The organism is Bacillus sp. A260, assembly GCF_009861435.1.
In the GTDB taxonomy this organism is placed as follows: domain Bacteria; phylum Bacillota; class Bacilli; order Bacillales; family Bacillaceae_G; genus Bacillus_A; species Bacillus_A cereus.
On record NZ_CP046398.1, the window covers coordinates 4,948,187 to 5,005,857 of the forward strand.

The following is a 57,671-nucleotide window of genomic DNA, read 5'->3' on the forward strand; positions in this document are numbered from 1 at the left end:
CTTACTCATGTTTGGTAAATTATGAAGCAATTTTTGTTCTTCCTTTGAAAATACTTCATTTTGAAATATTTCACGTATACGAGGAGACTGCTTCGAAAGCTGAATCAGTTCAAACATAACTTTCCAATCGAGTTCTCCCTCCACATCTACCGAATAAACAACTGCTTGTAAAACACTCTCCATTCGATTAAATTTCTTTTGTTCTTCCTGTACAAACCGAAGTTGTTTTTCAAGCGAATTTTTTAAATCCAGCTCACCTTTTACTAACATATTCGCAGTTTCTTTTAATGAAAATCCCATTTCTTTTAAAAATAAAATTTGTTGCAAACGAATAACGTCACTTTCACTATATAACCGATGTCCACCCTCTGTTTTTCCGCTCGGCTTTAATAAATCTATTTGATCATAATAACGTAGTGTACGTACTGTAACCCCTGTTTCTCTCGTCAGTTCTTGTATTGAAATCACTACCATCACCTCTTCCCTTTCATTATAAAAGATGACGTTACGTAACTTTCAAGCTTTTTGTAAAAAAAATACAAAAAGCTGTTTATACAAAATGTATAAACAGCTTTTATGGAAATAACCCCTTTTGTATGGCGCGCCCACAAAATAAAATAAGTGCTCCAACAACAACACTCGTTGCCGTTTTATGATAATGAGCTAATAATAATAAATAATACGATAAACCTACAGTACCAATCATAATACAAATACTCGGCACTGGATTACGAGAAAAGTTTTGCATTCCCCAAAGAAGCGAAAATATAGCTGTAGCGACACATAACACCGGTAATCCCATCCCAGTTCCCCTTTTTCTATCTATTATTCCTTGTTGCTGACACACTCGTTGATGCGATACTAATTAATAAATCAAAACCAATCCTTATATATTTAAACGTTTACTCTAATTGAAATCTCTCAAGCTTATCATTTATTTTCTTTCTCCTTACTCCAGCGTAAAGATTTCCTCCACCTTCACTCCAAAATATTTGGCAATTTTTAAAGATAACTCTAGACTCGGATTGTAATGATGATTTTCAATCGCCACTATCGTCTGCCGCGTCACCTGCATCGCCTTTGCCATTTCAACTTGTGTTATATGATTTTGCTTTCTTAACTCTTTTATTTTATTTTTCACACCCATAGGATCCACCTTCAAAAGTAAAGATATCTTTACTTAAATTATAAATATTTTCCAGTTATAAGTAAAGATATCTTTACAAATTTTAGAAAAATGTTTCATTGAACATCTACTCTAACAAAGTACAAGAGTAATTCAATTTATATCAGCGATTTTCTAAATATATCAGCGCAACTCCATTTATATCGGCGATTTTCCAAATATATCGACATCCGTAGCGCTACTATAATCATAAGAAAAAGCTGTCCCCAAACACCTTCGGGAACAGCTTTCTCCTCTACTACATAAATCCTAACGCATATACAAGAACGTATCCAAGAACCGATAAGCAAACCGAGCCAATCAGCCCCGCCACAAATGCTTTACTTCCTAATTTACGGAACGTTTTAAACTCTACATTTAAACCGAGCCCTGCCATCGCCATTGCGATAAGCATGTAAGCAAGAACAACAATGTATCCCGCAACAACTTCTGGAATAATCCCGAGCGAATGCACTGCACTCATCGCTAAGAACCCGAAAATGAACCATGGTATTGGAAGTTCGCGCCACGATTTCTTTTCTTTGCTACCTTCACTCTTACCAAACCATAGACCAATTAAAATCGCTACTGGCACAAGCATTGCTACGCGCGTTAACTTCACAATAACTGCGATGTCTACAGCAGTACTTCCTCCTGGCGCCGCAGCTGCGATGACATGAGCGATTTCATGAAGCGTCGCACCTGAGAATACACCATAACCGTACGGAGATAAACCAAGCACCGGATATAATAACGTATAAATAAGCGTAAATATGGTACCTAAAATCGCGATGATTGCTGCCCCAACTGCTGTTTCATCGTCCTTCGCTTTGACTTGCGGTGCAATTGCCACGACCGCGGCTGCGCCGCAAATTGCCGTACCGCATGCTGTTAAAATCCCAAGTTTCTTTTCTACTTTAAATACTTTCGTTAGTCCGTATACAACAAAAATAGTAAATGTAATAACAACCGCCGCGATGACCAATACTTTCGGTCCCGCCTTCGCAATATCAACAAGATTTAATCGCATTCCAAGTAAGATGATCCCAAAGCGCAGCAACTTCTTACTCGCAAAGTTCGTTCCTGCTATCGCATCGTGAGGAACTCCAATTGCAGCGCGCCAAACCATCCCAATTAGAATAGCAATTACTAATTGTCCCATAATATTTAAAAATGGAAGCTCTGCTAAATATTTCGCGGCAATTGCGATTAATAATGTAATCCCAATTCCTTGCGAAAATCCAAAACGCTTCTTCTTTTGTATAACAAGTGTTTGTTCCATTTTGAACCACTCCAATAATCGTATTGGAACATGCATGTTCTTTCTACTTACATTATAAGAAAGTTTCTATAATAAGTTTAATACCAATACCAAATCTCTATCATCAGAAATACTTATGATAAGATGATAGAAAAAGAAAGGAGCCCATTATATGAACGTAGACATTTTAAAAATTTTTGTTACTGTCGTTGAACAGAAACACTTCTCCCGTGCAGCAGAATTATTAAACCTTTCACAGCCTGGAGTAAGTATGCATATACGCAACTTAGAAAACGAATTTGACACTACACTTATTCAACGCTCCCCGAAGCACGTCCAAGTTACGGAAGCTGGAAACATATTATATATACATGCAAAGCAAATGCTCTCTCTTTACGAAGATGCTAAACAAGAAATTAATGAACTACATAACGTTGTAACAGGAACACTTCGCATTGGTGCTAGTTTTACAATTGGCGAATACTTACTTCCAAAAATACTGGCTAACTATGCGAATGAAAATCCACACGTCGAAGTTCATACTTTCATCTCAAATACAGAAGACGTTTTGCAAAGCCTTCGCTCTAATCAAATTGATATCGGCCTAGTGGAAGGACAAGTCGTATACGCCGACGTAGATGTTGAAACATTTATGCAAGATGAAATGAAGCTCGTCGTCCCGCCAAATCATCCATTACTCCGCACAAATGAAATAAATGAAAGTACACTCCAAGATCAAGTATGGGTATTAAGAGAAAGTGGTTCTGGTACACGCGCTTATAGTGACCGCTTTATTCATCAACACCATTTAAAAATGAAACGATTCTTTACATTCAGTAGTATCCAAAGCGTAAAGGAAGCTGTTAGTGCCGGGCTTGGCATCGCTATCCTTTCTGATTGGACTGTACGGAAAGAGCTATTAGCAAAAGAACTATTCCACGTCGAAGTTCCAAATGAACAACTAATCCGTCCGTTTTCCATCGTACGCGGTAAATATTTCATTCCATCTAAAGCCATTCAAGTGTTCTTAAATCATGTAGATTCTTTTGCGAAAAAACAGAGTTGACCCTCACATTAGTGTGAAGGTTTACAATACATGTAGAAGGAGTGAAACGCATTGCGAATTGGAGAATTATCAAAAAAAACTGGCGTTAGTGAAAGATCACTAAGACATTACGAAGAAAAGGGCTTACTCCCTTCTAAGCGCCTTGCAAATGGTTACCGTGATTTTGATGAAAGTGCCATCGAAAAAGTGGAGCTTATTCAAATGTACTTACAAATTGGCTTAAATTTAGAAGAGACGGCAAGGATGCTGCGCTGCCTTGAAATTGAACCGCACCTGTACGACAATCCGTGTAGCAGTATCCTTACGCTTTACGAAGATAAACTCAATGAAGTAACAAAGCAAATCACATTACTTTCCAACATCCAAGCGAATTTGCAAAAACACGTTTCACTCCTAAAACAAGCAAAAGAAAAGGAATGATTACATGTTTGTTATACATGGCAGTTCAAGACAAAACGGAAATACAGAAGCTTTAACACATATGATGATAGAGGACATTGAAACAGAACAAATTTATTTGCGTGATCATACCGTCTATCCTATTACAGACCAACGTCATGATGCAGAAGGATTCCAATCCGTAAATGATGACTATGAGCAGTTAACCAAACGCATGCTAGAGCACGACACGATTATCTTTGCTACACCATTATATTGGTACGGAATGAGTGGACATATGAAAAACTTTGTTGATCGCTGGTCACAAAGCTTGCGCGATACATCTCTTCATTTCAAAGAAAAAATGAAAGGCAAAAAAATGTATGTTGTCATCGTTGGCGGGGATAATCCAAAGCTAAAAGCATTACCGCTTATTGCTCAATTCCAATATATCTTTGATTTTGTTGGTTCTTCATTTGAAGGTTATGTTATTGGAGATGCGAATGGACTGGATGAAATTAAAAACGATGCTGAGGCGCTAGCTAAGGCACAAGTTTATAATAACGAATTCAAAAATCACAAGCTGAAATAAGTTTGACAAACTATTTAGACTTAGCGACGCAAGAAGAATTAGAAATCATGTTACAAGAATACCCTGGTACAATACTTTTCATTAGCCATGATCGTGCCTTTATTCGCTCTGTTGCAGACCATATTCTACAAGTAGACGAGAGTGAACCAAGGGTATTCCACGGTAATTACGAACAATACACAAAAAGAACAACGGGGGATTCTGTAAACGTTACTGAACAAGAACTATTACGATTACAAACAAAACTAACAGAAATCATTGGCCGAGTTTCCATACAAAATCATCACGATGACATCACATCTCTCAACCAAGAATACGAAACATTATTAGCTCAAATCCGGAAATGTAAGGAAGCGCTCTAATGTCTTCCCTATATATCGACAAGGCCTTCCGCATTTCCCAAGAAATATTGAAACTTCGACATAGAATATAAAAAGCCGTGCATTAGCACGGCTTTTTACTTTAAATACGAACAGCAGTCCCGCTCACTGCAACCATTAGCATCCCTTCGCGAACTACTTCATAATCCACGTCGATACCGACAATTGCATTTGCATTTTTTTGTCTTGCGAAAGTTTTCATCTCTTCCATTGCGATGTCACGCGCTTCTTTTAATTTACTTTCATAAGCGCCAGCACGACCGCCGACAACGTCACGGACAGAGGCAAAAAGGTCACGAACGATATTCGCGCCCATAATCGCTTCTCCATTGACGATATCGATATACTCAATAATTTCTTTTCCTTGAATTGTAGACGTTGTTGTTACAATCATACTTTATAGCCTCCCATATGAGATTTTTACCTACTTATGGTGCACTAATTCTGTACAAATTATATTTACGAACTAAACTGAGCTTCGTATAACCTACTGTATCCTCCACCTTGCTCAATTAATTCATTATGTGAACCTTGTTCTGCAATACCATCTTTATTTACAACGACGATGCGATCTGCATTTTTAATCGTTGCAAGTCTGTGAGCGATAACTAATGTTGTACGGCCAACAGATAGCTCCGCAAGCGATTTTTGAATCGCAAGTTCTGTCTCTGTATCTAATGCAGAAGTTGCTTCATCCAATATTAAAATTGGAGGGTTTTTCAAGAACATACGAGCAATAGCTAGACGCTGCTTTTGTCCACCTGAAAGTTTCACGCCGCGCTCACCGATAACAGTATCTAAACCGTCCGGCTGTGAGTAAATTAAATCTTCTAATTGCGCACGTTTTACTGCCTGCCAAATTTCAGCTTCTGATGCTTTTAAATTTCCGTAAGCGATATTTTCACGAATTGTTCCTGAGAATAAGAACACGTCTTGCTGCACAATTCCAATTTGCTTACGAAGTGAAGATAATGTCATATCTTTCGTATCAATTCCATCAATTTGAATCGATCCAGATGATTGCTCATAAAAACGTGGTAATAGGCTACATAACGTCGTTTTCCCAGCTCCTGATGGTCCAACGAACGCAACTGTTTCACCTGCATGTATTTTCAAACTAATGTCATTTAAAATCGGTTCTTTGTTTTCATATCCAAACGTAATGTTGTTATATTGAATATCACCGTGTACATGCTTCACTTCCATTGCATCTTTAGAATCTACAATGTCAGGCTCTGTTTCAAGAAGCTCTACATATCTTTTAAAACCGGCGATTCCTTTCGGATAGCTTTCGATTACCGCGTTAATTTTTTCAATTGGGCGGAAGAAAATATTCGTTAATAGAACGAATCCGATAAATCCACCGTACGTTAATTCTCCTTGCAGAACAAACCATGTACCGCATATTAAGACGAAGAGCGTTACGAGACGCATGAGCATATAACTAATCGATGAATTTAAAGCCATAATTTTATACGCCATTAATTTCGTTGTACGGAAACGAGCGTTGTTCACAGCGAATTGCTCTTTCTCAAACTTTTCATTTCCGAATGCTTGTACAACACGAATGCCCCCTACATTGTTCTCAATGCATGCATTAAAATCAGCAACATCTGAGAATAAACGTCTAAATGTACCTGTCATTTTTTTATTGAAGTACAGCGCTAACCATAATAGGAATGGAATGACGAAGAACGTTAATAACGCTAACTTCCAGTTGATCATCATCATAAATGAGAATGCCCCAACTAAAGTCATTACGGCGATAAATAAATCTTCTGGTCCATGGTGAGCAATTTCCCCAATTTCCATTAAATCGTTTGTAAGGCGTGAAATTAAATGACCTGTTTTATTATTATCAAAAAATCTGAATGATAGCTTTTGAATATGATCAAATAATTTCTGCCTCATATCTGTTTCAATGTTAACACCAAGCATATGTCCCCAATATGTAACGACATATTGTAAGCCTGCGTTTAACATATAAACTGCGAGTAAACCGAAACAAGCCCATAAAATAAGCGTCCAGTTTTGCCCTGGCAATAACTTATCAATAAATTGATTTACGATAAGCGGGAAGCCGAGTTCTAATAATCCTGCGACAACCGCACAAGAAAAGTCGAGTATAAATAAACCTTTATACGGTTTATAGTACGAGAAAAATTTACGCAGCATATTTTACCTCCATTTTCCAAAATTAAAAAGACTCCCTAAATGATAACCATTATCAAATAATTATTCAAGTTATCCGTCTATGAAACTACAAAAATGAACAAATCTGAAAAAGCCTAACTCCCCATTTATACCAATGAGAAATTAGGCTTTTTTCTATATGTTACGTATCTTATTAAAACAAAGGTGCTCTACTAGTAGAGATGCCCTTCTATTTCCCCACAAATACACTCTTTAAATAATTTGAAACTTGTAATCGTGCTTGGAGACCTTTATCCATAATGCCCGCCATCCAGAAGAAACCATGGACCATCCCTTCGTAGCACTTATATTCTACAGGAATCCCAGCTGCCTCTAAACGTTTTGCGTATGCAGCGCCATCATCTCGTAGTGGATCATATTCCGCTGTAATAATAAGCGCTGGTGGCAAATTCTCTAACTCATTATTCACTGAAGGGGATGCAAAGACATTGTACCTATCAATTTCGTCACGTAAATACATTTGTGTTGCCCAAAAAACTCCTTCAGTTGTAAGTAAATAACCTTCAGCATTGTCTCGATATGATTGTGCTTTGAAAGTTAAAGTAAGATCAACTACAGGATAAACTAATACTTGAGCCACCAATGAAAGATTGTTGAATTTTTGAGCCATAATAACAACTGCTGCTGCAATATTTCCACCAGCACTATCTCCACCAATTGCGATTTTTGTTTTATCTGCATTAAGCATAGAACTATTTTCAGCTACCCATTTAGTAGCTTCATAACAATCTTCTAACGGAACCGGGAATTTATGCGTAGGAGCTAAGCGATACTCTACCGCAACAACTATACACTCCGCGTCATGCGCTATATTTTGGCATAAAGTATCTACAGCCTGAATATCTCCTGCTACCCATCCACCACCATGTAAATATACAAAAACAGGTAATGATTCCTTTTCATTCGGTGTATAAACTCGAAGTTTAATTTCACCGTCCTTCACAGGGATATAGAAATCTTCCACCTTAAATACAGCTTTTGCTTCTCCGTGCTCTTCTCCTGTAAGTGTATTCAAATTTCCACCTTGCGCAAGAAACGATTGAACTTGTAAATCTAAAGTCATACATAAACCCTCCCTAAAATTTTCTCATTATATTTGGATTTGAAAATAACGACGAACCGTTTCTTCAATCTCATGTTTTTTTAGTTTTTCTTTTATTCTCTCTTTTCCGTTAACGATAATCAGCATATCTCCTAGCAAAGTAATACGCCCATTTTCTGTCACTCTTGAAAGGAAATACATTTTGTTGAACATCGAATCTGGAGCTGTTTCAGTTAAAACACAAATTGGATGAATGTTCTCTAGGTTCCATTTATGAGAAGGCTGCTCAAAACGATATAGAATTTCCCACTTATCATCAGTCTTTTTTTGCAAATAATAAAATGATGTTGTCTCGTCTTTATTTACTCGGTAAAGACCATCACTATCCACAACTTCCTCTCCATTCAGCGGGACAGGAATTCGTGGTGAATTACCGCCCATACCTACATCCACCAAATACTCTTTATTATCAATTGATACGATTATGAATAAATGAGCATTTTCAAGAGCCCACATTCCTTCTCTTACATATACAGTCCCTGCCATAAGATAGGGATCAAATCCTAATTCTTTTAGCAGAAAATAAAATATTCCGTTTAACTCGTAGCACACGCCACCCTGCTTCGCATGAACAATTTTTTGATATAAATCTTCTTTACGCAAAGATAGAGGTTTTCTTGCAAGAATATCAAGATTCTCAAAGTGAACGTTGAGTACATGTTGCTTTTGAAGATGAGATAAGTAAGAGAAACTCACCTCTCTTTTTTCAGATTGAATATGCTCTAAATATTTTTGAATATCCAAAATTATCCACCTCATTTTTTATCTATATATAAATTTTTACAGTATTTCTTTTCACACTCATATTATAAAATTGATTATTGATAAACAAAAATATAAAATAATTATCATATTAATAACTTCAAGTATATAAGAGAAGGTGAACATATTTTATGGAATTACTGCAGCTCAAGTATTTTAAAACAGTCGCTCGGACGGAACATATAACAAAAGCGGCACAAGAACTGCATATCTCTCAACCAGCTTTAAGCGTTACTATCGCTCGATTAGAAGAGGAAGTAGGAGTTCCCTTATTTGACCGAATTGGGCGTCAAATTCGCCTAAATGCTTTCGGAAAAACTTTTCTCAAACAAGTGGATACGGCCCTTGAGGCTCTGGAAACTGGTAAACGACAAGTTACAGATATGGCTGGATTAGAACGAGGAAGTGTTTTAGTAGCTACTACAACTTTAAATCGTGTCTCTGAATTGCTAGCGCCTTTTCTAGCCTTATATCCACACATTAATTTCCGTATAACACAAGCATCTACAGAGGAATTAAAAATTCAGCTTCTTGAAAAAGGCGAAATCGACTTTTGTCTCACACCTTCACCTATTGATCGACTAGGAGTCTATAGTCTTCCATTAATGACTGAAGAGATCGTACTAGCTGTACCAAGTACACATCGACTCAAAGATCGCGACCGTATCAAGCTAAGTGAAGTAGCAAACGATCCTTTTATCTCCCTAAAACCAGGGTATAGCTTCCGTGAGATTACAGACAATTTCTGCAGACAAGCCGGGTTTACGCCTAACATTGTATGTGAAGGAGATGAACCTGCAGCAATAAGCGGCTTAGTACGCACTGGACTTGGCGTTGCTTTTTTACCAATCGCAGCAAAAAAGGAATTACCACCGCTAACGCTTCTCCAGCTTGAAGAACCCGTTTGCCAATGGACACCTCATTTAGTATGGAATGAAAAACACTACTTATCACTTGCTGCACAAACGTTTCGTGAATTTGTTGTGCAACATTACGCTCAAGTAAAACCGTAAATCAAAAAAGAAGAGGCTATATAACTACAATGTTATACAACCTCTTCTTTTATTTGTTACATCGCTTCCGAATCCCACTCATGCTCCTGTTCAACGAATACAATACCTAATTCGTGATGTCCACCAGCATATAATGCAGTTTGTGCAAGACGAAGCTCACCATTTGTATCTAATACTTCTAATTTACAAAATGCTCCTGTCGTCTTCGTTTGAAGCGCATCATAAAATTCCTCGGCGCTTTTTGGAATGACTCCATTTACTTTCGTAATAATTTCTCCAGGCAGTAATTTCAGCTCTGCTCCAATTGTATTTGGAATTGTATCTAGTACAACGAGCCCATCATTGCGTGCAGCAAAATACGCTGGTCTTGTTTCATCGGCAATTTTTTCTTGCATCGAAATTGTGAAACGCCCAAGCATAGCGACTCCCATCGCGATAATTGCAAGTACGTGCCACCAGTAACTTGCGATTCCTAAAACGAGCACAAGTCCTGCTAACCCATAAACCCGTCTTCCTGTAAATAATAAAGCTTCCGTCGGCTCATAACTTTTAATATTTCTCATAAATCCAATTAAAAATGGAACGAGGAATAGAGAATATGTATTTGAACCTATTGAAACGACAGGCCACCATGAAATAAACTGCGTTACCGCATCACCCGGTACAAGAATAAAAATAGGAACGATCCATAAACGCTTTGATTCGTGTAAACCAATCTTTAATCCACGCTTCCCCTGCCTAATCCTCGGCGTCGAATATCCTACTGCGTTTTTAGAAATCAATAAGCCTTCTACAATAAGCATAACGCCTAGTAAAATAACAAGGGATACAATGGTACTCTCTTCACCTTCTCGAAGCTGTAAAAAGGAAACTGGTAGCTTAGAAGATAATAGAACACATACAATCGCAATGCTAAATGTATAAGCCGCCGATAAATATCGATACATAGCCGTTAATCCAAATAGTAACGTCCAAATTAAAATGGCCCATAAGCTTGCTTTAGAAACAACAAGTCCAAGCCCAATCGTAATAATAGATACTACTAATCCGTATCCAATCCCTGCAAATAGAGAGGTTCGCAGTTCAAACCAAATATCATAAACTTTAAAAGAAAAATCTTTTCGTTCTCTTAACATACGTAAGTATCCAACGAAGATACTACTTATTACAAATATATAGACAGCAGGGTGTAAGAAAAAACGTCCAACTGCCCGCATTATTTCAAAAATCCACGCCTCCACGAACTCATTCACCACCATTTATATCATTCTTTCTTTTTATATTATCATAACTAAACAAACGTTTGTTTAACACAAAAAAATACAGGCAGCAAACTGCCTGTATTTCTTCTTATTTTGCCATTAATTTTAATGCTGACTGTAATTGTAGATCATTTTCTCCAGAACGGATTTTTTCGATAATTTTAGTTTGAATCGCTTCAGCTGTCTTTTTATCAAGCTGTCCTGTCGCTTCCATTTCATTTGCATTTTGGAATGCTTTCAGAGCCGATTCTGTCTCTTTACTAAAGTATCCATCTTCACGACCTGGTACATAACCTAAGCTCTTAAGCATTTCCTGAGCATGTTTTACTTGTACATCATTTGAATTGTATGAAAGTGTTTTTTCAATTTGAATTGGTGTCGCATGATAATAATTTGGTTGCTTCACTTCTACTGTTGGCGCGATTCCTTTTTTATGAATCCAGTTCCCATCCGGCGTTAACCATTTAAACATCGTTAATTTAATGTTGCTGCCGTCTTTAAATGGAACAGCTTGCTGGACAGTACCTTTACCAAATGTCTTTTCACCAATTAAATCGTATCCTTCTCCTTCTTTTAGCGCACCCGCTAAAATCTCTGAAGCAGAAGCACTTCCATTATCAATTAATACTGAAATTGGATATGGTTTTCTCTCTTTCAGTTCCGTAGAGAATTTCTTCTTCTCACCATTTCGCTGCTCTACTTGTAGCATCGGCTTTTTATTCGTCATAATTTCCCCTAGTATATCTTCTACACTATTTAAGTAGCCACCAGGATTACCACGCACGTCAATAACTAAGCCTTTTATATTTTTCTTCTCTAACTCTTTTAACTGATCCTTAAATTCTTTCGCTGTATTTTCAGCAAAAGAAGTGATTTGCATATAACCGATATCTTTTCCGCTCTCTTGCTTCACAGAACTAAACACTGTAAAGATCGGAATCTTTTCACGCTTAATTTTAAATACAATCGGATCAGTTACTCCCGCACGTTTAATTTCAATTGCGACAGTCGTTCCCTTTTTACCACGAATTTTTAATACTGCTTCTTCACGTGATAAGTCTTTCACACTGTTTCCATCTACAGATAAAATTTGGTCATTCGGTTTAATTCCTATCTTTTCTGCTGGTGAACCTTTAATTGGCGATACGATAATAAGCTTACCGTCCGTCTTGTTCACCTCAGCCCCAATCCCCTCTAATTCGGGATCAAGCGATTCACTAAACTGTTTGGCTGTTTCTTTATCCATATACGTGGAATAAGGGTCCTTCAGCGTAGACAACATACCTTGTATTGCACCTTCAACTAACTTTTCATCTTTCACGTCTTCCACATAACGTGAATCAATTAGTGCATACGCCTCATTAATTTTTGCCAAATTCCCTTGCGCAGTGCTAGCATTCCCACTCGAAATTGTTTGCGTTACTTCTGATGGGTTAACCCCAAATACAGACATGCCTGCAAACATTCCGCCAGCACCAATTAAAAATGCAACAACCATTCCAATAATTGCAACTCTACGTTTCAATGCGGAATTCCCCTTTCCAAAACACACAGGTGGTGTAGCAAAAGGCATCACACATTGTGTGATGCCTTTACCTATTTCTACTATATGATAAGCTTGTACGAATTATGTTTGCAACTTTTTATACTTTTAAGAAGCGACGAATTGACATTACACTTCCCCACATACCGATTAAAGCACCGATTAACACTAGTAAACCAGCTAATTGGAATACGAATGGACTGTATGGTAGAAGCTCGAAAATTGTTCCGCCAAGTTTTTCATTAAACACACCTTGCAACGAATTATACGTAATTAGAATTAGGCCAATTGGAATAATTGATCCTAATACTCCTAAGAATAACCCCTCTAGCAAGAATGGCCAACGAATAAACCAGTTTGTTGCACCAACAAGTTTCATAATTTCAATTTCTGTACTACGAGCATAAATTGTAATTTTAATTGTATTAGAGATTAAGAACATCGCTGTGAATAAAAGACCAGCAATTAACGCAATCCCAATGTTACGACCAGTTTTTACAGTATCAAATAATCGTTCAACTTGCCCTTTTCCGTACTGAACATTACTAACAAACTGCATTTTTTCAACCTTCTTCGCGATTGTCGCTGTATCGGTTGGTTCTTTCGCTTTTACAACGAATACGTTTTTAAGTGGGTTATCTTGTTCAAATAACTCAAACGTTTTTCCACTATCACCTAAGCTTTTAATTAAACGTTTTAACTCTTCTTCTTTAGAAGAATATTTAATAGAATCTACTTTTGCAATCTTACTCATATCTTCTTCTAATTTCTTTTGATCCGCTTCTTTTGCAGCTGGATCAATGTGTACACGAATCTCTACATCTTGCTCTACTTTCGTCGCAAAATGGTTCATATTCATAATCGCTGTTAAAAAGACACCTACAAGTAATAATGTAACTGTTACTGCACTAACAGAAGCAAATGTCATCCATCCGTTACGTGATAGATTCTTTACACCTTCTCGCAAATGTCGACTAAGGGTCTTAGCCTTCATATCCGTATCCTCCCTCAATCTCATCTCGAACAATTTTTCCGCCTTCAATCGCGATTACACGATGACGGATTGTATTTACGATATCTGCATTATGCGTCGCCATAACAATCGTTGTGCCGCGCTCATTAATGCGAGTAAAAATATTCATAATATCAAGAGCTGTTTCAATATCTAAGTTACCTGTTGGCTCATCGGCAATTACAACCTTTGGTCTATTTACAATTGCTCTTGCAATAGCCACACGTTGTTGCTCCCCGCCCGAAAGCTCACTTGGAAGTGCGTCTGCACGATCTTCAAGGCCTACAAGACCTAGAACTTCTGTTACACGCTCACGAATTGCATCCGGTTCTTCTTCAATTACTTCTAAAGCAAACGAAACATTCTCATATACCGTTAATTTAGGTAGCAATTTGAAATCTTGGAAAATCACGCCTAATTGACGACGGAAATACGGAACATCTCTTTCTGCCAATGTTTCGATAGTAAGTCCATTTACATTAATAGATCCTGTAGATGGTTTCTCTTCACGATACATCATTTTAATAAATGTAGATTTTCCGGCTCCACTCGGTCCAACTACGTATACGAATTCACCTTGTTTAATGTTAACTGTAAGACCAGCAATGGCTTTCATACCATTCGGGTACTCCTTATAAACATTCGTCATTTTTATCATTATTTATCACCCAATACTTAATGATTTTTTTCGAAATACTTTTCTGTACATCTGAAAACAAAAGACATCCTTCATTTTCATTTAGTCATCCTTGTTGAAGATAGTTTACTTATGCTTTCTCATAAGCAATACCACTCTATGTAATATATTTCAGCAAAATTCTACAAACCCCATTGTAACATCAAACGGTTTCCAATTTGGATACATTTTTGTTACAGTTATGTTACATACCAGAAAAAAGGAAAACGAGTTGACTATATTATCAACTCGTCCATTTCACCTTTTTTATTTATGTTCAGCTAACCATTCAGACACTTTTTTCGCATCTTCACCTTGAATAAGTCCTGGTGACATTGAACCGCGGCCTTTTTTAATAATCTCTTCGATATCTGCAGCGTCGTACTTACCGCCTACTTTTCTTAAATCAGGTCCAGTTGCCCCTGATAAATCTGTTGCGTGACATCCCGCACAACTTCTTTGGAAAATTTGTTCTGCGCTGTCTGTGCTTGCAGACTGTTTCGAAGACTTACTCTCTTCTTTATTTCCGCATGCTCCTAAAGCAAAAACAACCGATGTCCCTAGCGCAATAGCCAACAATTTCTTTTTCACTTCTATCGCTCCCCATTGTTGATATTCTTTTTATTCCTAACACACTCATTTTCATTATAAGCATTATCTTTATATAGAAAAACTAAGGTGTATTTCATATTCCTCAAAAATACAGTGAGAACCTTGATAAAATAATGCTTTCATAAGTTGTTTCAATTCTGTGAACAACTTAAAAAACTCCTATAAAGCATCCTTTTTAAAAGGAAAATTAGAAAGTTCTATATAAATCTTTACCATATTACCGCTCTATTTTACTATTCTCTACTTTTTACAAAACAATATACAGCATTGTAATCTACATATAATCCCATCAAAAAGAGAAGTTGTCGTTTCCAACTTCTCTTCCTCTTTACTTCATCTATAAAAATAAAATCAAATTCTTTATATCCTCTATTGTCCTCAGCATGCGCCAACAATTTCGTTGGCTTTTTTTCGCTTATTAGATGCGAGAACGTAAGTAAGCATCAATAAATGGATCAATCTCTCCATCCATAACAGCTTGTACGTTACCAACCTCCGTATTTGTACGATGGTCTTTTACAAGAGAATACGGGTGGAATACGTAAGAACGGATTTGGCTACCCCATCCGATTTCTTTTTGCTCTCCGCGAATTTCATCTAATTCTGCTTGTTGCTCTTCTAGTTTCTTTTGATATAATTTCGCTTTTAACATTTTCATCGCATGCTCACGGTTTTTAATTTGAGAACGCTCCGACTGACATGTTACAACCGTATTTGTCGGTGTATGTGTAATACGAACTGCTGAATCTGTCGTATTTACGTGCTGTCCACCAGCTCCACTTGCTCGGTACGTATCAATTTTTAAATCTTCTGTACGTACTTCGATTTCAACTTCATCATTGAACTCTGGTACAACTTCACAAGATACGAATGATGTATGACGACGCCCTGAAGAATCGAATGGTGAAATACGTACAAGACGATGTACACCTTTCTCTGCTTTTAAGTAACCGTAAGCGTTATGACCTTTAATTAATAAAGTTACACTCTTAATACCAGCTTCATCACCTGGTAAATAGTCAACCGTTTCTACTTTGAATCCGCGTTTTTCAGCCCAGCGTGTGTACATACGTAATAGCATAGAACCCCAGTCTTGTGACTCAGTTCCACCTGCACCTGGATGTAATTCTAAAATCGCATTATTTTTATCATAAGGATCACTTAATAGTAACTGAAGCTCATACTCATTCATTTCTTGAATTAAGCCTTTTACTTCTGATTCTAATTCCTCATGTAAATCTTCATCATACTCTTCTTTTAAAAGCTCATGCGTGATTTCTAAATTTTCGAACGTCTCATCTAACTGACGGAACTTTCCAACCATATCTTTTAACGCATTCGCTTCATTAATTACAGCTTGTGCGCCTTGTTGGTCATCCCAAAATCCTGCGCCCATCATTTTCTCTTCTAATTCTGCAATTTGTTTCTCCTTAGTAGGGAGGTCAAAGAGACCCCCTAAAAGCCGCTAATCGCTTAGCCATTTTCTCTAATTCCTGTCTAATTTCTACTAATTCCATTTCCTTCACCTCTATGTAATTGCTGTTACTTTCGTATGAAAACAAGGGAAACTCTCTCCACTTATTACGGAGAGAGTTTAATCCTTCTTAATTATACATTTTTGATATAAAAGTTTGCAAAACAGCCAAAGCTATCGTCCTATATTACTGAACGATACCACAGCAGTTTTTATATTTTTTACCACTACCACATTTACATAAATCATTGCGGCCCACTTGGTCACCTTTTACAACTGGCTTTTTCTTTGCTTCTTCGCCATCGCTAGAAGGATGAACAGCTTCACCTTGAACAACTTCTTGACGTTCTAAGTTTTGTTCAATTTCAGCTTTCATAATGTAACGAGAAATTTCCTCTTCAATAGAAGCAACCATTGACTCGAACATCGCGAACCCTTCCATTTGGTACTCACGAAGTGGATCGATTTGACCGTAAGCACGTAAATGAATACCTTCACGAAGGTGATCCATCGCATCAATATGCTCTGTCCATTTCGTATCTACAACGCGGAATACAACAACCTTCTCAAACTCACGCATTTGCTCTTCTGGCATAAGCTTTTCTTTTTCATTGTATCGCTCAATTAATTTCGCAATAATTGGCTCGCTCATTTCCTCAGGAGCAAGACGACGTAATTCTTCTTCTTTTACATCTCCGTCTTGAAGAAGGTTTGTATTTAAGTAGTCAACAAGACCTTTAATGTTCCAATCTTCTTCAATTTCCTCTTGTGTATGAAGAGCAACAGCACGTTCTACTGTAGATTTCATCATACCTTCAATAATGCCGCGTAAGTTGTCAGACTCCATTACCTCTTGACGCTGTTTGTAAATAACTTCACGTTGCTGACGAAGTACATCATCATATTGCAGTAACTGCTTACGTGCATCATAGTTATTTCCTTCAACACGTTTTTGTGCAGATTCTACCGCACGAGAAACCATTTTACTTTCAATCGGCTGAGAATCATCCATACCAAGGCGGTCCATCATTGCTTTCATATTATCTGAACCAAATCGGCGCATTAATTCATCTTCCATCGATAAGTAGAACTGCGTAACACCAGGGTCCCCTTGACGACCAGCACGACCACGTAACTGATTATCAATACGACGACTTTCGTGACGCTCTGTACCGATAACTGCTAAACCAACGTTTTTCACATCGTCTCCAAGCTTAATATCTGTACCACGACCTGCCATGTTCGTCGCGATTGTTACAGCACCTTTAATACCAGCCTCTGCAATGATATCTGCTTCACGAGCATGGTTTTTCGCATTTAAGATGTTATGACGTACACCTTTACGCGTTAACATTTTTGAAATAAGCTCTGAAGTTTCAATTGCAACTGTACCTACAAGAACAGGTTGCCCTTTTTTATGACGATTTACAATATCCTCAACAACAGCATTGAACTTACCTTCCATTGATTTAAAGATTAAATCGGCACGATCATCACGAATAATCGGTTTGTTTGTCGGAATTACAATAACGTTCATATTGTAAATGTTACGGAATTCCTCTTCCTCTGTTTTCGCTGTACCAGTCATACCAGATAATTTTTCATACATACGGAAGTAGTTCTGGAATGTAATTGTTGCAAGCGTCATGCTTTCATTTTGAATTTCTACACCTTCTTTTGCTTCAATCGCTTGGTGTAATCCTTCGCTATAACGACGACCTTTCATAAGACGACCAGTGAATTGGTCTACAATTACAATTTCGCCTTCTTGTACAACATAATCTGTATCACGATGCATAACAACGTGTGCACGAAGCCCCTGATTAATATGGTGAAGAAGTGCTACATGTTTTAAATCGAATAAGTTTTCAATATGGAAAGCTTTCTCTGCTTTCGTAATACCATCTTCTGTTAGCATTACATTTTTCGTTTTCACATCAAATGAATAATCTTTTTCATTTTCTAACGTACGAACAAATGCATTTGCAAACATGTATAGCTCTGTTGATTTTTGAGCTTGTCCTGAAATAATAAGCGGCGTACGTGCTTCATCGACTAAAATAGAATCGACTTCATCGATAATAGCAAAGTGAAGTGGACGTTGAACGCACTGCTCTTTATATAAAACCATGTTATCACGTAAGTAATCGAATCCAAGCTCATTATTTGTGCTATACGTAATATCAGCAGCATAAGCCTCTTGTTTCTCTTCGCGTGACATACTATTTAAGTTAATTCCTACCGTTAAGCCAAGGAACTCATGAAGTTGTCCCATTTCGCTCGCATCACGTTGTGCTAAATATTCATTGACTGTAACAACGTGAACACCTTTTCCTGTTAAAGCATTTAAATATACAGGTAATGTAGATGTTAACGTTTTACCTTCACCCGTTTTCATCTCAGAAATATTCCCTTCATGTAAGGCAATACCACCCATTAACTGTACGCCATATGGACGCATTCCAAGAACACGAGTTGCCGCTTCGCGAACAACTGCAAAAGCTTCAGGTAGTAAATCATCTACTGTTTCACCTTTTGTTAGACGTTCTTTAAATTCAAGCGTCTTTCCTTTTAATTGTTCATCAGTTAGTGGCTTAATAGATGACTCTAATGCATCAATTTGCTCAACTGTCTTTTGCATACGTTTAATTTGGCGTTGATTTACATCAAACACCTTTTTTAAAATACCGATCATAGGAAATACGCTCCTCTTTTTATTAAAATAAAACTTCCGATTGTTTTTCTTTTTCTCTATTACAATCAGTCGTTATAAAAATCAAATGTATGTTATGCCAATTTTTCTCCTAATTAAAAAAACTAAAATGTATATACCTAATGATAATTGTAACACTTGTCTTATAACTATGACAACAATCGGCCGATTGTCTCGTTCTAAATTAAGAAAAGTTTTTTAAAAATCTATTTTCAGCAAAAAAAGCGCAGCCTCATTCGGCTGCGCTTTCGAATTATTATTTAGTTTCGATTAAACCGTATTTCCCATCTTTACGGCCATATACAACATTAGTTTCATTTGTATCAGCATTTGTGAAGACGAAGAAATTATGTCCTAGCATATCCATTTGTAGGATTGCCTCTTCAACGTCCATCGGTTTTAAATCGAATCGTTTTGTACGTACAAGTTCTAATTCATCTTCTTCTACCTCATCCAAAACAGCTACTGCTTCCGGAAGGATAAAGTTCGTTTTTATAGAACCTTTCTCACGTAACTTACGATTTACTTTTGTTTTATGTTTACGAATTTGTCGCTCAATTTTATCAACTACTAAATCGATAGCAGCGTACATATCGCTATTAGTTTCTTCTGCACGAAGTAATAAATCAGTAAATGGAATTGTTACCTCGACACGTTGCTTGTCAGAGTATACTTTTAAATTAACTTTAATCTCTGGGAATGTATCAAAATAACGCTCTAACTTACTTAGTTTTTTCTCTACATATTCCTTTAATGCTGGAGTTACTTCAATATTTTCACCACGAATGTTGAATTTCATAGATGAATTCCTCCTTTCAAGCCTATGTACTATAATTTCGACATTGGCTTAAAAACTCCTTCTAACTTTTTTAAAAAAATTAGTGGAATTGCGATTTTTTTATCGTTTTTTGTTGAAATGAAAAGATGCATCGTTTCTATCTTTATTTTATCCTATTAACATCGTGAATAACGAATATTTCTGTGGACAATTCGTTACAGAAAAGAAACAACTTTTTGACAACTTACCCTATAACAAAAACCCCTTGCGAAAAACAAGAGGTTCTACTACATATATATAACGTTGCCACAAACGCAGCTTTCTCTTCCCAAAACAATATACCCTACAGTTTCACAACATTAGCTGCTTGTGGTCCACGTGCTCCATCTACAATGTCAAACTCTACTTGTTGCCCTTCTTCCAATGACTTATACCCATCTTGTTGAATAGCAGAAAAATGGACAAATACATCGTCACCATCTTCACGCTCAATAAACCCAAATCCCTTTTCTGCATTGAACCATTTCACTCTTCCTTGCATGTTCATTCCATTCCCTTCACTCTAAAAATCAGGGCATTCGCCCCATATTTTGACTATAACGAATGACAACATATGAAGTCAAAGAAGACTTATCGCCTTTTTATTATCCCTTTCGACACTGTCATATTAACTTCTACAAAGTGTCAAACTAGATACTTCCCTTGCCCCTCTTTCATATAACAAACTTCCGATTTGCCTAACCGTAATCCCTGTCGTATACACGTCATCAACGAGTAAAATATGTTGCCCAGAAAACATCTCTTCTCCCTGAAAATAAAAAGGATTGCTTCCTGACACCCTTTCTTTACGTGTCTTCTTACTTTGCTTTTCTGTTTCCCTTCTTCTTAATGATGGATAAGAAATTTTGACAGGCAAACAAGTTGCTAATAACTCAGCTTGATTAAAACCACGTTCAACTTCCCTTTCCTTACTAAGCGGAACAGCGATAACAGTTGAAACATTGGCAAAACACTTTTGAAATAAACTTCGAAAAGGACGATAAAAAATGTGCACTAACTCTGCATCCCCCCGAAACTTAAACTGCGCTACTATTTCTTTCATCTTATCATCATACATATATAACGAACGGTTTTTAAAAGAACGATACTTCTCCTCTTTCATCCACCTTATACAATCTATACAAATACCGTCTTCTTGAAATGAGGCAGGAACAAATTCTAAAGGTCGCCCGCACTCCATGCAAATTTCTCCTATAATATAGGAAAGTTTCTGCTCACATCTATCACATATATATTTTCTATGACACTTTACAAAAAAAGTGTACCAACTAACCTTTTCTACAAAATACTCATCACAAAGTAAACAATGCATTAATCGATCAATCCTTGTTCTTTCGCATTTTTATTCATACCTTGAATATGTTTTTTCGCGCGCACCATCGCCTCTGTCTTGCCATAGTGAAAATAAATGACCTCTCCATACGGTGCTTCAAAGCTCCGCCCTGCTCGGCCCGCAATTTGTACGAGCGCACTTTCTGAAAATATTTCTTCTTCCGCCCCTAAAACTGCAACTTGCAAATTTTTCACCGTTACGCCTCGCTCTAAAATTGTCGTTGTAACTAATAATGGGATTTCTCCCTTTCTGAACGCTGCGACTTTCTCTTTTCTCATCGGATCTTCTGCATGTACCCCTTCAACTTTATTATGCAATGATTTCAATAACGAGCTTATTTCTTCTATATATCGTATATGGGGAACGAATAAAAAAACAGGATACTTTTTGTTTAAGTACATCTTTAACCATTGTAGTAAAACTCGAGGAATTCTTTCATGGTTGAGGCTTTTCTTCCAATTTCCGCACCAGCAAAATAGAGGAACTGGCAACGGATGACGGTGATATCGTCCAGAAACAATAACACCTTTTTGTTTACCTTGTTTAAGTTTTCGCTTCCACGTTTCATCTGGAGTCGCAGTTAAATAAATACGCGCCGCTTTTTCTTTCATCGCTTGTTTTACCGCGTACTGTAACATTTGATCTGCACAATATGGAAAAGCATCTATCTCATCTACAACTATGACATGAAACGCCCTATAATAACGTAATAATTGATGCGTGGTCGCAACGACTAGTACTGCATCTTTTTCTTTATCTACACTCCCTCCATATAAAGCCGCTACCTTTATATATGGAAATACTTCTTGTAATCTCGGTGCTAATTCCAAAACAACATCCGTTCTTGGCGTTGCGATACAAACTCTTTCTCCTTTTTGAAGCGCTTCGTTAATACCGTAAAACAACATCTCTGTTTTCCCAGCCCCGCATACAGCCCAAATAAAAAATGATTCTTTTTGCTTAATAGCCTCTATAACTCCTTGCGCCGCCAAATTCTGGCCAGTAGACAACGTCCCGTTCCACTGTAACAAATTTGAATTCTTTTCTCTCTTTCTTTCAGCAATCCCGCGAACAAGTACAGCACATTCACTTACTCTCCCCATCGCTATACACTTCCGGCAATATGTGCACACTTTACTGCACCTTTTACATAAAAACGACGCAAATAGCCACCGATCTACGTTTCCACAGCGTTGGCACATATATTTAGAATTCTTCTTTTTTACACCTTGTACACATACGATCTCTCCCTTCTTTTTCAAATCGTTTAATTCCCTCTGTAAATCTGAAGAAAGTTCTTCTAATAGCAACTGTTTCCCCGCTAGCATCAACAATCACCTCCAGCACTACTATAAACCTTTCTCATCATCTCGTAAAAACTCAAAAAAGCCGATAACCTACTTAGAAAATAGTAAGCTATCGACTTTATACACGTTTTTCATTGAATTATAATTCTATAATCTTCCGTAACCTAAGAAATGTTTTTGGTTGTAAGAGCTATTTACGCTACCATAAGTAACACCTGTTGACTCATCAGCAGCATGAATCATTTGACCGCCACCAATGTAAATTCCAACGTGAGATACGCCCGCTCTATATGTGCCTTGTAAGAAGATAAGGTCTCCTGGTTTCGCTTCAGATGGGCTAATTTTTTGTACAGAACTCCATAGACTTCTAGTATCTTGACGACCTAAACCGTAAACGTAAGAGATTAAACCACTGCAGTCAAAACCACCGTTTGAAATTGACGCACTACCCCATACGTATTTTAGACCTACTAAGCCTTTAGCTTTTTCAACAACATCTTGTCTTCCGCCACCATCATTTGTTACTACTGGTGTTGGTTTTTTCGCTTCTTCTTTTTTAGGTTCTTCTTTTTTAGACTCTTCTTTTGGAGCTTGTACAGCATTATTTGCTGGAGCTGCTGGTTGAGCTTGCGTTTGTGCTGGTTGAGCCGCCGCTGGTTGCTGTGCTGGCTGAGCTTGCGCGTCTTTAGCGGCTTGCTCTGCTTGCTTTTGAGCAGCAGCTTCTTGTGCAGCTTTTTCTTGCGCTTCTTTTTCAGCAATTTGTTGTAATTTTAATGCCTGTTGTTCAAGCTCTTTTAATTGGCTTTCCGTACTTGTCATTGTAGTTACAACTGTTTCCATTTTACCGCTTAAATCATTTACTGCAGTTTCTTTTTTCGCTTTTTCAGCGTCAAGATCTTTCTTAGCAGTTTCAATTTGAGCTTGTGCTTCTTTTAATTCTTTTTGTTTCTCTTTTACCGTTGCAACATCTTTTTTCACACTAGCTTGATCTTCTTGTTGTGTTTTCATGATATCTTCATCAGACTCAAGAATTTTAGAAACAGAAGTTAAACGATCAACTAAATCTGCAATATTTTTAGAGTTTACAAGAACTTCTGTTACAACGTTCGTATTTGGTTGTTCTTGGAGTGCAACTAAACGCTTTCTTAATAGCTCTTCACGTTTTGCAATCTTTGTTTGTAATTCTGCAATATCTTTATTTTTCTTTTCAATTAATTGCTCAGTATCAGCAACTTTTTTCGTTGTTTCTTCAAGCTTTGCAGCATTCTCTTGAACAGATTTATCTAAACCTTGAATTGTTTTGTTTAAGTCATTCATTTGTTTTTGTAATTCATCACGTTCTTGTTGTTGTTTATGTAAAGTGTCATTTTGTGTGTTAATTTGTGATTTCACGTCAGAAATTTTATCTTCTGCAAATACATTTGGTGTTAGCCCAGAAAACATTAATCCTGCAACTAATGCACAAGATGCCATTTTTAGCTTTTTCATTTTATTTTTTACACCGCTTTCTTTTTTCTTTTTCCGTATATAACCTATAAAATTTATACCATAATTCGGGATTTTTTTTGCTAATGTTACGTTTTTGTAAAACAAATGTAATATTATATGTAGCTCTAGCGCAAAATGCGTATATTTTTGTATGTATGTGTAGAAATTTATATACTTTTCTCACTTCTATAAACAAAGAAAAAACGTAAGGAATCCCTTACGTTTTATTAAATATACGAATACGAATACGAATACAAATGAAATACTACTTCATCCATTTCTCAGCCCAATTTTGGACCTCATCCATAACACTTTCTAACGCTTTTCCCTTGTCAGTTAAGCCATACTCGATTCGAACTGGTACTTCTGGATAGACATTACGAACTACAATGCCCTCGCTTTCCAATTCCTTTAAACGCTCTGACAACATACGATCGCTCATATTTGGGATAATATCTGCGATTTCTCTAAAACGTTTCGACTCTTCAAGCAAAGATTTAATAATTAAGCCAGTCCACTTCTTACTAAGCAGAGTAAAAGCTGACTCAAACTTTGGACATAAACAAGAATTATGCTCCATATGTTTCACCTCTCTTCTATTATAATATAGTTTCTTGTAAAAAGTAAGTTATAAAACTTTCCTCATTATTTTATTTTACGTACATTTTACCATTTCCAAATATTAACTTGTCAACTAAACGTAACATACCCGTAAAAAAACCCTCTTAAAAAGAGAGCTTTTTATATCTTTATTACTTCGTATACCATCCAAGACCTAATGCACCTTCACCTAAGTGTGTACCAATTACAGCTCCAAAATAACCTGTACGAATTGTGACGTGAGGATATTTTGCTTCTAATTCTTTCTTCCATTCATTCGCTTCCTCTTCACGTTGCGCATGAATGATAACTGCTTCCATAGGTACACCTTTACTTGCTTGCTCATCAAAAATTTCAATGATACGTTTTAATGCTTTTTTACGTGTACGAATCTTTTCAAACGGAATAATGATTTTATCTCTAAAATATAAAACTGGCTTCACTTGTAACAGACTGCCGATGAAAGCTTGCGCGCTATTCAATCGACCACCACGCTGTAAATGATGTAAATCATCAACTACAAAATAGGCGTCCATCGTTTTCTTCATTTCATCAAAACGAGCGATAATTTCTTTTGGGTTCTTTCCTTCACTTGCTAACTTTGCACCTTCACGCACATAAAATCCTTGTACTTCACAACTAATTTCAGAGTCATACGTGTATACATCAATACCCTCTACCATTTGTCCAGCTGTCGTTGATGTTTGATATGTACCACTAATTCCACTTGATAGGTGAATACTAATAACTGCATCATAATCTTTAGCTAGTTCTTCATATAGCTCAACAAACTTTCCGATTGCTGGTTGAGAAGTTTTTGGAAGTTCCTCTTGTTCACGTACTTTCACATAAAAATCATCTGCTGAAATTTCAGCTTCTTCTTGATAAGATTCTGTTCCAAACACAACGTTTAATGGAATCATATATATATTGAGTTCATCACGAATTTGCTTCGGTATATATGCCGTACTATCAGTAACAATAGCTATTTTCATTTTCGTACCTGCCTTATAAAAAGTTTTATTTCCTAATTTTACACGAAAACTACAAATGGTGCATCCATACATGAAAATGCCGGTTGAAATTATACCTACCATCTCGACAAATTACAACAAAAAGATAAAATACTCACCAAAAACTTCAGCATATTTAGAAAAAATGTTTGAATATAAAAAGGCTCGCTTTTAAAATGGAAAGTACTAGTCATTTTGATAGATAGGGGCGTACACAAGTGCTATTACAATATTTAACAATCAAAGACTACGGCGAACACGAAATCGTCATTCAAAAATCAAGATTTATTTGTTATATTAGCCGAGCAACAACTGAGGAAGAGGCTCAAGAATTTATACAAAAAATAAAAAAACAACATTGGAATGCAACACATAATTGTTCCGCTTATTTAATTGGCGAACAAGATCATATTCAAAAAGCAAATGATGACGGTGAGCCTAGCGGTACAGCTGGCGTACCAATGCTGGAAGTACTTAAAAAACGTGGACTAAAAGATACCGTCGTCGTCGTAACACGCTATTTTGGTGGCATTAAACTTGGCGCAGGTGGATTAATTCGTGCATATGGAAAGTGTACAAGCGAAGGCGTTAATCATGTCGGTGTTGTCCAGCGAAAACTAATGCGTGTGATGCAAACCGAGATTGATTACACATTACTTGGCAAAGTGGAAAATGAATTACGCAATTCAAAATATGCCATTAAAGATATTCATTATCTAGAAAATGTCACATTTGATACGTATGTAGAAGAAGACGGCAAACAAGCATTTACAGATTGGATGATTGAATTAACAAACGGGAAATGTACAATTACAGAAGGAGATATGTTGTACTTAGAACAAGATGTTATCTAAGAATAACCCATTTATCACCTTCAAAGATTAATGTAGTGAATTACTTCCCTACAAATGAACTAACGAACTAAGGAGATTATATATGGAAGAACGTTATTATCATCTCCAAAATAGCAGAATAAAAAAGAAGCGAAGAAGGAAACTTTTCTTCTTCCTTATTTTCGCATTTTTATTTGGCAGCATAGGAGTTTATGTGTTAAATTCTTACTCTTCTCTTATGGGGATGTATAGTGGTTTTACTCGTGAAAAATCGGATTTAAGAAACCAAGATGTAGAAATTACAAAGGAACCTTTTACAATTCTCATTATGGGTATAGAAGATTATGCGACAGATGGTCAAAATGGTCGTACAGACTCATTAATGTTTGCAACAGTCAATCCAAAAACGCAAAAGATTTCACTTATGAGTATTCCTCGTGATTCTCGAGTTAAAATTGTTGGCAAAAATAAGGAAGACAAAATTAACGCTGCCCATGCTTACGGCGGAGAAGAAATGGCAATCAAAACTGTCGAAGGCTTTCTAAAAGTTCCTGTAGACCATTATATTAAAATTGATTTCCAAGGCTTTAAAGGTATCGTTGATGCTGTTGGTGGCGTTACCGTTGACGTACCCTTCGATTTCTGGGAGCGCTCTGACGTGGATTACTACAAAAAAATTCAATTTAAGCAAGGACAGCAAAACTTAAACGGTGAAGAAGCACTTGCTTACGTCCGTATGCGAAAGCAAGATCCAAATGGCGATTATGGTCGAGCTGCTAGACAAAGACAATTACTGGCCGCTGTTGCTCATAAACTAAACTCCACCTCTACTGTATTTAAAATTAAAGATTTAACAGCTGTCGTTGGAAAATATATAAAAACCGACATTCCTATTTCAGACGGACTTGCTCTTTACAATAAACTTTCTGGATTTGATCCTTCTACAATGCAAACGTTAAAGCTTGAAGGCGAAGACAAAAAGATAGGCGGTATTTATTACTTCCTTCCAGATCCAATCAGTGTAGAAACGGTGCGTAACGAAATTGAAAAAGAATTAGGAGAAAAAGCAAAAAATCCAACTACAAAAAACAACTCAAATCCTGATTCAAATTCAAGTTCTACCTCTAACGAACAAACAAAAAAAGAGACAAACCAAAATAACACACCAACTGATCCGCCACCTTCTACAAATGCTCATGCAGAGTGGATTATGCGCAATCAGCCGTAAAAAAAGGCCCAATCTATCCGATTGGGCCTTTTTTTATTTACTTATTAAAGTGTTGTAAAATCGCTTCTACAATACGCTCTGATGCACGACCATCACCGTAAGGGTTAGATGCTTTCGCCATCTTATCATGAGCTTCTTTATCTGATAACAACTCATCTGCAAGACCAAAGATTGTCTCTTCGTCTGTTCCTGCTAATTTCAGCGTACCTGCTTCAATACCTTCAGGACGCTCTGTTGTATCACGAAGAACAAGAACTGGTACCCCAAGTGATGGAGCTTCTTCTTGTACACCACCAGAATCCGTTAACATTAAGTATGAACGAGCTGCAACATTGTGGAAATCAATTACATCTAGCGGCTCAATTAAATGAATACGGTTATGTTCACCTAAAATTTCATTTGCTATTTCACGAACAACAGGGTTCATATGAACAGGGTACACAACTTGTACATCTTCATGCTTATCAACAAGACGCTTAATTGCACGGAACATATTACGCATCGGTTCACCTAAGTTTTCACGACGGTGAGCTGTCATAAGTACAAGACGATCATTTCCAAGTTTCTCTAGTACAGGATGACTATATGTTTCTTTTACAGTCGTTTGTAGCGCGTCAATCGCCGTATTTCCTGTAATGAAAATACGTGACTCATCTTTATTTTCCTTCTGTAAGTTCGTTGCTGATTTTGCTGTTGGTGAGAAATGAAGATCCGCCATTACACCTGTTAATTGACGATTCATCTCTTCTGGATATGGAGAATACTTATCCCACGTACGAAGGCCCGCCTCAACATGACCTACTGGAATTTGATTATAAAAAGCAGCTAAGCTTGCAATAAATGTTGTTGTTGTATCACCATGTACAAGTACAATATCCGGCTTCGCTTCTTTCATTACTTTATCCAAACCTTCTAAACCACGCGTTGTAACATCAATTAAAGTTTGGCGGTCTTTCATGATATTTAAATCGAAATCTGGCGTAATTCCAAAGATACTTAATACTTGATCTAACATTTGGCGATGTTGTGCTGTTACAGTCACAATCGATTCAATTTTTTCTGGGTGTTTTTGCAACTCTAATACAAGAGGTGCCATTTTAATTGCTTCTGGACGTGTCCCGAAAATTGTCATTACTTTTAAACGTTCAGTCATGTGATTGCCTCTTTTCTTTCACTAATTACAGCTTCTATTATGACATATAAAAATATGCATGAGTACTTTCCTTTTTAACGCATAACAGAAACTTTTCTATTACAAATACTTTTTCTTCCCACCGAGTAATAATCTATCTTTTGTTTCTTAACATCTTCATCAGTATAACAATTTCTCCCATCAAATAAAATAGGCTCCCTCATAAGTTGTACGTACTTTTCTAACGGATATGTTTGAATATCTTTCCATTCTGTTACGATAAAAGCCGCACTCGCATCTCTAATCGATTCATCTATACATCTACTATATTGTATAGCATCTCCAAATATATTTTTCACATATTGAATTGCTTTTGGGTCGTAAAGAGCAATATCTGCACCTATATTAAGTAATGCTTCTATTATAATAAGAGATGATGCTTCTCTAATATCATCCGTATTCGGTTTAAAGGATGCGCCAAGAACTGCAATCCGCTTTTTATTCATATTCATAACTTTTTTCGCTTTTTCAATCAATAGCAGCTGCTGCTTATTATTTACTTCAATAACCGCTTTTAACAAACGAAAATCATGAGCAACATTTCCCGCAATTTGTACCAGTGCTTTCGTATCTTTCGGAAAACACGACCCTCCGTAGCCAATGCCCGCATTTAAAAAAGATGCACCAATTCTCTTATCCATTCCCATCCCTTTGGCAACATCCAATACATTCGCGCCTACCTTCTCACATATATTTGAAATTTCATTAATGAAACTAATCTTTGTAGCTAAAAAGGCATTCGACGCGTATTTAATCATCTCTGCACTTTTAATATCTGTAACATACGTTTCTAAACATAATTCACTATACAAACTCTCTACTCTTCTTGCTACTTCCTCGCTATCCGCTCCAATTACAATACGATCTCCATGAAAGAAATCATAAATACCTGAACCTTCACGCAAAAACTCTGGATTCGATACGATATGTACTGTATGCCTCCCTTTTAACTTCTCCTCAATCCATCCCTTCATTACATCATTTGTACCTACTGGAACTGTACTTTTCGTAACAACAATAATATCGTTCATCGCGTATAATCCAATATCGTTACAAGCACTCTGAATATACGTTAAATCTGCCGTCCCATCTAATAAAGGTGGTGTTCCAACTGCAATAAATATAAACTCTACATCATCAAATGCCTCTTCTTTATTTGATGTAAAAATTAAAGCATTATTCTCATATGCATAATTTATTAATTCATGTAATCTAACCTCATAAATAGGTAAATCCCCTTGTTTTATCCGTTCAATTTTTTCATCATCTATATCAAAACATGTAACTGAATGCCCTAATTTTGCCAATCCTACTCCTGTAATCAATCCAACATATCCAGTACCTACTATCGTAATTTTCATTTCTTTTTCGCACAGGAATTTACAATAGAAAAGATATGAAATATAGAACTCTCCCTGCGCTTCCCCCTCTCATATTAAAAATGAGAAAACCCTTTTCCTTTTTCATTATATGAATTACTTCTCTTATTTTTTTTAAAGTTTTTGTAAAATTAAATGCACTATAAAGTAAAACTTAATCAGTAAGAATGAGGCTGCCAGTTTACGCGTAATAAATTCCCACATTTTAACACGAGACTTACTCATTTCTACGTGCAACACTTATAATACTGAAATAAAAGTATTCACTATCGAAGAAAAAGAGAAAATGTCACATTCCGAAGTCCAGTACGATTAACCTTCTTATATGATTCAACATTCTATATACAATTGTCATATATTTTATTCGCTTCCATTAACCGTAAAAAGAAAAAAAGATTGAATTCTAATCTTTTTGTGATACCATATGTTATGAGCCTGTAAACAAACATCATAATTTTCAGATAAATATATTTTCAAAAAAAAAAAATTACGTTAGACTATAAAGGGTGGGGTATTAATGGACTCACAAGTGATTTATGCCATTTTGGCATCTTTCATCACTGTACTTGTCGTTACTCCTTTAGTTATTAAATTAGCTTTTAAAATAGGAGCGACAGATAAGCCAAACGCACGTAAAGTGCACCAAAAGATTATGCCACGTCTTGGCGGGTTAGCAATATTTATTGGTGTAGCTGTAGGATTTGTTGTCGGTGGCTTATATGAGCAAAGAATGTTATCGATAACGCTAGGTGCAATTATCATTGTAATCATCGGAATTTTAGATGATATGTACGAGTTATCTGCGAGAGTAAAATTCGGTGGACAACTGTTAGTTGCCATTATGATTGTAAAAAGTGGATTATTAGTGCAAGTATTATATATCCCATTCATTGGGGATACTGAACTTGGATGGCTTGCTTATCCAATTACAGTATTTTGGCTTGTAGGTATTACGAATGCAATCAACTTAATTGACGGCTTAGATGGATTATCTGCTGGGATTTCATCTATCGTACTTGCAACGCTAGCATATATGGCCTTCACTAGCCCATGGGGTACTGGAACAGCTATTATCTTGCCACTTGCATTAATTATATTAGCAAGTACAATTGGATTTTTATTCTACAACTTCCATCCAGCAAAAATTTTCATGGGAGATACAGGAGCACTATTTTTAGGATACTGTATTTCTGTTATATCGTTACTTGGATTATACAAAAGTGTAACGTTATTCAGTTTTATCGTTCCAATTATCATTTTAGGTGTACCTATATTTGATACGATATTTGCAATCATCCGTCGTATCGTAAATAAAAAACCTATTTCAGCACCAGATAAATCGCATTTACATCACCGCTTACTTGCAATGGGATTCTCTCATCGCAAAACGGTACTAATTATATACGCATTCGGTATTTTCTTTAGTGTAAATGCCATTATTTTTACTACTGCAACGTTATGGTTATCCATTATTCTTCTTTTCGCTTTGATTTTCTTCACAGAAATCATCGCTGAAATAATCGGGCTTGTACATGAACGCTACAAACCAATCATTTCCTTTTATAAAAAAGTGAAAAAACGCGAAGACTAATTGTAGTATAGCCTTTTCAATTATGAAATATTCAAATAGCATCCTCTTTCTTATAAGAGGATGCTATTTTTTATTCTCATTTTATATTTCCAAAATATAGATTGTTTGAGAGTTCCTCTATTGGAGAAAGATATACATAATAAGAAAAGTATCAAGTTTTCTTTTTTACATCTTGATTGTCAAACTGAGGGTGAATGTTATGATCAAGCGAGTATTTCAATGTATTATTTTATTTTTAACGATTACTATGTACGTATCATCTAATACTGAAGCAACAACTGTTATTCCTGCTGAATATCATCCAAATACTGAAACAACTTCTCCTACACAAAAAATTGCGTACTTAACATTTGATGACGGTCCAAACAAATATACTACACAAATTTTAAACATCTTAAAAGAAAAGAACGGAAAAGCAACTTTCTTTGTTATTGGTGGAAAAGTACCACATTATAAAAAGACAATGCAACGATTAATTAAAGACGGACATTATATCGGACTTCACAGTATGTCACATGATGTAAAACGCCTTTACACTGGTGACCCTTCCACTTTAATTGCAGAAATGGAGCAAACACAAAGCATTGTCCAGCAAGTTACGAAATTAAATACACATCTCGTTCGCGTTCCATATGGTAGTATGCCTTATTTAAAGAAGAATTACCGTGACGCACTTGTATCGGCCCAGTATAAAATGTGGGATTGGACGATCGATACATACGACTGGAAAAGCTATGACAATCCTTCTGCCATACTCGAAAGAGTACGTAATCAAAGTGATGAACAAGTCGAAGTCATTTTAATGCATGATTCGAGTGTAACCGTACAAATACTGCCAAAAGTAATTGATTACTTACAGTCACAAGGATACAAACTTCTTCCCTATAATCCTTCTTCTCATCTCAAGGTAAATTTTTGGAAAGACACAAGATTGTAACAGCTTTAGTGCCTATGTGCTAAAGCTGTTTTATTTTTCTCTTCCCACCCTTCCCATTTTTGTGTAAAATTTTAAATAGTGATGAAGTTTCGAGGTGAATAGAAATGAAACGAATAGATCTCATTTTTAACGCAATACAAAAAGGCAATTATACAGAAGGTGTAACCGCATCAGAACTCGCTACATTTCTGCAACTAGATCGCGCCAATGTAAGTAGCGATTTAAACAAACTTGTAAAAGATAAACGTTTATTAAAAACAAATACGCGACCTGTTCGTTTTTACATAGAAACGAACACCTCGTTGGAAACGCATTCAAAAGGCATAACTTCATTAGATACATTTGCAATTGAAAATACGAGCCTTAAAATTGCAATTGAAAAAGCGAAAGCTTCTATTCTCTATCCTCCAAACGGTATGCATACTTTACTACTGGGAGAAACAGGGGTCGGAAAGTCTATGTTTGCTTCTTTAATGCACGAATATGCAATTGAAGTTGAACAGCTTCCCAAAGATGCACCATTTATCGTCTTTAACTGTGCTGATTATGCAAATAATCCCCAGTTACTACTCGGGCAATTATTTGGGATTAAAAAAGGAGCTTATACAGGAGCAAGTGATCAAAAAGGGTTAATTGAAAAAGCACATGAAGGAATTCTTTTCTTAGATGAAGTACATCGCCTGCCTCCAGAGGGACAAGAAATGCTTTTCACCTTTATTGACCGCGGAGTATACCGCCGCCTTGGAGAAACAGAGAACGAACGTAAAGCACAAGTATTAATCATTACTGCAACAACAGAAGAACCAAATTCATTTTTATTAAAAACATTTACAAGACGTATACCGATGACTGTTACGCTGCCACCACTTCGTGAGCGTACACATAAAGAGCGCTTTGCTTTACTACAGCTATTTTTCACAAATGAAGCAATTCGTCTGCGAAAAGACATTCACGTTAGCCCAAATGCAATGCGTGCTTTCGTCTTTTACAATTGTCCCAATAACATCGGTCAATTAAAAACAGATGTTCAAATTGCATGTGCGAAAGCCTATTCTGATTTGGTCACAAAGAAACGTGATTCTGTCTATGTTTCAAGTACAGATTTACCTTGGTATATGAAAGAAGGGTTGTTCATTGAAAGAAAGAGCCGTCACTTATACCAAATACCAAATGAAACATTTGTATTTACAGGTGAGGAAGGTTGGAGTAATCATAAAACAGAAGATGAAAAACGCTCTTCTATTTACGATTATATTGATTATAAATACGAAGAACTTCAAGCACGTGGTATTGAAGAGGAAGAATTAGAATTACTAATAGAAAATGATGTTCAAAGCTTTTTCGTACAATATTTTAACCAAATATCCAAAAAAACAAGCCATGAAAATGTTTTTAAAATTGTGGATCGTAATATCGTTTCCGTATGTGAAAAAATAGCGGAACTTGCTGAAAAGCATTTATCTAAGACGTTTGATGAAAAAGTATTTCTTGCTTTAAGTTTACATGTACAGACAACTCTACAACGTTTACAAAGCGGAAAACAAATACATCACCCACAATTAAATCAAATTCGTACGAAATATAAAGAAGCTTTTTCCGTAGCTATGCAATGCATTCAACTACTGGAGGAAGAATTACAAATAACAATGCCTATTGATGAAGCTGGCTTTTTAACAATGTTCTTCGTTGTTGATCCAATTCCTGCCTCACAAACAGAAGTAAAAGTATTAATATTAGCACACGGTAATGGCATCGCAACTGAAATGGCAAACGTTGCAAACGAACTTCTCGGTATTGAGGAAGTAACCGGTATTGATATGCCGTTACACGAATCACCGAAAGATTTCTTGGAACGTGTGAAAGTGTATATGAAAACACTACAAAATGTAAATGGGCTTCTCTTACTTGTCGATATGGGGTCACTTGCTTATATCGGTGACATATTAGAAACGGAGTTCAAAATCCCTGTACGTGTTCTCTCGATGACGAGCACACCACATGCACTAGAAGCAGCTCGAAAAGCTCAGCTCGGTTATTCATTAGATGCGCTGTATGAAACAGTAAAAAATTTAACACCGTTTTACTTAAACGTACAAGAAGAAAAGAAAAAACCTCTCTCTCCAATGAAATCTGTTATTTTAACAGCTTGTTTAACTGGTGAAGGAAGTGCTTTAGCTATTCAAAAAATGTTAGAGAACTATTTACGATTTGATAAAGACTTAATTGAAATTATTCCGATTAGTATCGTCCATGAAAAAGATTTAACGAAAATGATCGAGAACATAAAAAAAGAGCGTAATATCATTTGTATCGTCACGAATTTCGATGTGCAAGTGCCGTGCTTAACATATCATTTCCAAGACATCGTAAACTACACAGCGATTCAGCCCATTCAAGAATTAATTACGTATGAAGAAACATATGCAAAAATGGCGGATATTCTTGAACAACAAATGCAGCGTAACGATGGGGCATTACTTATTAAAACAATTCGTTACGCATTAAATACAATTCAAGAATTAATTTCCTTACAGCTAACTCCTGATAGCTTAATGGGGGTTATTCTGCATATGAGCTGTATGGTTGACCGTCTTCAAAAAGGAGAAAGCCTTCTTCCTCACCCTGATAAAGAGAAAAGAAGACAAGATGAATACTGGATGTATATGAAAGTAAAAAAAGCATTGCAACCGATTGAAAATACATTTGAAATACAAATACCTGATGACGAAGTATTTTACGTTATGGACTTCTTTATTAAAAATCAGCCTGTTAAAAATTAATTGAGGCCGTTTTTAAAAATATCGACCGTAACGTGAGTTATATCGGCGATTTTCAAAACATATCGATTTACCGACAATAATCGCTAAAACTAGCACCTTATATAATGAGAAAAGGCTGTTCCAACATATGGACAGCCTTTTCCTCTACTTCTTTACTTTTCTAACTCGCCCTCTTATTTCTCCTCTTTTTTGTGATTTCGTATGAACATTAACATATACATTTGCTTGAATAATTTCTTGAAGTAAATGTACAAATGATTTCCCTTGTAAAGGTCCCTCAAAATCCTCTACATTCACTACACCAGTAATACTTCCCTCGTTCAAACTAATCCCTTGCTCCAGTGGACCATACAAATATAAAACAACAGGACCAATTTGAGTAGACTTCCCTAAATGAATTTGACACGATGTAACCTTTTCTATATTTTTTAGTATTACTCTGTAATGCAATTTCGTTAAATCATCACTAAAAATAAACTCTGCTACCCCAAAAGCTTCTGTATTTACAGGAGGCACTTCCCTCTTACCTGTTAACCTGGCAAAGAAATGTGTTGTCATAAGGCATTCTCCTTATATAAATTTCCCAGCACTACTTCTACTACTTTATGGTTTAGACATAATCATTTATGACTTTTTCAATTTTAATTACAAAGAAAAGATTCACAAAATCTTTACATTAAAATCGTTCCTGTAGATTGAAAGTCTCTTGTATAATGCACATAGAAAAACATTATAGGAGGTTATTTTGAAAAAAAACAAACACATCTTTCACACATTATTAGAGATTTTTCTCGTCTCATTTAAATTAGGACTTACTTCATTCGGCGGTCCTGTCGCTCATCTCGGCTATTTTCACCACGAATACGTGCAAAAAAGAAAATGGATGGATGAACGAAGCTATGGAGATTTAGTAGCGCTATGTCAATTCCTTCCTGGTCCTGCCAGCAGTCAAGTCGGTATGGGGGTTGGATTATTAAGAGGAGGACTATTAGGAGCTATTATTTCATGGATTGGATTCACTTTACCGTCTGTACTTGTTTTGGTTTTCTTCGCCTCATTCCTTAATCAGTTCGACCTTGGAAGTGCCGGCTGGATTCATGGACTAAAACTTGTAGCAGTAGCTATTGTCGCTCATGCCATATGGGGAATGGCCCGAAAGTTAACTCCAGATCGCAACCGTGCGACGATTGCGATTGTAACTGCCGCAATTGCCTTATTATGGCCAAGTAGTTGGACACAAGTCATCCTTATTATAATATGTGGCTTTATCGGCTGGTTTTTATATCGCAACCAACCAATTAGCCAATCTCAAAATATAAAAGTACCTATTTCAAAAAAGATAGCAGTTTCTTGTCTCGTCTTATTCTTTGGACTATTACTGCTGCTACCGATATTAAGACCGTTTTCTTATTACATCGCTTTATTTGATAGTTTCTATCGTTCTGGCGCACTTGTATTTGGAGGAGGACACGTCGTGCTGCCCCTTCTTGAAGGTGAGTTCGTACAAAACGGAATGATGACGAAAGAACAGTTCCTAGCTGGATACGGATTAACACAAGCAGTACCAGGACCACTATTTACATTCGCCTCTTATATAGGAGCAGTATTAAACGGGACGCTTGGGGCAACACTCGCAACAATTGCGATTTTCCTCCCTGCTTTCTTACTCGTTATTGGTGTTTTACCATTTTGGAACAGTGTGAGAAAAATATCATTCATACAAGGCGCACTACTTGGTGTTAACGCCGCAGTTGTTGGTATTTTAATTGCCGCTTTTTACGATCCTATTTGGACGAGTACAGTTATAAATGCTTCAGATTTCGTTTTCGCTTCGCTTCTTTTTTGCTTACTAGCTTTTTGGAAAACACCACCTTGGGTTATCGTTATACTGGGAGCCTTTGGCGGATATATTCTGTCCATTTTATAAATAAAAAACGACGGCATGATGTAGCCGTCGTTTTTTCTATTAAAACTTCACAAGCTCTATGCCTTCTGGCAACTCACTCTCTGTTAAAATACGCAATTCCTTCACACGATCCATTACGTAAGAAGAACGCTTCACAAGCTCTGGATCAATATATGCTGGATGAACCATAATTTCTACCGTTTGTTCACCTTGTACTCTTTCTTTTAACTTCACAAAGTAATCTTCCGTCACACCATCCGCATAAAAATCACTGTAAAACACATCAGAAAATGGATGCACCGCTCTATCTTCCTCACAACGACGAATCGGAACATTATATTTAGCCGCTAATCTCTCAAGAACATCATGTAAGATCGGTAAACCATGCACATGATGATGACTATCTAAATGAGTTGGTGTTAATCCGTAAGATAAAAACTTCTCAATTTGAGCAGTCCATTCTCTCTCAACTTCTTCTGGATTTATATTCCCTTCCCTTACAACACTTTGTTTATGAAACGATCCGTTTTCCCCTACGAGTGACGGTACATCCTTTAACAGTGGTTCTCCTGCCGTTAATACGAGATGTACGCCTACTCCGAGTAGGTTGTACTCTTTCGCTAAGCGTACCGCATGCTCTGTTCCTGGCATATTCATCATCATCGTCGTTGAATTTACAAGTCCATTTATATGCCCATCAATAATGCCGTAATTTGTACCTTCTGTAAGACCGAAATCATCTGCATTTACAATTAACTTAATCATCATAATACCTCCTAATAGAATAAAAAAAGCGGGCTAAATAGCGCCGCTTTTACTTCTCTACCTTTTTGAAGAACTGCGGAAGATACTCTTTATGTGCTTCCAACATTTCATCTAAAATTTGTTTTGCAACTTTATCTGATGGTACAAGTGGATTGATTGTCATAGCAAGCAGCGCCTTATGATAATCCCCTGTAACAGCAGCTTCAATTGTTGTGCGCTCAAATGATTTAATTTGTTGTACTAAACCGCGAACTGGTACTGGAAGATCTCCCACTGCAATTGGTTTTGGGCCTTCTTTCGTAATAATACAGTTCACTTCAACAGCTGAATCATGTGGTAAGCTTGCAATTGTTCCGTTGTTTCGTGTATTAACAGGCTGGATATCACCTTTATTATTGTAAATAGACGTAATTAAGCTACATGCTGCATCACTATAATAAGCTCCGCCACGTTTTTCTAATTGTGGTGGTTTAATATCTAAGTTCGGGTCTTTATATAACTCAAATAAATCATTTTCTAATTGTTTTACTACTTCTGCACGTGTACCTTTTTCAACAGAAGCTTCTTTCTCTTCTTCTAACATTTCACGTGTTTTGTAGTAGTAACGGTGGTATGGACATGGAATTGCACGAAGTCCTCGAATAAAGTCTGGTTCCCAGTTAAGCGCTGCGATATTTTCCATCGTAATTTGCTTTTCTGGATCTGTCACAAGCTCTAACACACGGTCCATTACACTCACGCCATCTAAATATACGTCTAATCCATATACCATATGATTTAAACCTGCGAAATCAACGTGAACACGACTCGCATCTACTTCAAGTAATTTTGCAAGACCCATACGAATTCCGATTGGAACGTTACATAGACCAACTACTCTTTGAATATTTGTATAACGAAGAACAGCTTCTGTTACCATACCAGCTGGATTTGCAAAGTTAATTAACCATGCATTCGGACAGAGCTCCTCCATATCTTTACAAATATCTAAAATAACAGGAATCGTTCTCAACGCTTTGAATAAACCACCAGGACCATTCGTTTCCTGACCGATTACATCATATTTTAATGGGATTGCTTCATCTTTTGCACGTGCTTCTAATAAACCAACGCGAAGTTGTGTTGTTACGAAGTCAGCATCTTTTAATGCCTCGCGACGATCAAGTGTTAAATGTACCTCGATTGGTAAACCTGATTTTTTCACCATACGTTTCGCTAAGTTACCAACGATTTCTAACTTTTCTTTTCCTGCCTCAATATCTACTAACCAAATTTCACGAACAGGCAGTTCATCATAACGCTTAATAAATCCTTCAATTAACTCTGGTGTATAACTAGATCCACCGCCGATTGTAGCAATTTTAATTCCAGTCATGCTTTATTCCCCTTTCGCTTCAAGCTTTTTATAAAGATCGATAAACTCTGCTGCTAATTCTTTCACTGTAATCGCATTCATTAAATGATCTTGTGCGTGAATTAAAAGAACACTAACCTCTGTTTTTTCTCCTCTTGCTTCTGATTGTATGAGCTCTGTTTGGAAATGATGCGCTTCATTAATCGCTTCTTTTGCCTTTACCATCGCTTCATCTGCTTCTACCATTTTCCCCTGTTTGGCAAATTGAAGTGCCTCCATCGCAAAGCTTCGTGCGTTACCACTATTTAAAATCAATTGGAATGGAATTTGTTCTGCTGTAGTCATCATAATTACCGCCCTCTCTATAAGGTTCAACCGATTTAAATACCCCTTCAGTTTGAACATTTCTATTACATTATTATTTTATGAATGATAGTTTGGTGTTCTTGTAGATGAGTTTCATCTTTTTGAACATGATATAAAGGTGATTGTCCTCACAGATAGTGTTATCTGTGAGAACAATTACTGTGTTACATAGGTACAGAGTTGTTATTTCCTTGTGCTGCTGCTTTTTCAGTACGAACAACAGAACGATCGCACAATACAACGAATGGATAGTAGATTACCATCGCAATTACAAAGTTGAATAACTGTAGAATTGCACCTGAAAGATGCCCACCTGTTACAAGATAACCACTAATAATTGGTGGTGTTGCCCATGGAATCATTGCAACTGTTTTTGGTACCCAACCAATAGATATAGCTGTATAAGAAGTAATTACCAATACAATTGGTGTTATGATAAACGGCAAGAATAAAACTGGATTTAAAATAATTGGTGTACCAAAGATTACTGGTTCGTTAATGTTGAATGCACCTGGACCAATTGATAAGCGGGATACACCGCGTAATTGTGCACTTTTTGCTACAAGTAATACAACTACTAAGAACGCTAATGTTGCACCAGAACCACCAAGATATACGAAAGTATCAAAGAATGGTTTTGTAACAATGTTTGGAACATCAAATGCAGATGTGCCACCTTGGAATAACTTCATATTTTTCTCTAATGCTGGTAAGTATAACGGCTCAATAATACCACCAACGATATTTGGACCATGTAAACCGAAGAACCAAAGAAGATGAACAAGGAGTACAATGACAATTGCACTTGGTAATGTCCCTGCTAAACTTTGCAGTGGTGATTGAATCGTATTAAAGATAAATTCATGAACACTTGTACCAGCTAATTTCACTGCTAATTGAATACCTGCAACTACTGTTAAGATAACAAATGCTGGAACTATAGCTGCGAAAGATCTTAAAACTGCTGGTGGTACTCCATCAGGCATTTTAAAAGTAATGTTTCTTTGTACGAAGAAACGGAATACTTCAGTAACAAGGAGTGCCACAATAATTGCTACGAATAACCCTTGTGCACCTGTCCAAGCTAAGTTCAATCCGCCTTCTTTCGGTGTTGTTGGCGTAAGAATAATTAACGCACCAAATGAAATAATACCTGCTGACAAACCATCAACGCCGTAAGATTTTGCTAAGTTATAACTTGTTGTAAATGCTATGATTAGTGCTAGAATCGCGAAAGAACCAGTCCACATTCCACCGCCAACTTGTTTCCACGTTTCACCAAACAAACCTTTCATGAAATCTTGGAAAGCCTCAGATGGAAAACCATTAATTAGTGATGCCAGTGCACCAACTAAAATAAGTGGCATAACTGCGATAAATCCGTCACGGATCGCAGCTAAATGACGTTGCGACCCGATTTTACCAGCGACAGGAACAATATATTTCTCCATGAATGCAATAAACTTTTGCATTTCGCTTCCCCCCTAATTATTTTTTAAGTGTTAATGCGTGATCTAAAACTGCTTCTCCATTCATCATGCCGTAGTGCATTGGATTGATAACGTCGATTCCAACGTTTCTCTCATCAGCAAGCGTTTTCATTGAAGAAAGCATGTAACGAACTTGTGGTCCTAGTAATAATACATCTGCTTGATCGATATTCGTTTTTACTGCATCCCCAGATACAGCCCAAATCTTTCCTTCTAAACCGCGAGCTTTTGCAGCCGCTTCCATTTTTGTAACTAGTAAACTTGTAGACATCCCTGCTGAGCAACATAATAAAATATTCATTTGAAAATCCCCCTTGTGTAGTATAAAAAATTTATGTTTTATTTATTTTTCTTTACGCTATTTATTAATGCAATTAGCGTGCCAACTTTTTAAAACCACTAAAATCAGTGCTTTTTCGAGCATTTTCTTTGTGTGTTAACGCTTTCAATTAGTGTGTCGTCTAAAAAACACACAGTGTGTTATAAAACAACACGCTTTTAACACATAACTGTATGAAAATAGATTAGTGTTTAGTTGTCTAGTTATGTTTAATATGAAAAAACACTAAAAAAATTTTTTATCGTAGAAATCTAGTAAAAAACAACATTTTCTTGAGCTCAGTCTTCTATCTATTCTATTGTCCAAGCATACTCTACTAGATTACATAAAATAAAATAGAATAAAATAACACAATTCGAAAGGGGATTCCTATGCCAAAACATAGAAAACAAAGCAAAATAAAGATTTATAGAATAACAAGCTATAAAAAAGACAAGCGTTCTGAATTAGACTCTGACAAATTTGAACTAGAACAGCAGGACAAGCATGATATACAAGACAAACAGGACAAACAGGATGAGCAGAATAAGCAAGATAAGCAAGTACAATCGGAAAATGTAACTATAGTACCTACAGATTCACACAGCTTAGATGTGTGGGATGAAATTTCTCTAAAGGAAATACAAGCTGGTGAACATACGAGCCTATTTGAAGAAAAGAGTAATTATCAAAATATTAATTTAGTCCAAGTAAACGATGTTCGCTTATACTTGGACAAGCAACTACAATTCAGTTCCGTTGATGAGCAAATTTATCATGAAGCACTTGTACATCCGATTATGGCAAAAGTAATTGATCCAAAACGTGTTCTCATATTAGGTGGTGGCGATGGCCTTGCCTTACGAGAAGTTTTGAAATATGAAACTGTGCTACATGTAGACCTTGTTGATTTAGACGAGGCAATGATTAATATGGCACGTAATGTTCCAGAAATAGTATCTTTAAACAAAAATGCTTTTTTTGATAATCGTGTGAACGTGCACGTATGCGATGCAAAAGAATTTCTAAATTCACCTTCATCTTTATACGATGTAATCATTATTGATTTTCCAGACCCAGCGACAGAATTATTAAGTACTTTATATACAAGCGAACTATTTGCTCGTATAGCTACATTCTTAACAGAAGATGGGGCTTTCGTCTGTCAATCTAATTCACCTGCTGATGCACCTCTAGTATATTGGAGTATCGGTAATACAATTGAACACGCTGGATTAACTGTGAAGAGTTATCATACAATCGTTCCTTCTTTCGGAACTGACTGGGGATTTCATCTTGCTACTAATTCTGCACATGTACTCGATCAAATTGAACAATTATATGTAGTACCAACTCCTCGAACATTGCCTGCTCTTCTTTTTCCTTTATTTCAATTTAAAGAAGAACATCTAGAACAACGTAACCTCGCTCTTTTAAATTCAGAATCAAATCTTATCTTACATCAATGCTACAAACAGGAAATGAAGTTTTGACAATATTATAATAAGGAGTGCTACCCTATGGAATATTCTACTTTTGGCAAGCATATAATAGTAGATTTGTGGGGAGTGGACTTTTCCCTATTAGATGATATGCACTTTTTAGAATATCATCTAGTTACAGCTGCAGATTACTCTGGTGCCCATGTTTTAAACGTAAGTAAAAAAGAGTTCCAGCCATATGGTGTTACTGTATTAGTGTTATTATCAGAAAGCCATCTTTCCATTCACACTTACCCGGAACAAAATTTTGCGGCTATTGACTGTTATACTTGCGGTACAACCGTTGAACCACAAATAGCGATTGATTATATCGTAAATATATTAAAACCGGAACGGATGCATATAAAAAGATTAATTCGTGGTATAGGAGAAATTGTTACTGCCGATTAATTATAACTCTTACTCATCCGAAAAAAGGAGGATTGTAAAATACCATCAGTGGGATGAACATTCCACTGATGGTACAGGCACATACATAAAATGAAATTTTAATTAGTGGAAGTTTTACTGCCCGTTAATTCGAGATAAAAAAACCTTGCATAAGCAAGGTTCATTCATCCACCGACATCTTCCTATATAACTCTACAAACTCACTCGCTAATTCTTTCACCGTAATTGCATTCATTAAATGGTCTTGTGCGTGTACCATTAAAAGAGTAACTTCGGTCTTTTCACCACCAGCTTCTTTCTGGATAAGCTCCGTTTGTACACGGTGCGCCTCTTTTAATTCCTCTAGTGCTTCTTGTAATTTAGCTTCAGCTTCTGTAAACTCCCCACGCTTCGCACAATCAATTGCTTCCATTGAACAACTTCTCGCGTTTCCCCCATGCAAGATTAAATGAAAAGCTTTCGTCTCTATCGTATCCATTTTAGTTCTTTACTCCCCCTTTTCTTCCGCCAGTTTTTGTTTATCCCATATTTTTAAGAACGGTAAATAAATGAAGAATGCTAGCGCAAAGTTAACAAGTTGTAAAATAACACCTGAAATTTTCCCGCCCGATCCTAAATATCCACTAAAAAGAATAGGTGTCGTCCAAGGTACAGCGGCCCCACTCGGACGTGCGACCCATCCCCATTCCATTGCAAAATACGAAACAATTGTTAACACAACTGGAACTAATATGAATGGAATTAGTAAAAGTGGGTTCATCACAATCGGCATACCAAAAGTTACCATCTCATTAATATTAAATATACCAGGTGCAATTGACAATCTCCCTAAACTTTTTAATTGTTGACTTCGTGCAAATAGTAACATTCCAACAACTAGAGCAAGCGTTGCACCAGAACCGCCCATATAAATCCATAAGTCAAAAAACTGTGCCGTAATCGTATTTGGTACATCTTGCCCAGCTTGAAAAGCAACTCGGTTTTGATCCATTAACGACAACCAAACAGGGCTCATTACACCACCAACAATAGTAGCACCATGAATTCCACACGACCAAAGAACATGAACGAGAATAACTGCTATTATTGCGCCCCAAAGACTAGCACCAAGTACACTAAGTGGTTCCTGTAAAATTTGTCCCACAATATTATGGATACTGCCAAAAGAAGTATTTTCTATAATTAAGCGTAAAATCCAAATAACTGTTACAACAATAAATCCTGGAACAAGTGCTGCAAATGAACGCGTGACAGCTGGTGGAACTGTCTCTGGCATCTTTATAATTATCTTTTTTTGTACAATAAATCGATACAGTTCAGTAGATATAAGTGCAATAATCATTGCTACAAATAACCCTTGGCTTCCCATTAATGCAGCTGGGATAGCGCCTTCTACAAGTACACTTTCTTTTGTACTTGGTATAATATATGCAACTTGAAATGGCGTCGCAAGTAAAAACGTCACAAGCGACAATGCCCCGGATGCTAAAGCATCCACTTTATAATACTCTCCAAGCCTGTAAGCGATTCCAAAAACAGCTATTAAAGCCATTATATTAAAAGTTGCACTAACTGGATACCCTAAAGCTCTCTGCCAATTCTCACCAAACAAACCTGCCATAAACTCGTTATATCCGGGTATTGGCAGTGCACTAATAATGAGGAAAAACGATCCAATAATTAAGAAAGGCATCGTTAAAATAATTCCATCTCGAATTGCTTGTAAATGCCTCTGCTCTGCAACCTTCCCTGCTACTGGCATCACGTACTTCTCTAAAAACCGTATCATCTATCCCACTCTCCTCATGGTTTCATTGACAAAGCTGCTTGCAAGATAGCTTCTCCATTACAAAGTCCGTAATGAACGGATTGAATGACATCAACAGGTATCCCTTTATCCTTACATAATTCTTTCATTTTCGGTAATAAATAACGTACTTGCGGTCCAAGTAAAAGGACATCAGCTTTATCAATATGACTATTCACTTCAGAACCTGATACTGCCCAGATTTTCACTTCTATCCCTCTTGCCTCTGCTGCTTTTTCCATCTTTGTAACAATCAAACTGGAAGACATTCCCGCTGCACAGCAAAGTAAAATATTCATTCTGCTTCCCTCCCCTTTTTTCTCTACCTAAATTATGGTGCACTCCTTGCCACCACTAGGTTACAAATATATATGTCTAGATTTCCTGCTGTATGCCGAGCTTAAAAACAAAAATTTCTTGGTTTTCGCGCTATTCCATCTATCCGTATTCTCCTAGTAAAGAGAACTCTAACTCGCTATAATGATTCAGTATGACTTTTTTTAATTGATAGGAGGATATATTTATGAAGGCATATCGCTTTCCACTTATTTTATTATCTTCTATCCTAATTGGTGGTTTCATTGGTTATTTCATGGGTGCCGATGCAGTTGCTTTAAAGCCGCTTGGTGACATTTTCTTAAACTTAATGTTTACGATTGTTGTACCTCTAGTGTTCTTTAGCATCGCATCGTCTATTGCTAATATGGATGGATTAAAACGTTTCGGTAAAATTATGTCTAGTATGGCTGGGACTTTCTTATTTACAAGTATTTTAGCTGCTATTTTTATGATTATTGTCGTGAAAGTATTCCCGCCAGCACAAGGTGTTGTACTAGAACTAACACAACCTGACAAAGCCGGCAAAGCTGTTAGTGTTGCAGATCAAATCGTCGGTATTTTAACAGTATCTGACTTCTCGAAGTTACTATCTCGTGAAAATATGTTAGCTCTTATTTTCTTCTCTATCTTAATGGGGATTGCAACTTCAGCAGTTGGCGAAAAAGGAAAGCCATTCGCTACATTCCTACAAGCTGGTGCAGAGATTTCAATGAAGGTTGTATCTTTCATTATGTACTACGCTCCAATCGGACTTGCTGCTTACTTCGCAGCATTAGTTGGCGAATTCGGACCACAACTTCTTGGAACTTACTTCCGAGCAGCAATGGTATACTATCCAGCTTCTCTTATCTACTTCTTTGTATTCTTCACATTCTATGCATACCTTGCAGGTCGCAAGCAAGGTGTACAAGTATTTTGGAAGAACATGGTCTCTCCTACAGTTACATCACTTGCAACTTGTAGTAGTGCCGCAAGTATTCCAGCGAACTTAGAAGCAACGAAGAAAATGGGTATTTCTTCAGACGTTCGTGAAACAGTTGTCCTTCTTGGTTCTACACTTCATAAAGACGGCTCTGTTTTAGGTGGCGTATTAAAAATTGCTTTCTTATTCGGTATTTTCAACATGGAATTCGAAGGGCCGAAAACATTAGCAATCGCACTTGTTGTTTCTTTATTAGTAGGAACAGTAATGGGTGCTATTCCAGGCGGTGGTATGATTGGTGAAATGTTAATCGTATCTCTATACGGTTTCCCGCCAGAAGCACTGCCAATTATCGCAGCAATTAGTACAATCATTGATCCACCTGCAACGATGTTAAACGTAACAGCAGATAACGCTTGTGCGGTAATGACAGCTCGCCTTGTAGAAGGTAAGAATTGGATCAAAAACAAATTTGCTTAATAGAAAGAGGATGCTCGTTTAGAGCATCCTCTTTTTGTCTTTATTTATTGATTAGTCGATACCACTCATTCTCTCTCGCCACAAATTTGTTAAAATCTTCACAAATATTCCACATCCATTATCCATTCTCCGTACTATAATCATGTATGGAAAAGGAGATGGAAACGATGACACAAAGCGTACCTGAATTTAAAGTTTTGCAAAGCATTGCATTTCTCGCTGTCGTTTTGCAAAGTTCCTTATTATATACAATGAATCAAGGAAATGTCTTACTTGAGCAATCCCTCATTATGGGCATGCTATTTAATCTTGCAAAATTCTCAGCACCAGCATTCATATTTATCGTTGGATTTCACTTAATTCGTCACTATACGAAGCAATTAGTATATAAAGAATATATTTCTGAAAAAGCGACACACTTACTCATTCCTTATTTCTTTTGGTCTATTCTTTACTTATTAACAACAAATGATCTTATTACATTACAAGGCGGAATAAAAAGTTTATTACTCGGAACAGCCGCGCCCCATCTTTGGTACGTTATTATGATGTTCCAAATTCACTTATTGTTCCCTTTACTATGCACACTTTTTTATTGGTTTCAAAAACGAACAGAAAATAAAAAAGACATATATAAATATATGACCTTTTTCGCTTGCCTATATTTTCTATTAATGTGGTTCTCTTCTCACTATATTTTTAATGGAGAAAAATTAACAAGCTCAACAATTTTACATTATACAGATCGATCATTTCTATTCTACTCATTCTATTTCGTTATGGGTGGCATTGCCGCTGTAGCACTAAAAACTTGGCGTCTATTCGTCATGAAACATATCCCGCTTATAACAATATTATTTTTCATCTTATTTTTATTCATCAATTATGAGTTGTTTAGTTTTTACGGAGCAAACTCTATTCATTTAACTGTTTCTACCTATTTAAAACCATCTATGTTTTTATATATCGTATGCGAAATTATCATACTGTATGTGTTATCTATTATGATAGTACAGCGTCGTGGTTTCTTATATAAAACGTTACGTTTTATTGGAAATTACACGTATGGTGCTTATTTAGCTCATTTATTCTTCTTGCAACTATGCACAAAACTTCTTTCCTTATTCACGCTGCAAGAAAATACTATATTATATAGCCTATTACTATTTGTGTTAACGGCTATTATCTCTATTTCAACAATGGTCATTTGTAGCACAATACCATTTCATACTTGGATTACAGGTCCTTCTCCTACAACAAAGATGAAATGGACGAAGGTTGTATTCCGAAAAAATCATAAAAAACTATTCAAGCCATATATTTGATATAATGATACGCATATAAAAAGAAAGCGAGAGACACCTATGATTAATCAAGTTGGACAAATTATGCTATATGTAAATAACCAAGACGAAACAGTACAATTTTGGACAGAAAAAGTAGGGTTCCAAATCATTGCGGAAGAAAATAACGGAAATGGCTTCCGCTGGATTGAAATTGCACCGGCGAAAGAAGCAGGAACAAGCATCGTCCTTCACGATAAAGCGTTAATCGCGAAGATGCAACCTGAACTAAACCTAAATACACCTTCACTTATGTTCTTCTCAAATGACTTAGACCGTCTATATAAAGATCTTTCTGAGAAAAATATCACAGTTGGACAGGTTGTAGATTTACCTACTGGTAGAGCATTCAACTTTGCTGATAATGAAAATAATTACTTTGCAGTAATGGAACGTAAATAAAAAATAAGCTATCCGAAAAAATCGGATAGCTTATTTCATCTTAAGAAACTTGTTCTACATTCGTTTCTCTATGCTGTATATGACTCGTGATCCAAGCAATTCCACCGGCAACAACGAGATAACATAACAATATTAAAATTTGCATTTGTAATTGCGACCAATCTCCTAAAGAAATAACATCTTGTAATCCTCTAAGAGAATGAGACATTGGGAGAAACTGTCCAATTTTGCTAAGAACAGCTATGTTTAATTCTCCTGGGAAAGTACCTCCGCTCGTCGCTAATTGCAGGACAAGAAGGGTTACCGCTAAGAACTTTCCAACAAGACCAAATACTGTTACTAGCATAAGAATAAATGTCATGAACGTAAAGGAAATAACAATACTTGATAAAACAAAGAGTGGCACACTTGCGACTTCTAATTTCATAACACCTAGCACAACTACATCTACGAGTAGCGCTTGAATAAGTCCAATTAAATATACCAATCCTAGTTTATTAATAAAATGTACCGTTCCGCTTACCTTCATATTTTGTCTGCGGCCAAGAGGTAAAATATTCGATGCCATAATTCCGCCAACATAAAATGCAAGTGATAAGAAATATGGCGCAATGCCTGAACCGTAGTTAGGCACGTCAGAAACTGTTGACTTCACTAACTGAACTGGCTCTGAGAACATCGTATTACGTGCATCATCATTACGAACATCCGCTATCTTCTCTGCGCCCTCTCCCAATTTCGTAGAAAGTTCTTTCGCACCATCATCAAGTTTAACAAGTCCATTTGTTAATTTACCAGCACCGTTATTCAGCTCCGTTCCACCACTCGCAAGCTGATTTACACCTTCTTGCAATGATGTAAACCCATTTCCCCACTTCGTAAATCCATCAGCCAAATTCGATGCACCATCTGCTACCTTTTTCGTTCCAGCAGTAGCTTCATTTAACTTAACTCCGAATGTATTCATGCCTTCTTCAATCTTATGTTGACCGTCAGCAATCTTCTTCGCACCTTGTGTCAATTGTTGTTGGCTATTATTTAAAGTATTTGTTGCTTTAGCTAGTCCATCAGACGTAGCAACAATTTTTTGAAAAGCGGGATCTTGCTGCACTTCTGGATGATTTTTCACGTACTCTTCTAATTGTTGTTTTATACTATTAGCTGCACCATCCGCTTTTACTTGGCCTTCAGCAAGCTTCTCACTTCCGCTCACCCATTCATTTGTACCAGCACTTAATTCACTAACCCCTGATTGTAACGTTTTTTCACCTTGTGCTAATAACTCCATACCGCTATGAAGTGAAGTTGCTCCTTGACTTAGCTCATTCGCTCCGTCAGTTAAGGCTGATTTGCTAGAAGCAAGTTTTTCACTTCCCTCTTTCACTTTTGATGTCCCGTCACTTAAACGATGAATACCATCTGCAAGCTGATTTGCCCCATTTCTTGCATCTGTCGTTCCTTCATGTAACTTCCCAGCACCATTACTTGCATCACTCAACCCTTGTGCTAAGTCTTGAAACTTTGAAAACACACCTTCTGTATAAGATTTCGTAATACTATTTGAAATTTTTGTTTTCATATTTTCAACAGCTGTCGTTCCAATTTGCGCTGCTACAAAGTTTTTACCCGGATTTACTTTGTACTGCAATTGTGCTGGTTCTGGTTTCTCATCCATAAGTGTACTTACCTTTTTAGAGAAATCAGCTGGAATCGTAACAACCATATAGTACTTATCTTCTTTTAGCCCTTCATCAGCATTTTTTTCTGATACGAAATGAAAAGCCAGTTCTTTATTCTCCTTTAAATTTTTTACAAAATCGTCTCCTGCATGAATTGTTTTCTCATCCATCGCAGCACCTTTATCTAAATTCACAACCGCAACAGGTAATTTATCTAATTTTCCGTACGGATCCCAATATCCGGCTAAAAAGAATCCTGAATAAATTAACGGAACGATTAATAAAAAAATTAAAGCGATACGTCCATGTTTATGGTGCCACATCGCTTTCCAATCTTTAAATACAAGTTGAATTCCCTTCATGAAACATACTCCTTCTCCGAATTTAACACCATTAGAATGGTTTAACAGATTTACTATACACGTCACTTTCCATACTGTATAATACATCTTTAATTATTAATTCATTCCTTTTGGTCTATAGAAAGGAGACTCGAAATGGAACTGCTCCAGTTAAAATACTTTCAGACAGTGGCACGACTAGAACATATGACAAAGGCAGCTGAAGAATTGCATATCGCACAACCTTCACTCAGCAAAACAATCGCTAGACTCGAAAAGGATTTAGGCGTCCCTTTATTTGATCGCCAAGGTCGACAGATTACTTTAAATTCTTTCGGAAAAGTATTTTTGAAACGAGTAGAGCGTATTTTTCATGAATTAAGCGAAGGGGAACGAGAAATTAAAGATTTAGCCGAATTACAACAAAGCTCTATTACACTAGCCGTTTCTATTCCGAGAATATTGCCAGAACTACTTGGCTCTTTTTTACTAGAACATCCTAACGTTCGGTTCCAACAATTTCTGGCATCCACTCCTTCTATGAAACGACAACTAGATAATATAGAAATTGACTTTTGTATCTCCTCTGTGCCAATTGAAGGAGAAGAAATTGTTTGGGAACCACTTATTACAGAAGAAATTTTCTTAGTCGTCCCTTCAGGCCATCGTTTATCAGGCCGAGAAAATATCCACCTCCATGAAGTAAAGGACGAACCGTTCATTAGTATGAACACTGGCTATGGATTTCGGCACTTAACAGATGAATTTTGTAAAGAAGCTGGTTTCACTCCGCATATTGCTTTTGAAGTCGATGAACCGACCGTAATTAGCGACCTCATTAAGCAAGGTCTCGGCATCGCTTTTGTTCCAAGTTTAACTTTATTAAAAAACTCTACTTTAGCATCAAGCAAGTTGCGTATTATTGAACCCACTTGTCAGCGAACCATCGGATTAAGTTGGTCAAAAAAACGCTACTTATCAAAAACAGCTCAGCAATTCCGTGAATTCGTGATTGACTACTTCTCTAATATTAGGACATAAAATTATATGAACAAATAAAAGGTGCCACCCTCATATGGTGGCACCTTTTATTGTTCACTCTTTTTTAATTCCATTTCAGCTAAAAGCGGCAATACGTTATCAAAAATATGCGTATTATTATTTTCACCTGTTACATATCCACCGTAATATCTACTAAATACATTGTCATTTCGGAATGTGGCCATATGATCATACAATTCCTTCGCAAACTTTGTATCACCTGTTTGTAGTACGTACAAAATCGTTAGTCCGTACGCGGCCGGCGATTCATAATTCACAGTTTGTTTTCCCGTTTCTAAATTGTAACGACCGTATAGCTTTCCATCCTCCTGGAACTTCTTCTTTATAAATTCCAAATAAGCGGCTGATGAAAGACCACCTAAACTTCGATGATATGCAACGTATGATTGGTCAATAAGATTCACTTCTTTATCGTACGTAAATGTACCATCTTCTTTATACTCTTTTGGGAATGCCCAGCCATGCCTTGGATAATCTGCTAAAAATTGAACGACTTCCTGATATTGCTGAGCAGAAACTTTGCCGTACTTCTTCATATAGGAGAATGCACGCGGATTTATGTATGATGTTGTTACAAAATTATTTTGTTTTCCTGCATCTGCATCATAATAATCAACATAATAATTATCTTTTTTATTATAACGAAGTACAGCATCACTTAATTGATCGGCAAGGTTTTTATAACGCTCTTCCTTATACATTTCATAAGCACGATATAATTGTTCTATAATACGAAGATCATCTATAAGTGCATTTGTAGCTGACTGCCTCTCTCCCTTTTCAGAGAGTTTCCATAAAACGATATGATTCTTATATATGAAATTATCTTGAATAACCTTTACTTGCTCATCAAATAACGCCTGATCATCTTTATCAAGTGTATACTGTAACCATAATCCCGCCGATTCTGATAAAGCTTCACGTCCCTTAGCTTCACCCGTACCTGCCTTAGTATCTACTAAACGATACGTGGCAAGTGTTCCATTGTCATTCACCATATGTCTTAAAATAAAATTTTCTGTACGGTTTCCTTGTAAAGCTGACCAAAATACAATTCCACCTAAAGCGATTAAGAAGATAACTCCAATCCCTATATATAAACGTTTCCGCAATCTTTTCACCTCCCTAGTAAGGCTAACCTTAATTTTATCAGAACATACATAAATTTAAAAAAGACAATCTATTAGATTGTCTCCCGCATTTCTATCCCCCGCAAACCTCTTTAGAAGGTTTATATAGCGATTGTACAAGTCGATCATATTCACGACGTGTAATTTCTTTATTATATAGCTTCAATAATAAATCTCTATGCTCTTTTGAAAATGCCATCTTTTTAATGACTTCAGGATACATAAAACACCCTCTCCATTTCACATAAACTTCTTGATTCCGAAAAACAGAACTTATGTTCGCATAAAAGATTATAAAAGATTCCTGAGCAAAAAACAAACAAAACATGACCAACTATTTATTTCTTTCTATTCAAAATATTACAACATTATATTATCATATTCACTTTTTAAATACATATATATTTTTGGTAGTTTTTTTGAATAAATCTTCCAATTCAATCAGAAAATAATGGCAAAAAAGAAGAGGAGTTTACATATGGATACGGTAACATTAGCAAGAGCATTTTTTGGTTCTTCATTAGCATTCCACATTATCTTTGCAACACTTGGGGTCGGTCTTTCATTGATGATTTTTATAAGCGAAATACTCTATCACTGGAAGAAAGACTCCGACTATGCCATTATGGCGAAAAGATGGACAAAGGCGTTTGCTATTCTTCTCGGTGTAGCAATTCCAACTGGAACAATTGTTGGTGTGCAAATCTCACTTCTTTGGCCTGGTTTCGCCAAAATTGTTGGGCAAGTTATTTCTGTTCCCTTCCAAATTGAGATTTTTGCCTTCTTTTTGGAGGCTTTATTCATGTCGATTTACGTATATGCAGCCGATAAACTTCCTCCATTTATGAGATTAATCTCGCTATTTTTCGTCATGCTTGGTGCCACGGCATCCGCCGTGCTCATTACATCAGCAAATACATGGATGAATACACCAGCAGGCTTTTCAATGAATCCAGATGGATCTGTTTTTAACGTTGATCCTTGGAAAGCTTTCTTTAATCCGAGTTTTGGCACAAGTGCATTCCATGTCGTTATTACGGCTTATGCAACTGGTGCGGCTGTCATTGCTTCTATCGCTGGATTTAAATTATTGAAGAAAAATTTAAGTACACGTGAAATTGCTTATCATAAAAAGGGGCTACTATTAGGGCTTGTCGTGACATTTATTACAGGCGCTACGATGTGGCTTTCAGGGCACGAATCGGCAATCGCCCTACATAAACACTCACCTGAAAAACTTGCATCTGCTGAAGCTTTATTTGAAACGACATCACACGCACCGCTATCCATTGGCGGGGTTGTGGATCCTAATACACTTGAACTAAACTATGCACTTGAAATCCCAAACATGCTTAGCTTATTAGTGGGACTAGACCCTAGCACTGTCGTAAAAGGTCTAAATGAATTCCCACAAGAAACATGGCCACCATTTTATACACATACACTATTCAACTTAATGGTCGGCACCGCTGCGTTTACCTTTGCAGTTGCAGCAATTGCACTCTTATATTGGTACTTCGTTTACCGAAAAAAGGGAACAGAATTACCGAAGTGGCTACTTTGGGGGGCTGCCGCATGCGGACCAATTATGATGCTCGGTATTGAATTCGGATGGATTTTCAGTTGTAGCGGTCGTCAACCATGGACAATTTATGGTATGCAACGTACCGTCGATGCATCTACACGCGCCGATTTCGTCGGTCCTTTATTTGTTTTGTTCATCATTTTATATATTGGACTCGCTATTTTAACAGTCATTGTTCTACGGACATTCTTTAGAAGACATCCATTAAAGAATGATTTACAACACCAAGGAGGCGATTCTCATGCATGAGGAAAGTATTGCAATCATCATCTTATGGGCCCTTATTTTCGTATACAGTATATTAGGGTCCATCGATTTTGGAGCTGGTTTTTGGGGCATGGTATACGCCAAACATCCAACTCTCGCTGCCAAACTTGCGAATCGGTACTTATCACCCACTTGGGAAGTAACAAATACGTTTCTTGTTTTCGTCGTTGTCGCATTTCTCGGCTTCTTTCCGAAAGCGGCCTTTACTCTTGCGACAGTAATGTTCGTACCAGTTATGTTAATTTTAGTGCTCGTTGCAGTACGTAGTACGTTTATGGTATTTGCTTACTCCTTACCAAAATATCAGTACCTTCTTCGGGTTATTTCAGGTATTACTGGTCTCTTAATTCCAGCACTATTAATTACCGTTTTACCCGTTACAGAGGGAGCCTATATTACAATGTCTGAAGGAAAAGAAGTACTCCTGTATGGAAAACTTCTTTCTAGCCCGGTTATCTACTGTTATATGCTCTTCGGACTAACGTCTGAACTATTTCTCTCCTCTCTCTTTCTTGCTGATTTTGCGAGAGAACAAAGTTCAGAAGATACGTATAGAATTTATAGAAGAAATGCTATCATTCTTGGTCCTGCAACGCTCGTTACAGCAATCATCGCCCTCGTTGTAATGGACCCAGAAACACATTGGCTTATGCAAGGATTAATAAAGCAATTCCCGTGGTTTACAGTTTCTATTGTTTTATTCGTTATCGGATACTCGTCCCTTTGGTGGACAAACAAAAAATACAATACACTAGGATACCCTCGCATTGCCGTTTTAGCTGTCGTCGCTCAATATGCATTTGCCAGCTACGCTTACGGCGTCGCGCATTTACCTTATATTATTTATCCTGACGTAACTGTATTTACAAGCTTTACAACGACAGAAACGTTCTATGCACTGCTCATTCTATACGCAATTGGGATTGCAATTTTATTACCAGGATTTATTTTCTTCTGGAATTTATTCTTGAAGGATCGTACTTTTTTGAAGGAAAAATAATATAGTCTTGGAGTCTGTCCCAAAAGGCATTTTGGAATAGACTCCTTTTGTCATGTTTTGTTGATAAGTCGATATATTTTAAAAATCGCCAATATATTTCAATAATCGCTGATATATTTTAAGTTGCGCCAATATATCTCCATAATTGCCCATATAAATTTCATTTACTATTTTACTGCCCCAATAATTTATAGACTCCTCTCATAATAGTTATTTCACTATTCGTGACACTTGTCCTTTAGCATGAAAAACACATATTCGGTTCATCTCGTTATACGTCTAGTTCTTCTTATTTTTTGCTGAATATACTACCAATATAAACTTGAGACAAGCTACATCTGTTCAAGGGAAAATAGAAAGGTAGGCAAAATATGAGCATTGAAATATGGATTACTATTATTGTATTCTTCTTAACGATGATCGTTATCTTTTGGCGGCCTCGAGGTTTGAATGAGGCGTGGCCAGCAGCAATCGGAGCTGGTATCATCATAATTACTGGACTTGTATCAAAACCAGACGTCATGGATATTATAAGTAAAATTGGCGGTGCTTCCATAACAATATTAGCGACCATCGTCATGGCAGTTATATTAGAAAGCTTCGGCTTCTTCCATTGGTCCGCAGCGAAACTGGCAAATCTAGCGAAAGGTTCTGGACGCCGTCTATACTGGTATATTCAATTATTATGTTTTCTTATGACTCTTTTATTTAATAACGACGGTAGTATTTTAATTACAACTCCCATTTTAATTCTTCTTCTAAAAAACCTTCAATTAAAACCACATCAACAAATTCCTTATTTATTAAGCGGAGCTTTAATCGCTACCGCATCTAGTGCACCAATTGGTGTAAGTAATATCGTAAACTTAATTGCATTAAATATCGTTAATATGACTCTTTATATGCATACTGCTATGATGTTTGTACCTGCAACATTAGGCTTATTATTTATGTCATGGCTCATGTATACAGTTTTGAAGAAAAAACTTCCGAAAAAATTACCTGTTTCTTCATATGATATTGAAGAAATTTTCTTCACGAAAAACTTCCATCCACTAAAAGGAAATAATTCTGTTGATACGAAACAAAAACGGACAAGATTCATGTTAAAAGTATTAGGTTTCGTCTTCCTGATGCGCTGTCTTCTATTCGTTGCATCCTTCTTATCCATCCCAATTGAAATCGTTGCAGTACTTGGTTCACTCGTTCTTCTCATTTGGAGATGGTACTACTTACGAACAAATCCTGTCGACATTTTGAAAAAGACACCGTGGCACATTTTAATTTTCGCCTTCTCTATGTACGTCATTATTTACGGACTCCACAACGCAGGATTAACAGCTGCACTTGTACAATGGCTCGAGCCAATTGTGAATCAGCATCTACTCTATGCTAGCTTTGCAATGGGCGGACTTGTATCCATCCTCTCTAACGTCTTCAATAACCATCCTGCCCTTATGATTGGTACAATCACATTA

56 protein-coding genes (2 of these 56 running past the window's edge) are annotated in these 57,671 nt (G+C 36.7%); 20 read left to right on the forward strand and 36 right to left on the reverse strand.

The window, feature by feature from the left end; genetic code table 11:
• From GD442_RS25225 to GD442_RS25240, 4 genes are all read right to left on the reverse strand, one after another.
• On the reverse strand, window positions 1-474 hold the 5' portion of the coding sequence (locus GD442_RS25225) for a MerR family transcriptional regulator (RefSeq protein ID WP_031312723.1). Its footprint begins 288 nt before the window's first position; the window shows 474 of its 762 coding nt (coding positions 1-474); it begins with the start codon at window positions 472-474; the stop codon falls past the left edge of the window.
• A 100-nt stretch (window positions 475-574) separates the two neighbouring features.
• Window positions 575-802, reverse strand: a complete 228-nt coding sequence (locus GD442_RS25230) for a hypothetical protein (protein ID WP_000524139.1) — start codon at window positions 800-802, stop codon at window positions 575-577.
• Window positions 803-949: 147 nt separating this feature from the next.
• The gene (locus tag GD442_RS25235) at window positions 950-1,147 is read right to left on the reverse strand and encodes a helix-turn-helix transcriptional regulator (protein ID WP_000538364.1); all 198 of its coding nucleotides are present in this window, start codon (window positions 1,145-1,147) and stop codon (window positions 950-952) included.
• 277 nt (window positions 1,148-1,424) lie between these two features.
• On the reverse strand, window positions 1,425-2,447 hold the full coding sequence (locus GD442_RS25240; protein WP_000438432.1) for a YeiH family protein: 1,023 nt from the start codon (window positions 2,445-2,447) through the stop codon (window positions 1,425-1,427).
• Window positions 2,448-2,598: 151 nt separating this feature from the next.
• Between GD442_RS25240 and GD442_RS25245 the strand changes: the two genes are divergently transcribed.
• The 4 genes from GD442_RS25245 to GD442_RS25260 are packed head-to-tail and all read left to right on the forward strand — an operon-like array spanning window position 2,599 to window position 4,824.
• Complete coding sequence (locus GD442_RS25245) at window positions 2,599-3,492, forward strand: LysR family transcriptional regulator (RefSeq protein ID WP_017656402.1); 894 nt, start codon at window positions 2,599-2,601, stop codon at window positions 3,490-3,492.
• Between the two features lie 51 nt (window positions 3,493-3,543).
• Window positions 3,544-3,912 (forward strand): MerR family transcriptional regulator, encoded by a 369-nt coding sequence (locus GD442_RS25250; protein ID WP_048538376.1) that lies wholly within the window; start codon window positions 3,544-3,546, stop codon window positions 3,910-3,912.
• A 4-nt stretch (window positions 3,913-3,916) separates the two neighbouring features.
• The gene (locus tag GD442_RS25255; RefSeq protein WP_048538375.1) at window positions 3,917-4,462 is read left to right on the forward strand and encodes a flavodoxin family protein; all 546 of its coding nucleotides are present in this window, start codon (window positions 3,917-3,919) and stop codon (window positions 4,460-4,462) included.
• Window positions 4,463-4,464: 2 nt separating this feature from the next.
• Window positions 4,465-4,824, forward strand: coding sequence for a macrolide transporter (locus tag GD442_RS25260; RefSeq protein WP_017656400.1), 360 nt, complete (start codon window positions 4,465-4,467; stop codon window positions 4,822-4,824).
• Between the two features lie 100 nt (window positions 4,825-4,924).
• Here the strand turns inward: GD442_RS25260 and GD442_RS25265 are convergent, their stop codons facing one another.
• The 4 genes from GD442_RS25265 to GD442_RS25280 all read right to left on the reverse strand — a co-directional run bounded on the left by GD442_RS25265 (window position 4,925) and on the right by GD442_RS25280 (window position 8,902).
• Complete coding sequence (locus tag GD442_RS25265; RefSeq protein WP_000637523.1) at window positions 4,925-5,236, reverse strand: heavy metal-binding domain-containing protein; 312 nt, start codon at window positions 5,234-5,236, stop codon at window positions 4,925-4,927.
• A gap of 65 nt (window positions 5,237-5,301) precedes the next feature.
• Window positions 5,302-7,017 carry an ABC transporter ATP-binding protein gene (locus GD442_RS25270; protein WP_000944620.1) on the reverse strand — a complete coding sequence of 572 codons (1,716 nt, stop codon included), beginning with the start codon at window positions 7,015-7,017 and terminating at the stop codon, window positions 5,302-5,304.
• A 208-nt stretch (window positions 7,018-7,225) separates the two neighbouring features.
• Window positions 7,226-8,119 carry an alpha/beta hydrolase gene (locus GD442_RS25275; protein WP_017656399.1) on the reverse strand — a complete coding sequence of 298 codons (894 nt, stop codon included), beginning with the start codon at window positions 8,117-8,119 and terminating at the stop codon, window positions 7,226-7,228.
• A gap of 27 nt (window positions 8,120-8,146) precedes the next feature.
• Window positions 8,147-8,902, reverse strand: a complete 756-nt coding sequence (locus tag GD442_RS25280) for an arylamine N-acetyltransferase family protein (protein ID WP_048538374.1) — start codon at window positions 8,900-8,902, stop codon at window positions 8,147-8,149.
• 149 nt (window positions 8,903-9,051) lie between these two features.
• On the opposite strand from GD442_RS25280, the gene GD442_RS25285 reads away from it, so the two are divergent.
• A complete protein-coding gene (locus GD442_RS25285; protein ID WP_048538373.1) occupies window positions 9,052-9,933 on the forward strand; it encodes a LysR family transcriptional regulator in 882 nt (293 codons plus the stop codon).
• A 56-nt stretch (window positions 9,934-9,989) separates the two neighbouring features.
• Here GD442_RS25285 and GD442_RS25290 read toward each other — a convergent pair whose 3' ends face one another.
• From GD442_RS25290 to GD442_RS25355, 14 genes are all read right to left on the reverse strand, one after another.
• The gene (locus tag GD442_RS25290; RefSeq protein WP_033687181.1) at window positions 9,990-11,192 is read right to left on the reverse strand and encodes a PDZ domain-containing protein; all 1,203 of its coding nucleotides are present in this window, start codon (window positions 11,190-11,192) and stop codon (window positions 9,990-9,992) included.
• A gap of 91 nt (window positions 11,193-11,283) precedes the next feature.
• A complete protein-coding gene (locus GD442_RS25295; RefSeq protein WP_000830313.1) occupies window positions 11,284-12,720 on the reverse strand; it encodes a S41 family peptidase in 1,437 nt (478 codons plus the stop codon).
• A 118-nt stretch (window positions 12,721-12,838) separates the two neighbouring features.
• Window positions 12,839-13,732 (reverse strand): permease-like cell division protein FtsX, encoded by an 894-nt coding sequence (ftsX, locus tag GD442_RS25300; protein ID WP_000645027.1) that lies wholly within the window; start codon window positions 13,730-13,732, stop codon window positions 12,839-12,841.
• Window positions 13,722-14,408: a cell division ATP-binding protein FtsE gene (gene ftsE, locus GD442_RS25305; RefSeq protein WP_000594321.1), complete on the reverse strand. Its 687-nt coding sequence runs from the start codon at window positions 14,406-14,408 to the stop codon at window positions 13,722-13,724. The genes ftsX and ftsE overlap by 11 nt, the downstream gene beginning before the upstream one ends.
• A 285-nt stretch (window positions 14,409-14,693) precedes the next feature.
• A complete protein-coding gene (gene cccB, locus GD442_RS25310) occupies window positions 14,694-15,017 on the reverse strand; it encodes a cytochrome c551 (RefSeq protein ID WP_000727971.1) in 324 nt (107 codons plus the stop codon).
• Between the two features lie 439 nt (window positions 15,018-15,456).
• Window positions 15,457-16,555, reverse strand: a protein-coding gene (prfB, locus tag GD442_RS25315; RefSeq protein ID WP_096001716.1) for a peptide chain release factor 2 whose coding sequence is annotated in 2 segments (ribosomal slippage) — window positions 15,457-16,482 and window positions 16,484-16,555 — 1,098 coding nt in all. Because the reading frame shifts where the segments join, the coding sequence is not laid out codon by codon here.
• 144 nt (window positions 16,556-16,699) lie between these two features.
• On the reverse strand, window positions 16,700-19,207 hold the full coding sequence (gene secA / locus GD442_RS25320) for a preprotein translocase subunit SecA (protein ID WP_000579385.1): 2,508 nt from the start codon (window positions 19,205-19,207) through the stop codon (window positions 16,700-16,702).
• A gap of 274 nt (window positions 19,208-19,481) precedes the next feature.
• The gene (hpf, locus tag GD442_RS25325; RefSeq protein ID WP_000671185.1) at window positions 19,482-20,024 is read right to left on the reverse strand and encodes a ribosome hibernation-promoting factor, HPF/YfiA family; all 543 of its coding nucleotides are present in this window, start codon (window positions 20,022-20,024) and stop codon (window positions 19,482-19,484) included.
• A 322-nt stretch (window positions 20,025-20,346) separates the two neighbouring features.
• Window positions 20,347-20,544 carry a cold shock protein CspC gene (cspC, locus tag GD442_RS25330; protein ID WP_001990088.1) on the reverse strand — a complete coding sequence of 66 codons (198 nt, stop codon included), beginning with the start codon at window positions 20,542-20,544 and terminating at the stop codon, window positions 20,347-20,349.
• A gap of 126 nt (window positions 20,545-20,670) precedes the next feature.
• Window positions 20,671-21,375, reverse strand: a complete 705-nt coding sequence (locus tag GD442_RS25335) for a ComFC family protein (protein WP_002183001.1) — start codon at window positions 21,373-21,375, stop codon at window positions 20,671-20,673.
• On the reverse strand, window positions 21,375-22,724 hold the full coding sequence (comFA, locus tag GD442_RS25340) for an ATP-dependent helicase ComFA (protein WP_000879430.1): 1,350 nt from the start codon (window positions 22,722-22,724) through the stop codon (window positions 21,375-21,377). Before comFA ends, GD442_RS25335 begins: the two co-directional genes overlap by 1 nt.
• A 126-nt stretch (window positions 22,725-22,850) precedes the next feature.
• Window positions 22,851-24,296: a C40 family peptidase gene (locus GD442_RS25345; protein ID WP_159365227.1), complete on the reverse strand. Its 1,446-nt coding sequence runs from the start codon at window positions 24,294-24,296 to the stop codon at window positions 22,851-22,853.
• A 160-nt stretch (window positions 24,297-24,456) separates the two neighbouring features.
• Complete coding sequence (locus GD442_RS25350) at window positions 24,457-24,771, reverse strand: winged helix-turn-helix transcriptional regulator (protein WP_000400857.1); 315 nt, start codon at window positions 24,769-24,771, stop codon at window positions 24,457-24,459.
• Window positions 24,772-24,943: 172 nt separating this feature from the next.
• Window positions 24,944-25,786: a DegV family protein gene (locus GD442_RS25355; RefSeq protein ID WP_000684725.1), complete on the reverse strand. Its 843-nt coding sequence runs from the start codon at window positions 25,784-25,786 to the stop codon at window positions 24,944-24,946.
• Between the two features lie 236 nt (window positions 25,787-26,022).
• Here GD442_RS25355 and GD442_RS25360 point away from each other — a divergent pair, with 236 nt between their 5' ends.
• On the forward strand, window positions 26,023-26,658 hold the full coding sequence (locus tag GD442_RS25360) for a YigZ family protein (RefSeq protein WP_000926672.1): 636 nt from the start codon (window positions 26,023-26,025) through the stop codon (window positions 26,656-26,658).
• Between the two features lie 82 nt (window positions 26,659-26,740).
• Window positions 26,741-27,865, forward strand: coding sequence for an LCP family protein (locus GD442_RS25365; protein ID WP_159365228.1), 1,125 nt, complete (start codon window positions 26,741-26,743; stop codon window positions 27,863-27,865).
• 37 nt (window positions 27,866-27,902) lie between these two features.
• Here GD442_RS25365 and wecB read toward each other — a convergent pair whose 3' ends face one another.
• Together wecB and GD442_RS25375 are read right to left on the reverse strand one after the other, a co-directional pair.
• Window positions 27,903-29,018, reverse strand: coding sequence for a non-hydrolyzing UDP-N-acetylglucosamine 2-epimerase (gene wecB / locus GD442_RS25370; protein ID WP_000140145.1), 1,116 nt, complete (start codon window positions 29,016-29,018; stop codon window positions 27,903-27,905).
• A gap of 74 nt (window positions 29,019-29,092) precedes the next feature.
• Window positions 29,093-30,418, reverse strand: a complete 1,326-nt coding sequence (locus GD442_RS25375; protein WP_086407873.1) for a UDP-glucose dehydrogenase family protein — start codon at window positions 30,416-30,418, stop codon at window positions 29,093-29,095.
• A gap of 535 nt (window positions 30,419-30,953) precedes the next feature.
• On the opposite strand from GD442_RS25375, the gene GD442_RS25380 reads away from it, so the two are divergent.
• The 3 genes from GD442_RS25380 (at window position 30,954) to GD442_RS25390 (ending at window position 35,744) form a co-directional block, all read left to right on the forward strand.
• On the forward strand, window positions 30,954-32,027 hold the full coding sequence (locus tag GD442_RS25380; protein ID WP_000378318.1) for a glycosyltransferase family 4 protein: 1,074 nt from the start codon (window positions 30,954-30,956) through the stop codon (window positions 32,025-32,027).
• Between the two features lie 199 nt (window positions 32,028-32,226).
• Window positions 32,227-32,964, forward strand: a complete 738-nt coding sequence (locus GD442_RS25385) for a polysaccharide deacetylase family protein (protein ID WP_000597149.1) — start codon at window positions 32,227-32,229, stop codon at window positions 32,962-32,964.
• 104 nt (window positions 32,965-33,068) lie between these two features.
• Window positions 33,069-35,744, forward strand: a complete 2,676-nt coding sequence (locus GD442_RS25390) for a sigma-54-dependent transcriptional regulator (RefSeq protein WP_000820971.1) — start codon at window positions 33,069-33,071, stop codon at window positions 35,742-35,744.
• A 144-nt stretch (window positions 35,745-35,888) separates the two neighbouring features.
• Here GD442_RS25390 and exsM read toward each other — a convergent pair whose 3' ends face one another.
• On the reverse strand, window positions 35,889-36,302 hold the full coding sequence (exsM, locus tag GD442_RS25395) for an exosporium regulatory protein ExsM (RefSeq protein ID WP_000207046.1): 414 nt from the start codon (window positions 36,300-36,302) through the stop codon (window positions 35,889-35,891).
• A 187-nt stretch (window positions 36,303-36,489) separates the two neighbouring features.
• Between exsM and GD442_RS25400 the strand changes: the two genes are divergently transcribed.
• On the forward strand, window positions 36,490-37,671 hold the full coding sequence (locus GD442_RS25400; RefSeq protein WP_000739648.1) for a chromate transporter: 1,182 nt from the start codon (window positions 36,490-36,492) through the stop codon (window positions 37,669-37,671).
• Window positions 37,672-37,710: 39 nt separating this feature from the next.
• Here the strand turns inward: GD442_RS25400 and chbG are convergent, their stop codons facing one another.
• From chbG to GD442_RS25425, 5 genes are all read right to left on the reverse strand, one after another.
• Window positions 37,711-38,415 (reverse strand): chitin disaccharide deacetylase, encoded by a 705-nt coding sequence (chbG, locus tag GD442_RS25405; protein ID WP_000593496.1) that lies wholly within the window; start codon window positions 38,413-38,415, stop codon window positions 37,711-37,713.
• A gap of 49 nt (window positions 38,416-38,464) precedes the next feature.
• A complete protein-coding gene (gene celF / locus GD442_RS25410; RefSeq protein ID WP_000145750.1) occupies window positions 38,465-39,790 on the reverse strand; it encodes a 6-phospho-beta-glucosidase in 1,326 nt (441 codons plus the stop codon).
• 3 nt (window positions 39,791-39,793) lie between these two features.
• A complete protein-coding gene (locus tag GD442_RS25415; protein WP_000989059.1) occupies window positions 39,794-40,117 on the reverse strand; it encodes a PTS lactose/cellobiose transporter subunit IIA in 324 nt (107 codons plus the stop codon).
• 182 nt (window positions 40,118-40,299) lie between these two features.
• A complete protein-coding gene (gene celB / locus GD442_RS25420; RefSeq protein ID WP_001168822.1) occupies window positions 40,300-41,607 on the reverse strand; it encodes a PTS cellobiose transporter subunit IIC in 1,308 nt (435 codons plus the stop codon).
• Window positions 41,608-41,623: 16 nt separating this feature from the next.
• Window positions 41,624-41,926, reverse strand: coding sequence for a PTS sugar transporter subunit IIB (locus tag GD442_RS25425; RefSeq protein ID WP_001023569.1), 303 nt, complete (start codon window positions 41,924-41,926; stop codon window positions 41,624-41,626).
• A 410-nt stretch (window positions 41,927-42,336) separates the two neighbouring features.
• On the opposite strand from GD442_RS25425, the gene GD442_RS25430 reads away from it, so the two are divergent.
• Both GD442_RS25430 and speD read left to right on the forward strand, forming a co-directional pair.
• Complete coding sequence (locus GD442_RS25430; RefSeq protein ID WP_001123965.1) at window positions 42,337-43,437, forward strand: polyamine aminopropyltransferase; 1,101 nt, start codon at window positions 42,337-42,339, stop codon at window positions 43,435-43,437.
• A gap of 27 nt (window positions 43,438-43,464) precedes the next feature.
• Window positions 43,465-43,836, forward strand: a complete 372-nt coding sequence (gene speD / locus GD442_RS25435) for an adenosylmethionine decarboxylase (protein ID WP_000456821.1) — start codon at window positions 43,465-43,467, stop codon at window positions 43,834-43,836.
• A 160-nt stretch (window positions 43,837-43,996) separates the two neighbouring features.
• Here speD and GD442_RS25440 read toward each other — a convergent pair whose 3' ends face one another.
• Genes GD442_RS25440 through GD442_RS25450 form a run of 3 tightly spaced genes read right to left on the reverse strand, consistent with a single transcriptional unit; the run spans window position 43,997 to window position 45,942 of the window.
• The gene (locus tag GD442_RS25440) at window positions 43,997-44,314 is read right to left on the reverse strand and encodes a PTS sugar transporter subunit IIA (protein WP_000379645.1); all 318 of its coding nucleotides are present in this window, start codon (window positions 44,312-44,314) and stop codon (window positions 43,997-43,999) included.
• Window positions 44,315-44,323: 9 nt separating this feature from the next.
• Window positions 44,324-45,625: a PTS cellobiose transporter subunit IIC gene (gene celB / locus GD442_RS25445; RefSeq protein ID WP_000617789.1), complete on the reverse strand. Its 1,302-nt coding sequence runs from the start codon at window positions 45,623-45,625 to the stop codon at window positions 44,324-44,326.
• Between the two features lie 14 nt (window positions 45,626-45,639).
• Window positions 45,640-45,942, reverse strand: a complete 303-nt coding sequence (locus GD442_RS25450) for a PTS sugar transporter subunit IIB (RefSeq protein ID WP_001023543.1) — start codon at window positions 45,940-45,942, stop codon at window positions 45,640-45,642.
• Window positions 45,943-46,166: 224 nt separating this feature from the next.
• Here GD442_RS25450 and GD442_RS25455 point away from each other — a divergent pair, with 224 nt between their 5' ends.
• The 3 genes from GD442_RS25455 to GD442_RS25465 all read left to right on the forward strand — a co-directional run bounded on the left by GD442_RS25455 (window position 46,167) and on the right by GD442_RS25465 (window position 49,129).
• Window positions 46,167-47,384, forward strand: a complete 1,218-nt coding sequence (locus tag GD442_RS25455; protein ID WP_000649376.1) for a dicarboxylate/amino acid:cation symporter — start codon at window positions 46,167-46,169, stop codon at window positions 47,382-47,384.
• Between the two features lie 167 nt (window positions 47,385-47,551).
• Window positions 47,552-48,709, forward strand: coding sequence for an acyltransferase (locus GD442_RS25460; protein ID WP_086407872.1), 1,158 nt, complete (start codon window positions 47,552-47,554; stop codon window positions 48,707-48,709).
• A 39-nt stretch (window positions 48,710-48,748) separates the two neighbouring features.
• Entirely contained in the window at window positions 48,749-49,129 is a 381-nt protein-coding gene (locus GD442_RS25465; RefSeq protein ID WP_078385763.1) for a VOC family protein, read from the forward strand.
• A 40-nt stretch (window positions 49,130-49,169) separates the two neighbouring features.
• Here the strand turns inward: GD442_RS25465 and GD442_RS25470 are convergent, their stop codons facing one another.
• Window positions 49,170-51,170, reverse strand: coding sequence for a YhgE/Pip domain-containing protein (locus GD442_RS25470; protein WP_000676365.1), 2,001 nt, complete (start codon window positions 51,168-51,170; stop codon window positions 49,170-49,172).
• A gap of 135 nt (window positions 51,171-51,305) precedes the next feature.
• On the opposite strand from GD442_RS25470, the gene GD442_RS25475 reads away from it, so the two are divergent.
• Window positions 51,306-52,190 (forward strand): LysR family transcriptional regulator, encoded by an 885-nt coding sequence (locus tag GD442_RS25475; RefSeq protein ID WP_000421926.1) that lies wholly within the window; start codon window positions 51,306-51,308, stop codon window positions 52,188-52,190.
• Between the two features lie 47 nt (window positions 52,191-52,237).
• Here the strand turns inward: GD442_RS25475 and GD442_RS25480 are convergent, their stop codons facing one another.
• Together GD442_RS25480 and GD442_RS27915 are read right to left on the reverse strand one after the other, a co-directional pair.
• Window positions 52,238-53,323, reverse strand: coding sequence for a hypothetical protein (locus tag GD442_RS25480; protein ID WP_001231662.1), 1,086 nt, complete (start codon window positions 53,321-53,323; stop codon window positions 52,238-52,240).
• 91 nt (window positions 53,324-53,414) lie between these two features.
• On the reverse strand, window positions 53,415-53,564 hold the full coding sequence (locus tag GD442_RS27915) for a hypothetical protein (protein ID WP_000283180.1): 150 nt from the start codon (window positions 53,562-53,564) through the stop codon (window positions 53,415-53,417).
• Window positions 53,565-53,819: 255 nt separating this feature from the next.
• Between GD442_RS27915 and cydA the strand changes: the two genes are divergently transcribed.
• The 3 genes from cydA to GD442_RS25495 form a co-directional block, all read left to right on the forward strand.
• A complete protein-coding gene (gene cydA, locus GD442_RS25485) occupies window positions 53,820-55,175 on the forward strand; it encodes a cytochrome ubiquinol oxidase subunit I (protein WP_000381985.1) in 1,356 nt (451 codons plus the stop codon).
• A complete protein-coding gene (locus GD442_RS25490; RefSeq protein ID WP_000544187.1) occupies window positions 55,168-56,193 on the forward strand; it encodes a cytochrome d ubiquinol oxidase subunit II in 1,026 nt (341 codons plus the stop codon). The genes cydA and GD442_RS25490 overlap by 8 nt, the downstream gene beginning before the upstream one ends.
• Window positions 56,194-56,564: 371 nt before the next feature.
• Window positions 56,565-57,671: the 5' portion of an arsenic transporter gene (locus GD442_RS25495; RefSeq protein WP_000021123.1), read on the forward strand. The gene runs 252 nt beyond the window's last position; only the first 1,107 of its 1,359 coding nucleotides appear in the window; its start codon is at window positions 56,565-56,567; its stop codon lies off the right edge, out of view.

What these genes read in the sequence shown, in the direction of transcription:
- GD442_RS25230 (WP_000524139.1), bottom strand. Translation starts at nt 802, where the DNA reads ATGGGATTACCGGTGTTATGTGTCGCTACAGCTATATTTTCGCTTCTT.
- GD442_RS25235 (WP_000538364.1), bottom strand. Translation starts at nt 1,147, where the DNA reads ATGGGTGTGAAAAATAAAATAAAAGAGTTAAGAAAGCAAAATCATATA.
- GD442_RS25240 (WP_000438432.1), bottom strand. Translation starts at nt 2,447, where the DNA reads ATGGAACAAACACTTGTTATACAAAAGAAGAAGCGTTTTGGATTTTCG.
- GD442_RS25245 (WP_017656402.1), top strand. Translation starts at nt 2,599, where the DNA reads ATGAACGTAGACATTTTAAAAATTTTTGTTACTGTCGTTGAACAGAAA.
- GD442_RS25255 (WP_048538375.1), top strand. Translation starts at nt 3,917, where the DNA reads ATGTTTGTTATACATGGCAGTTCAAGACAAAACGGAAATACAGAAGCT.
- GD442_RS25265 (WP_000637523.1), bottom strand. Translation starts at nt 5,236, where the DNA reads ATGATTGTAACAACAACGTCTACAATTCAAGGAAAAGAAATTATTGAG.
- GD442_RS25270 (WP_000944620.1), bottom strand. Translation starts at nt 7,017, where the DNA reads ATGCTGCGTAAATTTTTCTCGTACTATAAACCGTATAAAGGTTTATTT.
- GD442_RS25275 (WP_017656399.1), bottom strand. Translation starts at nt 8,119, where the DNA reads ATGACTTTAGATTTACAAGTTCAATCGTTTCTTGCGCAAGGTGGAAAT.
- GD442_RS25285 (WP_048538373.1), top strand. Translation starts at nt 9,052, where the DNA reads ATGGAATTACTGCAGCTCAAGTATTTTAAAACAGTCGCTCGGACGGAA.
- GD442_RS25290 (WP_033687181.1), bottom strand. Translation starts at nt 11,192, where the DNA reads ATGGTGGTGAATGAGTTCGTGGAGGCGTGGATTTTTGAAATAATGCGG.
- ftsX (WP_000645027.1), bottom strand. Translation starts at nt 13,732, where the DNA reads ATGAAGGCTAAGACCCTTAGTCGACATTTGCGAGAAGGTGTAAAGAAT.
- ftsE (WP_000594321.1), bottom strand. Translation starts at nt 14,408, where the DNA reads ATGATAAAAATGACGAATGTTTATAAGGAGTACCCGAATGGTATGAAA.
- secA (WP_000579385.1), bottom strand. Translation starts at nt 19,207, where the DNA reads ATGATCGGTATTTTAAAAAAGGTGTTTGATGTAAATCAACGCCAAATT.
- hpf (WP_000671185.1), bottom strand. Translation starts at nt 20,024, where the DNA reads ATGAAATTCAACATTCGTGGTGAAAATATTGAAGTAACTCCAGCATTA.
- cspC (WP_001990088.1), bottom strand. Translation starts at nt 20,544, where the DNA reads ATGCAAGGAAGAGTGAAATGGTTCAATGCAGAAAAGGGATTTGGGTTT.
- GD442_RS25335 (WP_002183001.1), bottom strand. Translation starts at nt 21,375, where the DNA reads ATGCATTGTTTACTTTGTGATGAGTATTTTGTAGAAAAGGTTAGTTGG.
- comFA (WP_000879430.1), bottom strand. Translation starts at nt 22,724, where the DNA reads ATGCTAGCGGGGAAACAGTTGCTATTAGAAGAACTTTCTTCAGATTTA.
- GD442_RS25350 (WP_000400857.1), bottom strand. Translation starts at nt 24,771, where the DNA reads ATGGAGCATAATTCTTGTTTATGTCCAAAGTTTGAGTCAGCTTTTACT.
- GD442_RS25355 (WP_000684725.1), bottom strand. Translation starts at nt 25,786, where the DNA reads ATGAAAATAGCTATTGTTACTGATAGTACGGCATATATACCGAAGCAA.
- GD442_RS25365 (WP_159365228.1), top strand. Translation starts at nt 26,741, where the DNA reads ATGGAAGAACGTTATTATCATCTCCAAAATAGCAGAATAAAAAAGAAG.
- wecB (WP_000140145.1), bottom strand. Translation starts at nt 29,018, where the DNA reads ATGACTGAACGTTTAAAAGTAATGACAATTTTCGGGACACGTCCAGAA.
- GD442_RS25375 (WP_086407873.1), bottom strand. Translation starts at nt 30,418, where the DNA reads ATGAAAATTACGATAGTAGGTACTGGATATGTTGGATTGATTACAGGA.
- GD442_RS25380 (WP_000378318.1), top strand. Translation starts at nt 30,954, where the DNA reads ATGGACTCACAAGTGATTTATGCCATTTTGGCATCTTTCATCACTGTA.
- GD442_RS25385 (WP_000597149.1), top strand. Translation starts at nt 32,227, where the DNA reads ATGATCAAGCGAGTATTTCAATGTATTATTTTATTTTTAACGATTACT.
- GD442_RS25390 (WP_000820971.1), top strand. Translation starts at nt 33,069, where the DNA reads ATGAAACGAATAGATCTCATTTTTAACGCAATACAAAAAGGCAATTAT.
- exsM (WP_000207046.1), bottom strand. Translation starts at nt 36,302, where the DNA reads ATGACAACACATTTCTTTGCCAGGTTAACAGGTAAGAGGGAAGTGCCT.
- chbG (WP_000593496.1), bottom strand. Translation starts at nt 38,415, where the DNA reads ATGATTAAGTTAATTGTAAATGCAGATGATTTCGGTCTTACAGAAGGT.
- celF (WP_000145750.1), bottom strand. Translation starts at nt 39,790, where the DNA reads ATGACTGGAATTAAAATTGCTACAATCGGCGGTGGATCTAGTTATACA.
- GD442_RS25415 (WP_000989059.1), bottom strand. Translation starts at nt 40,117, where the DNA reads ATGATGACTACAGCAGAACAAATTCCATTCCAATTGATTTTAAATAGT.
- celB (WP_001168822.1), bottom strand. Translation starts at nt 41,607, where the DNA reads ATGCAAAAGTTTATTGCATTCATGGAGAAATATATTGTTCCTGTCGCT.
- GD442_RS25425 (WP_001023569.1), bottom strand. Translation starts at nt 41,926, where the DNA reads ATGAATATTTTATTATGTTGCTCAGCAGGGATGTCTACAAGTTTACTA.
- GD442_RS25430 (WP_001123965.1), top strand. Translation starts at nt 42,337, where the DNA reads ATGCCAAAACATAGAAAACAAAGCAAAATAAAGATTTATAGAATAACA.
- speD (WP_000456821.1), top strand. Translation starts at nt 43,465, where the DNA reads ATGGAATATTCTACTTTTGGCAAGCATATAATAGTAGATTTGTGGGGA.
- GD442_RS25440 (WP_000379645.1), bottom strand. Translation starts at nt 44,314, where the DNA reads ATGGATACGATAGAGACGAAAGCTTTTCATTTAATCTTGCATGGGGGA.
- celB (WP_000617789.1), bottom strand. Translation starts at nt 45,625, where the DNA reads ATGATACGGTTTTTAGAGAAGTACGTGATGCCAGTAGCAGGGAAGGTT.
- GD442_RS25450 (WP_001023543.1), bottom strand. Translation starts at nt 45,942, where the DNA reads ATGAATATTTTACTTTGCTGTGCAGCGGGAATGTCTTCCAGTTTGATT.
- GD442_RS25455 (WP_000649376.1), top strand. Translation starts at nt 46,167, where the DNA reads ATGAAGGCATATCGCTTTCCACTTATTTTATTATCTTCTATCCTAATT.
- GD442_RS25460 (WP_086407872.1), top strand. Translation starts at nt 47,552, where the DNA reads ATGACACAAAGCGTACCTGAATTTAAAGTTTTGCAAAGCATTGCATTT.
- GD442_RS25465 (WP_078385763.1), top strand. Translation starts at nt 48,749, where the DNA reads ATGATTAATCAAGTTGGACAAATTATGCTATATGTAAATAACCAAGAC.
- GD442_RS25470 (WP_000676365.1), bottom strand. Translation starts at nt 51,170, where the DNA reads ATGAAGGGAATTCAACTTGTATTTAAAGATTGGAAAGCGATGTGGCAC.
- GD442_RS25475 (WP_000421926.1), top strand. Translation starts at nt 51,306, where the DNA reads ATGGAACTGCTCCAGTTAAAATACTTTCAGACAGTGGCACGACTAGAA.
- GD442_RS27915 (WP_000283180.1), bottom strand. Translation starts at nt 53,564, where the DNA reads ATGTATCCTGAAGTCATTAAAAAGATGGCATTTTCAAAAGAGCATAGA.
- cydA (WP_000381985.1), top strand. Translation starts at nt 53,820, where the DNA reads ATGGATACGGTAACATTAGCAAGAGCATTTTTTGGTTCTTCATTAGCA.
- GD442_RS25490 (WP_000544187.1), top strand. Translation starts at nt 55,168, where the DNA reads ATGCATGAGGAAAGTATTGCAATCATCATCTTATGGGCCCTTATTTTC.